A 53,195-nucleotide genomic window follows, 5' to 3' on the forward strand; every position below is an offset into this window, starting at 1 on the left:
GGCGCCGGCGGCGGCCTGGGGCGCGAACACGCCCTGGCACTGGCCAAACGCGGCGCAAAGGTGGTCGTCAATGACCTGGGCGGCACCCGCGACGGCTCGGGTGGATCCGCTACGGCAGCTGAATCTGTCGTCGCCGAAATCGTGGCGGCTGGCGGCGAGGCCCTGGCCAATGCGGCCTCCGTCACCGATTTCGCCGCGGTTGAGGCCATGGTCGCGGCGGCGATGGAAAAATGGGGCCGGGTCGACATCCTCGTGAACAACGCCGGCGTCCTGCGCGACAAGACCTTCGCCAAGATGGAGCTGGACGATTTCCGCTTCGTCATGGACGTCCACCTCATGGGCGCAGTCAATTGCACCAAGGCGGTCTGGGACATCATGCGGGAGGCCAGCTACGGCCGCATCGTCATGACCACCTCCTCTTCGGGCCTGTACGGCAATTTCGGCCAGTCCAACTATGGCGCGGCCAAGATGGCCCTGGTCGGGCTCATGCAGACCCTGTCGATCGAGGGCGCGAAAAACGACATCCGCGTCAACTGCCTCGCCCCGACCGCCCATACCCGGATGACCGAGGACCTCGGCGCCCGCCTGCCGCTGGAGCTGCTGGGCCCCGAGACGGTCTCGCCCGGCCTGTTGTATCTGGTCAGCGAGGACGCCCCCAGTCGCTGCATCCTGACCGCCGGCGCCGGCGGCTTCGAACGCGCCTATGTCACCATCACTCCGGGCATCCGCGCGGTCGGCGAGGACGCGCCGGAACAGGTCGCGGCCCGATTCGCAGAAATCTCGGACCGTACGGGCGAGATCGTGCCAGAAATGGGCGCGGCCCAAGGCATGATCGAGCTGACCAAGGCGCAGGCCGCCCACAAGGGCTGAAGACCTAGCGTTGACGTGGCGGCAAGCGGCTAAAGCTCATTTCGACAAGATGGAGAACTCCCATGCGTGAAGCGGTGATCGTATCGACGGCCCGAACCCCCATCGGCCGGGCCTATCGCGGGGCGTTCAACGACACCCAGGCGCAGCAGCTGGGCGCTCATGCGGTGAAGCACGCCGTCGCCCGCGCGGGGATCGAGGGCGAAGCCATCCAGGACGTGATCATGGGCGCGGCCCTGCAACAGGGATCGACCGGCACCAATGTCGCGCGCCAGATCGCCCTGGCCGCCGGCCTGCCGGTCTCGGTCGCGGGCATGAGCCTGGACCGCCAGTGCGCCTCGGGCCTGATGGGCATCGCCACGGCGGCCAAACAGGTGATCGTGGACGGCCAGAAGGTTGCCGTCGGCGGCGGGCTGGAATCCATCTCGTTGGTGCAGAACCAGAACATGAACCTGTCTCGCGGCAAGGATGAAGCCCTGCTGAAGCAGGTTCCGCACATGTATATGTCGATGCTGGAGACCGCCGAGATCGTGGCCGCCCGCTACGGCATTTCGCGCGACGCCCAGGACGAATACGCGCTGCAGTCGCAGCAACGCACGGCGGCGGCCCAGGCGGCCGGCCGCTTCGACGCCGAAATCGTGCCCATGACCACCACCATGCTGGTGATGGACAAGGCCACCGGCCAGACCTCGTCGCAGGAGGTCACCCTGTCCAGGGACGAGGGCAATCGGGCCGACACCACGCTGGAAGGCCTGAAATCGCTGAAGACCGTCTTCGGCTCGGGCGAGACGGTCACCGAAGGCAAATTCATCACTGCCGGCAATGCGTCGCAGCTGTCGGACGGCGCCTCGGCCTGCGTCATCATGGAGGCGGGCGAGGCAGTGCATCGCGGTCTTCAGCCGCTGGGCGCCTATCGCGGCATGGCGGTGGCCGGCTGCGAGCCTGACGAGATGGGCATCGGTCCGATCTATGCGGTGCCGAAACTGCTGAAGGCGCACGGCCTGAACATCGACGATATCGGCATCTGGGAGCTGAACGAGGCCTTTGCGGTGCAGGTGCTCTACTGCCGCGACAAGCTGAGGATCCCGAACGAACTGCTCAATGTGGACGGCGGCGCCATCTCCATCGGCCACCCCTATGGCATGTCGGGCGCCCGGATGACCGGCCACGTCCTGATTGAGGGCAAGCGGCGCGGGGCCAAATACGGCGTCGTGACCATGTGCGTCGGCGGCGGTATGGGCGCTGCGGGGCTGTTTGAGATCTACTAGACCCGGGGATCGGCGCCGGTCGGAACCCCGGCGTCGTCGCACGCCGTCCCGCTTTCGATGGCCCGCAGGGTCGAGACGAAGTCGTCGCGCCAGATGCCCACGTCGGTGTCACGCACGACCTCCATCAGGGTCTCCCACTTCCGCTTTCGCTCGGCCAGCGGCATGGTCAGCGCCCTCTGGATGGCGTCGGACAGTTCCTCGCGGCTAAATGGATTGACGAGCAGGGCCTCGCCCATCTGCTCGGCGGCGCCCGCAAACCGGGACAGGACCAGAACGCCGGGATCCTCAGGATTCTGTGCCGCAACATATTCCTTGGCCACCAGGTTCATGCCGTCGCGCAGCGGCGTGACCAGGCCGACACGGGCGGCGCGATAGATTCCGGCCAGCTGGTCGCGGCGATAGGTGCGGTTCAGATAGCGGATCGGCTGCCAGTCCATCTCGGCATAGGCCCCGTTGATGCGGCCGGCCAGGGCGTCCAGCCGCCCCCGAATGTCCTGATAGCTGTCGACCTCGTCGCGTGAAATAGGCGTGACCTGAAGCAGCAGGACTTCGGAGCGCATGTCCGGATGGGTCTCGAGGAACTGCTCATAGCCAAGCAGCCGTTCCTCCAGGCCCTTGGAATAGTCCAGCCGGTCGACGCCGACCATCAGGGTCCGGAACGCCGCCGAGGCCGCCATCCGGTCATAGGTCCGGTTGCCGAGGGGCGAGTTCCGCGCGGCGATGAACCCCTCGACATCGATGCCGATCGGAAACACGCCCGTCTGCACGGTCTTCCCGAACGCCTCCAGCGCGTCATTGGGCAGCAGCTTGCCGTTCACGCTGGGCTCGGACGCCACATAATCCCGGAACAGATCCAGCCATTCGCGGGTATGGAAGCCGATCAGGTCGTAGTCGAACATCGCCTCCACCAGACGGCGGTGGTGCGGAAGAGTCACCAGCAGCTGCCGCACGGGCCAGGGCGTGTGCAGGAAGAAGCCGATCCGGTTCTTCACCCCCAGCCGCCTCAGGTCCCGGGCCATCGGGATCATGTGGTAGTCATGGATCCAGATGATGTCGTCCGGCTGGATCAGCGGCGCCAGAACCTCGGCGAAGCGGGCGTTGGTGCGCTCGTATCCCTCGCCGTAGGACCGCTCATAGGCGGTCAGGTCGACCCGGTGATGGAACAGCGGCCACAGGGTCTTGTTGGCATAGCCGTTGTAATATTCGTCGACGTCCTGGGCCTCCAGATCGACGAGCGCGACGGTTACGCCTGCCCGGTCCTCCATCTTGAGCTCGCCGGTAAACTGTTCGACCGTTTCACCGGACCAGCCGAACCACAGGCCGTCGTATTTCCGCAGCGCCGCCGACAGGGCCATGGCCAGGCCGCCGGTCGAGCCGGCAGCCGGGTCTTTAGGCGCGGATACGCGGTTGGAGACAACGATCAGGCGGCTCATCGGGCGTCCGTCCATGAACGGCTGAGCAGCACGGCGCAGTTGATGATGCCGACCAGCGAATAGGTCTGCGGATAGTTGCCCCAGAGCTCCTTGTCGCCCAGCGACAGGTCCTCGGACAGCAAGCCCGCATGGGTCCGACGGCTGAGCATCTCCTCGAAGATCTCCCGCGCCTCCTCGGTTCGGCCGTTCAGGAACAGGGCTTCGATGAACCAGAAGGTGCAGAAGTTGAACGCGGTCTCCGGCTCGCCGAAATCGTCCGGCTCGATGTATCGGAACAGATACGGCCCCTTCTTCAGGTCCCGCTCGATGGCGTCGAAGGTTGCGACCTGCCGGGGGTCGCGGGCGTCGAGGAAGCCGAGATCGGTCAGTTGCAGCAACGAGGCGTCGAGCTCGCGGTTGCCGAAGCTGGCGGCGAAACGGCCCTCGTCCGGCAAAAAGGCCTCGCGCTCGATCCGTTCGCGGATGATCGTCGCCCGCTCGCTCCAGAACACGGCGCGGTCTGCCAGACCCATATGATCTGCCGCCTTGGCCAGCCGGTCGCAAGCGGCCCAGCACATCACCGAGGAATAGGTGTGCACCCGGGCAATGGTCCGGAACTCCCACAGTCCGGCGTCGGCCTGGTCATGCATGGCGAAGGCGCGATCGCCGACCTTCTCCAGCGCATGGAAATCGTCGATCGTGCCCGGACGCAGCAGCCGCTGATCATAGAAAGCCTGCACCAGCGGCAGGACGATCTGGCCGTAGACGTCATGTTGCAGATGCTCGCGGGCCTGATTGCCCACCCGCACCGGCTTCATGCCGCGATAGCCGGCGACCGTCTCGGTGATCCGTTCGTCGATGTCCTCTTCCAGACCGACGCCATAGACAGGCTGGACGTGGCCGCCGGCGGAGGCGTCGACGAGGTTGCGCAGATAGCCGAGATAGTTTTCCAGCAGGTCGACCGCGCCCAGCCGGTTCAGCGCCCGCACCACATAGTAGGCGTCGCGGATCCAGCAGTAGCGATAGTCCCAGTTGCGCCCGCTCTCGGGAAACTCGGGCACCGACGTGGTCATGGCCGCGACGATCGCGCCGGTCTCCTCATAGGCGCAGAGCTTCAGGGTGATGGCAGCGCGGATCACCGCCTCCTGCCAGTCCAGCGGCAGGTAGAGGGTGCGGACCCAGTCCTGCCAATAGGCCACGGTTCGGTCGAGCACCGCCGCGACGCCGGGTCCGACGTCCTGGTCGTAGCCCTCATCCGGCCCGAAGAAGAAGGCCAGCGGACGCTCCAGTCGGAACACGCGCTCGTTCAGAATGTGGGACGCCGGACAGTCGGTCGTAAGCCGGAAGGTCACATCCGTGCACAGATAGCGGATGTGGTTGGACCCGTTGGTGGTCTCCGCCCGGCGCGCGCCCCAGTCGGCTGACGGTCTCAGGCGGACCCGGATGCGTGGCGCTCCGCTCAGCGGCCGCAGGATCCGACCGAAGGCGAGCGGCCGGTAGGTGCGGCTGTGTTTCGGATGGCGCGGCGCAAAGTCGATGATCTCGACCGAAGCGCCGTCCTTCGCCGTCAGGACGGTGCGGAGCACCGGTGTGTTGCGGATGTAAGCCTGCTCAACCGTCGCCTGCCCTTCCAGTTCAATGTCCCAGAATCCGTGGTCGGGATCTGACCCGTCCATCAGGGCCGAAAACACCGGGTCGCCGTCCACCCGGGGGGCGCAGGCCCAGACATAGCGCCCGTCGCGATCAATCAGGGCGCTGATCGAACAGTTGCCGATGGGGGCGAGATCGAGGTTCGGGGTCATCGGCGCGCCTCGACGCTGTCGAGCCAGGTCAGGACGGCCTCCACATCGGGCAGGCCGAAGGTCGCGGCAGTCCGGCGCGGGGGACCGACCAGAACCCCGAACCCGCCGAGATCGGCGGCGGCGCGAAATCCGTCCTCATCGGTGAGGTCATCGCCCAGCATGACGGGGACGGCGCCAGCGAACGGCGGCTCAAGCATGAAGGCCTTGAGCGCCGTGCCCTTGTCCGTTCCGGGCGTCTTCAGCTCGACCACCAGATTACCCGCCTGCAGCGCGAGCCCGGTCTCGGCGGCGAGGCTGCGTGCCAGGGCGGCGGCGGCGGCGGCCTCGCCCGGCGCCCCGCGGTAGTGCAGGCCGGCCGAAACCGACTTGTCCTCGACGATCATGCCGGGGCGGTCGCGGGCGAAACGCTCGAAGGCGACGACCGCATCGCGGACGGACGGGTCAGCGGCGGCGTGGTCGAGCGATCCATCCGCGCGCCGGCGCTCCAGCCCGTGCACGCCCGAGGCGGAGGCGGAGGCGCTGTCGGCGATCCGGTCGATCTCGGCGATGGTGCGCCCGCTGAGGATCGCGACCCGCCCCTTCAGCCGATCCGCCAGCCGCCGCAGCACCGCCGTGCGGCGCGCATCGGGCACGACGGCATCGGGCGTGGCCGCCAACGGCGCCAACACACCGTCCATGTCCAGGAACAGGGCCGGATGCTGAAGAACGACGGGCGGTGGCGGCAAATAGGAGAGCGCCTCGGCCGGCGCGGTCGCGCCGTCGGTGTTCAGGTTTGTGGTCCGCATGGCTGTTTGAACGCATCCATGCGGCAAAGGTTGACCCGCGATTGGTATTTTCTCGAGTCGCCGCAATCCGGCGCGCCTGCCCGACGGATTGTGAAACCGCGCCGGATGGGCCAATTCCGCAGCATGACCGACGCCGCCGCCCCTGCCCTGTCCGCCGATCCCGCCGCCATGACCGCGCGGGCGCGGGAAGTGATCCAGCTGAACATCGCCGCGCTCCAGGCGCTGGAATCCGGGCTGGACGACGGCATCGCCCGCGCCTGCGACATCATCCTGTCCCGGCCCGGCTATCTGGTCGTCACGGGCATGGGCAAGTCGGGCCATATCGGCGGCAAGATCGCCGCGACGCTCGCGTCGACCGGCACCAACGCCTTCTTCGTCCACCCGGCCGAGATGAGCCACGGCGACCTCGGCATGTTGCGCAAGGACGTCACCCTGCTGGCCATCTCGAACTCCGGCGAGAGCCGCGAACTGCGCGATCCCCTGATCTACTGCCAGCGCGAGGGCATTCCGGTCATCGGCCTGACCCAGCGGCCGGCCAGCTTTCTCGGTCGCTCATCCGCCGTCTGCCTGACCATGCCGCAGGTGGCCGAGGCCTGCCCCAACGGTCTGGCTCCCACGACCTCGACCCTGATGACCCTGGCCCTCGGCGACGCCCTGGCCATGGTGCTGATGGACCGGCGCGGCTTCACGGCCGAGGCCTTCGGCCTGCATCACCCCGGCGGCAAGCTGGGCATGAGCCTGCAAAGCGTGCGCGACTGGATGGGCGACAGGCCGCCCGCCCCGGCGACCGTGCCGCTGACCGCGAGCTTCGCCGAGGTGGTGTCCGCCATCACCGAGGGCCGCAAGGGCGCCGCGGCCGTGCTGAACACGGACGGAACCCTGGCCGGGATCGTCACCGACGGCGACGTGCGCCGGGCCTTCTCGCGCGACCTCAACGGCCTGACCGCCGCCGACGTTATGAGCCCCGGCCCAAAGATCATCGCCCCGGACGCCCGCATGAGCGACGCCGTGGACCTGATGACCCAGAACCGGATCGCCACCCTGCTGGTGGTCGAGGCCGACCGCCCCGTCGCCATCGTCCACATCGCCGAACTGATGCAGGCCGGCTACGTCGGCTAGTAGGCCCGCAGCCCGTCGACATTGCCGGGCGGTGAATAGCGACAGGCCAGAACTGACCGGTCGCCGCGCGAGGCGATGGCGCACCCGACATGGGTCGTCCGGCGCGCGATGATCTGGGTGTAATGGCCGACGGCGGTCCAATCTCCGGTGCGGCTGACATGGGGGAACACCCCGTGCACATAATCGCGTTTCTCGGCCGCCCACTCCGCGACCATCTCCTCCGGCGTCCAGATCCGGCTGCCCCAGCCGGTCCACAGATTCTCGCCGTTGCCATGCAGTGTGGGATCGTGTTCCCACCGGCCCGTATCCACCAGCACGCGCGCCCAGACGCGGGCTTCGGCGGCCAGGGTGTCGTCCCACTGCAACGGCGGCGTGCCGACCCGTCGCCGCTCGGCATTATGGGCCGCCAGCAGTCGGCTGGGCACGTCCTGCGGCGGAGCGGCGACGCGCATCGGCTCGTCCTGCACCGCGACCATCGGAGCGGCGCAAGCCTGCGCGGCGAGACCGGTCGTCAGGGCGAGGGCGAGGAACAGGGAACGGCGCATGGAGCTTCTTACCTCAACGGCGCGATCATTGCCCGCCGAGACCGGCGCCATTCCCTGATTCCGGTCAGCGCGCGTCGGCCGCGAGCGGCGTGTTGATCAGCGCCTTGTCGGTATCGTCGCCTTCAAGCGTCAGGGTCTCCGCGGGCTTCCCGGCCTGGAACTCCTCCATCGCCGTGACCTTTCGGGCGCGCATGGCGTCGGCGAGGGCGTCCATGTCGAGACCGGCGGCGCGGGCCTGGCTGAACATGCCTTCGGACCGCATCTCCTCTTCCTCGACGTGGTGCTCGATCATTTCGGAGAGCACCTTGACCTTGGCGTCGTAGAATTCCTCGTCGGGGCTGGCGGCCTCGATCTCATTGATCAGCAGCTTGGCCGAGTCATGCTCGACATAGGCCTCGTTCAGCAGGTCTTCCTCGATCTGGCCGCGGCAGGCCGGATAGAAGACCTCCTCCTCCAGCACGGTGTGAACCTTCAGCTCGAGACAGGCCTGATGGGCCAGCGCCTGCTTCTTCGCCGGCGAGGTCGCCGTTTCGAACGCCGCGAATATCTCCTCCACCTTGCGGTGATCGGCCTTCAGCATCGCGATGGCGTCCATCTCTTCGTAAGTCTGGGCCATGGTCATCTCCTCCAGACACCCGTCGTGTCGGCGCACGTAAAACGCGGACGGAGCGCGCGTTCCCAAGGCCAAGCTAGCTGAGAGTCGTTCTCGGAATTCACAGCTTTCCGGCGTCCGGTGGCCGACACAGCGCCGCGGACCGTGATGAAATACTTGACGTTGACGTAAACGTAGGGTTTGTGGCGATCACGCTCAGAATCCGTCCTTATTGGAGACCGACTCCCATGGCCGAGGCCTATATCTACGACGCGGTCCGCACCCCGCGCGGCAAGGGCAAGAAGGACGGATCCCTTCACGAGATCACAGGCCTCAGCCTGGCGACCCAGGTGCTGGAAGCCCTGCGGGACCGCAATGACCTCGACACATCGAAGGTCGACGACGTCATCCTCGGCTGCGTCTCACCGGTGGGCGAGCAGGGCGCGGACATCGCCCGCACCGCCGTCCTCTCCGCCGGCTGGGCCCAGACCGTGGCCGGTGTCCAGATCAACCGCTTCTGCGCCTCCGGTCTGGAAGCCGTGAACATGGCCGCGGCCAAGGTCAAATCCGGCGAGGCCGATTTCGCCGTCGGCGGCGGCATCGAGGCCATGAGCCGGGTGCCGATGGGCTCGGACGGCGGCGCCTGGCCGGTCGATCCGACCTCGGCCTTCCCCACCTATTTCGTGCCCCAGGGCGTCTCGGCCGACATGATCGCCACCAAATACGGCTTCAGCCGCGACGACGTGGACGCCTATTCGATGGAGAGCCACAAGCGCGCCGCGGCCGCCTGGGCTGACGGCCGCTTCTCGAAGTCGGTCATCGCCGTGAAGAACCAGCTCGGCCTCGTCCAACTGGACCGCGACGAGACCATCCGTCCGAACACTGACATGCAGTCGCTGGGCGCCCTGAATGCCTCCTTCGCCATGATGGGCGAGATGGCCTTCGACGCCGTGATCAACCAGCGCTACCCCGAGGTCGAGCGGGTCAATCACGTCCACACGCCCGGCAACTCCTCGGGCATCGTCGACGGTTCGGCCGGGGTCCTGATCGGCTCGCTGGAAGCCGGCAAGGCCTTGGGCCTCAAGCCGCGCGCCCGCATCGTCGGCGCCGCCTCGATCGGGTCAGAGCCCTCGATCATGCTGACCGGCCCCGAGTTCGTGACCAAGAAGCTGCTCGCCAAACTGGGCATGACCACCGCCGACATCGACGTCTGGGAGCTTAACGAGGCCTTCGCCGCCGTGGTGCTGCGCTACATGCAGGCGCTCGACATCCCGCACGACAAGATGAACGTGAACGGCGGCGGCATCTCCATGGGCCACCCGCTGGGCGCCACCGGCGCCATGATCACCGGCATCGCCCTCGACGAGCTGGAGCGGTCGAACAAGTCCACCGCCCTGATCACCCTGTGCATCGGCGGCGGCATGGGCACCGCCACCGTCATCGAACGCGTCTGAGGATTTTGACCATGGAAAACTTCAAGATCGACGTCGACGCCGACGGCATCGCCCTGATCACCTTCGACGTCCCCGGACGCTCGATGAACACCCTGACCTCGGGCGTGATGCAGGAGATCCCGCAGTGGGTCGAACGGGTGAAGACCGACGACGCCATCAAGGGCGCGGTCCTGACCTCGGGCAAGGCCAGCGGCTTCTGTGCCGGCGCCGACCTCGGTGACATGGCCGGCGGCATGCTGGCCGGCGGTTCGCTGCAGGACGCCTATGATGCGGGCTGGAAGCTGAACGGCGCCCTGCGCGCGCTGGAGACTTGCGGCAAGCCGGTGGCCGCGGCCATCAACGGCCTGGCTCTCGGCGGCGGGCTCGAGCTGACGCTGGCCTGTCACTACCGGGTCGTCGCCGACGACAACAAGATTCAGCTCGGCCTGCCCGAGATCAAGGTCGGCCTCTTCCCCGGCGGCGGCGGCACCCAGCGGCTGACGCGCCTGATCGGCGTGCAGGCGGCGATGACGGCGATGAGCGCCGGCTCTTCCTGGCGTCCGAACGACGCCAGGGGCGCGGGCGTGGTCCACGAGGTCGTGGCCAAGGGCACCGAGATCGACGCCGCCAAGGCGTGGATCAAGGGCGGCGGCAAGGCCGTCCAGCCGTGGGACGACAAGGGCTTCAAACAGCCCGGCGGCGGCCCCTACCACCCGGCGGGCATCCAGAATTTCCTCGTCGGCAACGCCATGCTGCGCAAACAGTCCTACGGCAACTATCCGGCCGTGCTGAACCTGATGAAGGCCGTCTATGAGGGCATTCAGGTGCCGATGGACGCGGCCCTGCGCATCGAGACCCGCTACTTCATCAAGACCCTGATGACGCCGCAGGCCCAGGCCATGATCCGCAGCCTGTTCCTGTCCAAGCAGGAGCTGGACAAGGGCGCCGTCCGTCCGGCGGGCGTGCCCAAGTCCGATCCGAAGAAGGTCACCGTCATCGGCGCCGGCATGATGGGCGCGGGCATCGCCTATGTGCAGGCCCTGGCCGGCATCGAGACCATCCTGATCGACCGTACCCAGGAAGACGCCGACAAGGGCAAGGCCCACGTCGCCGACCTGCTGAAGAAGCGCCTGTCGCGCGGCCAGATCACGCAGGAGAAGTTTGACGCCCTGCTCGGCTCGGTCACCGCGACGACCGACTACGACCTGATCAAGGGCTCGGACCTGGTCATCGAGGCCGTGTTCGAGAACCGCGAGATCAAGGCCGACGTCACCAAACGCGCCGAGGCGCAGCTTGAGGCCGGAGCCGTGTTCGGCTCCAACACCTCGACCCTGCCGATCACCGGCCTAGCCGAGGCCAGCGTCCGGCCCGAGGACTTCATCGGCATCCACTTCTTCTCGCCCGTCGACAAGATGATGCTGGTCGAGATCATCCTCGGCGAGAAGACCGGCGAGGCGGCGATCGCCAAATCGCTGGACTACATCATGAAGATCAAGAAGACCCCGATCGTCGTCAACGACGGCCGCGGCTTCTACACCTCGCGCTGCTTCGGCACCTATGTCGCCGAGGGCATGGCCATGCTGGAAGAGGGCTATGCCCCTGCCCTGATCGACAACATCGGCCGCATGACCGGCATGCCGCGCGGCCCGCTGGAGATGCACGACGACGTGGCCCTGGACCTGTCGGTCAAGATCGCCAAGCAGACGGCGCTCGACCTCGGCGACAAATACCAGCCCCTGCCCGGCTCGCAGATCGTCCAGAAGATGGTCGAGGAGCTCGGCCGCTATGGCCGCAAGAACGGCATGGGCTTCTATGACTACGACCAGAAGCCCAAGAAGATCTGGGCCGGTCTGGCCGAGCTGGCGCCGGTGAAGATCAACGATTCCACGCCGGAACTGGTCGAGGACCAGAAGCAGCGCCTGCTGTACCGGCAGGCCGTCGAGGTCGCGCGCTGCTGGGAAGAGGGCGTCATCGACGACCCGCGCGAGGCCGATGTCGGCGCCATCCTGGCCTGGGGCTTCGCGCCCTGGACCGGCGGCCCGATCACCATGATCGACCAGACGGGCCTCAAGGCCTTCGTGGCCCAGGCCGACGACTACGCCGCCCGCTACGGCGACCGCTTCAAGGTCCCGCAGCTGCTGCGCGACATGGCGGCCAAGGGTGAGACCTTCTACGGAAACTTCGCCGGGAAGCAGAAGGCGGCGGCCTGAGTGCAGCCCACAGAACACCGTCGCCCCGGAGTCGATCCGGAGTGACGGTCAAGGGACTCAAAGATCCTTCGGTGAAAAACCGGGCCGGCATTGAACCGTTCGGCGCTGCCCGCGCACCTCTCTCACGAACCTTTTCGGGGAGACCAACGCATGCCCAACACCCTGCGCGAACTCAATGCCCGCGAGATCGAGGCACTCGACCGCATCACCCGTCCGTCGGGGTTTTTCGAATTGGCAGCCGACCTCTTCCGGGGCGGAACAGCCTGGGCCAGCCTGGGAATGATGACGGCCGAAATCGGCCTGTTCATTGCAGGCGTCTGGTGCGCCTGGCGCTTTTCCGGAGCAACGACTCCCCTTGAGGCCATGCGATGGGGCCTGCCCGCGCTCGGGCTGATCCTGATGTCCTTCACCATCAAATTCTCGTTCTGGCCGGTGATGCATATCAACCGGCTGAAGCGTCAGGTCGCGGAACTGGAACTGCGACTACTCCGGATCGATTGAAGCCCGATTCCGGATCGCTTGACGCCGGCGGCTTTCGGCTCCACCCGTCGCTTCTGAAACCGGGAGTCGCCGCATGATCCGTCCCCTCGTCCTCGCCCTGCTGCTGGCTGGCGTCGCCTCGACGGCCCAGGCCCAGAACCTGATCATCCACGGCGGCCCGATCTACACGGGCGTCGACGGCGCCCCGCCCGCTCAGCAGGTGACCTTGGTGGATGGCCGCATCGCCTATGTGGGGCCGATGCGGCTCGAACGGACCCCGCCGGACGAATACATCGACCTCAAGGGCGCCGCCCTCTTCCCCGGTTTCACCGACGGCCACGCCCACCTCGACGGCATCGGCTGGCGCGAGCTGACGCTGAACCTCGAGGGTTCGGCCTCGGTCGCCGAGGCGATGGCGCGGCTGACCGCCTGGGCCGAAGCGAATCCCGAGGGCCCCATCGTCGGTCGCGGCTGGATCGAGACCCACTGGCCCGAGGCGCGCTTCCTGACGGCCGCCGACCTCGACGCCGCCGCCCCCGGACGGGTGGTGCTGTTGAGCCGCTCGGATGGCCACGCCGTGGTCGCCTCCTCCGCCGCCCTGGCGGCGGCCGGTGTCGACGCCTCGACCGCGGCGCCGGCCGGCGGGGAGATTCTGAAGGGCGCTGATGGCCGGCCGACCGGCCTGCTCGTCGACGCGGCCGAACAACTGGTCGCCGGCCTGACGCCCCAGGCCGATCCGGAAGCCCTGCGCGAGGCCTATCGCGCCGGCTTCCGCGTCGAGGCCGCCTATGGCTGGACCGGCGTGCATTTCATGAGTGCGCCCTGGCGGGACATCCCCTTGCTGGAGGCCATGGCCGAGGCGGGGGAGGCGCCGCTCCGCATCTACAACAGTGTCACGCCCGACGGCGCTGCCGCCCTGATCGCAGGCGGGCCCCGCAGCGTCGCCGACGGCCGGATCATCACCCGGGCGATCAAATACTATGCCGACGGAGCACTCGGCTCGCGCGGCGCCGCCCTGTTCGAACCCTATGCCGACCGGCCGGACACAACCGGCCTGATGCAGATCACGGGCGATCAAATCATTCCCTTGTATGAAGCCGCCCTGCGCGGCGGCATCCAGGTCGCCACCCACGCCATCGGCGATCGCGGCAACGCCTCGGTGGCGGAATGGTACCAGCAGGCGCTCAACGCCGTGCCCGCCGCCGAACGCCCCAACGGCGCGGATGTGCGCTGGCGCATCGAGCACGCCCAGATCCTGAGGCCGTCCGACTACCACTGGTTCGAACACCTGCCGATCATCGCCTCGATGCAGCCCAGCCACGCCATCGGCGACCTGCATTTCGCCCCGGCCCGGCTCGGCGACGCCCGGCTGGACGGCGCCTATGCCTGGCACAGTCTGGTCGATCTCGGCGTCATCGTGGTCGGCGGCTCGGACGCCCCGGTCGAGCGGGGCGACCCGCTGATCGAATTCTACGCCGCCGTCGCCCGCGCGGATCTGGAGGGGTTCCAGGGCCCCGACTGGCGGCCGGGCGAGGCCGTTGACCGCGCCACGGCCCTGAAGATGTTCACCCTCTGGCCGGCCCTGGCCAGCTTCCGCGAGGACGAGCTTGGAACCATTGAGGTCGGCAAGCGCGCCGACTTCACCGCCTTCTCGGTCGATCTGATGACGGCGCCTGTGGCCGACATTCTCAACGGCCGGGCGGTCCTCACGGTGGTGGACGGCGTGGTGGTCCATCGCGCCGAAGCCCCTGTACGCATCGCGCCTTGATGCGCCGCGGGGTTCCGCCTAAGGCTGCGTCCGGCTCTGCGGGCGTGATGTAGTGGTAGCCTGAAAGCTTCCCAAGCTTTTCGTGCGGGTTCGATTCCCGCCGCCCGCTCCAATATTCTCTAGCGAGATCAAGGCATTAGGCATCATCTCCGAGAAGATCGCCGCTCCCAACCGCCCTTGCGGTCGGCGCGTAAGCCTCTGATTTCTCACGATCCCGGATAGCTTTTCCGCTCCCGGCGCCATCGATCCAAGGCGTTCGGTTCGGTCGCTGGCCCGAGCGCGATTTCGATTCTGCCATCGGGATGAAGGGTGATTGCTAGGACGCTGCGGCCCTCGGCGGACAAGAGCTCAAGCACGGCACCCAAGGCTTTGAGACCACGATTATCGGGATCAGACATCGGCAGGGACCTCGAGCGCCCCGCCGGAATAGGGACTATCATCCCTAGAGACTATATGCCCGACCGCAGCCTATCCGTTGGATGGACTGGCAGGCGATCGTGGGGCGGAACGTGCGGCAGTTGCGTCAGGCCAAGGGCCTGACCCAAGAGCAACTTGCCTTCGAGGCTGGCCTGGATCTCACCTATGTGGGCGGCATCGAGCGCGGCAAACGTAATCCGAGCCTGCTTGTCATGGCGAGATTAGCGGCTGCCTTGGACGCGAACATCTCAGACCTCGTGCGGCATAGCTAGGCCGGTGGCGGACCCGCGACCCTTTCAAGGTAAGGCAAGAAGTCCTGAAGCAGGTCAATCTTGGCGCAGTAGCCGAGATGGATCATCTGCTGAGTGACGATCACCGTTTGGGTCGGTACGGGCCTCTGCTCGATGCGGCCCTCGGCGTTGAGTACCGGCCCGGAGTGCAGCACGCCGATCAGGTAGAACGATTGCCCCCCCATGGTCATGCCATCCGGTGTTGGCTCCATCCCGTTGAAAAAGGCGAAGACCGGAGACCCTGACGAACCTCCGAAGGCGGCGATGTCGATCACGAAGTCGCGGCTACCGGCATAGTTCGCCCGATAGGGAGTCGCCAGCGATCCGCGACGCACGACCGGCAGGTTGTTGGCCTCGTCCATAAGACCGTTGGGAAAGCCGACCATGATGACGTCGGTGGCGGCGGTCAGCGCCTCTGCCCGGTCGGGTGTGATGCAGACGCTATTGTCGAGGGACAACACGAAGGCGTCGAATCCCTTTGCCTTCATCTCATTCACGAGTGGGACGATCGGCATGATCGCCAGATCAACGTCGGGGTCCGGATGTCCAATCACCGGCAAGGCCCCTGCTGGTACTCTTATGTTGGTCGAGGGGCCGAAGGCGCGACGGCCATCAGCGGTTTGCTGTGCAAATCCGACTTCAATCCAGGGCCGGCCCTCAAGGACATGCTTGTTTGAAACGAGGCAGATCAGATCCCCGCCCGGCAGGGAGAATCGGTAGAGAAACCCCGTGCCGTAGGCGATCGCGGTCGGGGCCCCGGCGACGCCCGCGGTTATGCGAGCAACGCAGAATGGCAGGGCTGCCAAGCCTTGGGTGTCGGGGTTGAGGGGTGGGGATTCCATCTCGCGCTCTGTCGGGTGTGGGGTCAGGGCAAGATCGGGTCAGCGTCACCGTAACGCAAGCGATGGAGTCTTGACGTCACCGTCTCAGGCCTCGCGCGAGGGAGCCGGCCGGTTTCGCATAACATTAGATGTGCGCGTTGGCACCGGGCGGAACGCACTGCGACCGGCCTCAATGGAGCCTTCGCCGTTGCGAAAAGGTAATGCTCACCTATCTTGACCCTGACGGCCGCAGCATCCAATCTTTGGTTGCCGTCGCCACCCAAGGAGTTCATCCTAGGTTAATCGGCGGAGCGTAAGCGGTGTAAGTGGGTTGTTTCTGATCTCAGGAACTGTCACACAGGCGCGACGTTAAAGTGGGACCAAAGTCGGACGCTGTCGTGTTTCGACCTCCAAGGAGAATAACTATGCGAGCTACCGAAACCATCTAACGACTTGCCCCAGCGAGATTTGGAAGGGCCGCGACCACTGGTTGCGGCCCTTTTGCATTTCGCTACAACGGTCTGTCGGATTCGGTCCGGCCGGGTGGGAGCTGAGGATGAGGAAGAGTACGGGGTCGCTCGCCCGCTGGGCGTTCTGGTTGGCGGCCGTCATAGCTACGGTCATTGGCTGGTGGCAATTTCTCTGGCCCCCGATCGCCTTTTACCGGGCGCGCACCCCTTCACCGGGAGGCGCCGACATCCTCGCGGAGCTAATCAAGCCAAACAATGCCATCTACGGCGAACCGCTGTTGGGCTGGGCCTTCTTACTCAGCACAGCGGTCATTGGCCTGTTCATCATCCACTGGTCACGCGGCATTGCGGACTATCTGCAGAACTCCCGGGTCGGCATCTCGGTCCTCGAGACCGTCATGGAAGTAGAGATGCACGACGCCGCGCGCACGCAGGCTACCATCAGGCGACGTCAAACCTTTCACGCCAACCGCCGCGGAATCACCGCTTATCGATTTGGGGCTGCAACCGATGCCAAGGGCGGTCGGATCCTGCGGCCCACAATGAAGCAGACCTCAATGGTCGCGAACCAGACCATCACGAAGGAGCTTTTGATCCGGGGGAGCGAGTCGAACCTCGAAGTGATCGAGGTTTTTCTGAAAGAGCTGCCCACAAGCCTGGTCGCGACGTTCCTGCCAAACTGGCTGGTCTGCATGCTCCACACAGCGCATCTCTTCGACGGCATCGTCGTCACGCGGACAGGCGAGTCGAAATATGAGAACGAATTCTCCGGTCCAGAAGGCGTCTATTCCGTCAGCACGACGAAATATCCGATCTCTCGCACGGTGATCCGCGTGCTGTTCCAGCAAGGTCATGAACCACCTGATGGGAACGTCCGCGGTTTCCTAATTCGCGAGAACGTCGTTGAAGAAGTGGCTCTAAGCCGGTCAACTACTCCCACTCACAGCGTCTACGAGGTAAAGGCGAACAGCCTCCATATGGAATCGCTGCGCGTCCAGTGGGTCTTCTAAGAAGCCTTTCCGCGTAGCTGATCGGACGTCCGAGAGCCGACGATCCCCTCAGCCAACACCAACATCGGTTGGGAAAATGGCTTTAACCCATTGAAGCGACTAGGGCTGTTTCAGCGTCGGTTGGGAGCCAGCGCATTGAAAACCCTAGGTTCCGTTTGGCTTCCCAAGCTTTTCGTGCGGGTTCGATTCCCGCCGCCCGCTCCAGCCGTCAGATCGCTGTTCGACGCCGGTTGTCCTGGCCGTTGATCAGCAGCGCCGCCATCCCGACCCAGAACAGGATGTCCTGGACGCCCTCCTGCGGTGCGCGCGCGACGAACTCCAGCCAGGCCCATCCGAGGAAGGCGGCGACGAAGACGAGGGTGCTCAGCTGCTTCACGACTTCCTCCGGCGACTGAGGTCAATGCCCAGATCTACCGCGGAGAGGCAGAGGGTTGCGACCAGGGCCGTAAAGCCTGCCTCAACCCACGACTCGCCCCCGACGATGGCGATGACCGCTGCCAACCAGACGAGGGCGATCAGGCCGATTACCGTGATCTTGACCCAGCGTGGATTGGCCGGTGCGGCCGGTCGCCCCGACCCATCCGTCACTGCGCGACCTCGACGTTGACGCCGCGGGCTTCGAGGATTTCCTGGACGCTGTCGTCACCGGCAAGGTGGGCGGCGCCGACGGCGATGAAGACCGTTCCCGAACCTTCCAGCATGGTCTGGATCTGGTTCGCCCAGTCGGTGTTCCGGCGCACCAGGAGCGCTTCGTAAAGCGCCGGCGCTTCGGTCTGCATCTCATCGACCGCGATCTCTTCCAGAAGGGCGACGTCGCCCGTGGCCCAGGCGCCAACCATCCGGTCGAGCTCGACCGTGGCGTCCTCGTACGATTCCAGCAGCGTGCGCAGGAAGGCCAGCTGGTCGGCCTCGGACATGCCGGCCAGAATCGCGACCTGTTTGTCGATGGTCTCCAGACCGCTGATCGGCTTGCCCGCGGCTTCCGCGCGCGCCTTCAGGATGGTTTCGACGCCCGACCGGGGATCGTATCCAGCCCGGATGGACGGCGCGACCGACAGGACGAGGGCGGCGAACCACGGACGGAAGACGTCGACCTGGGCGGCCGGCATGCCGGCGGAGGCGGCGAGCGCGTTCAGGGAGGTCATCTCCTCGGCGGTCAGCAGGCTGGACAGCGGGCGGTCCGGCGAGATGCCATACTGCTGGATCAGGGGCACGATCGCGGCCTGATCGTCCGGATTGGAGATTTCGAACCAGATCTGGTCGGCGCTGTCGAAGGCCGCGTCGACGCGGGGCGAGCCCCAGGCCGTGGTCGGGCGCAGGACGTGGACGGTTCCGAACAGATAGAGGGTCGAATCGGCGTCGCGGACCACCCAGAGGGCGGGGCCCTGGCCTTCGGCCTGGGGCACGACGCGGGCTTCGACGACCGGAGCCGGCGCAGCCTCCACCGTCTGGGCGAAGGCTTGGGCGGGCTGGAAGGCGACAGCGCCCGCCAGGCCGAGGCCGAGCACAAGGCCGAGTGCAGTGCGGGAGAGGGATTTCAGGCGACGGTTCGTGGTCATTGGATCAATCCTTGGGAGGGTCGGACGTGGGTGCGGCTAGTGCAGGCCGCGCCGGGCCGCCGCGATAATGGAAGCGATGAAATAGATGCCCATCAGCAGGCCGATCAGGCCCCAGCCGGTGATGGTCCCGACAAGTCCCAGCCTCTCGGCGGCGGCATAGACAAACAGGCCCAGCTGGACGGCCCAGAAGGCCAGGGCGCTGGTTTCGAGCATGACCCGGCGGAGCATTTCGTCGGCGGTCCGCCACAGCATGAGGTTGGCCCCGCTCTGGACCACCACCAGCAGGAGGACGGCGCCGAAGACCACGTTTGGGGTCGCCCAGGCGGAACCGAAGACGGGAAGCAGGAACATCGCGGCGGCCAGCAGCATGACGACCACCTGCAGGACGCCGCAGCCCCGCGGAACATCGGCGGGGCGTCGCGCGATCATGAAGGCGGTGATCAACCCCACGCCGATCATGGCGGCCGCCATGACCACGGCGAGTTCGTCCTCCCAGCGGCTCATGGCGCCGTCGGTCAGGGTCGCGACGCCATAGCCGAAGGCGCCGCCGAGACCGGCGAGAAGGACGAACACCGCCGCCTTGCGCAGCAACGAGGGCCGGGGCGTATCAACACTGGCGTTCATGGTCAGTCCTCCGTGAAGATGGCTTCGATGGGTTGGCCGAAGACCCTGGCGATCTTGAAGGCCAGCGGCAGGGACGGGTCGTAACGGCCGGTCTCCAGCGCGTTGACGGTCTGGCGCGAGACGCCCAGCGCGTGGGCGAGATCGGCCTGGCTCCAGTCGCGCTCTGCGCGCAGCACCTTGAGGCGGTTGTTCATCAGGGCTCTCCTAACGGTGCTTCAGCCACCAGACCGCCCAGGCGATGGCGTAGCCGGCCATCTGGAACAGCAGGATGGCGAGGACGCCGCCGGAGACGAGGTCGGCGGCGCCGCCCTCGATGCCCAGCACGCTGACGTCCTCGTCGCGTAATGAAAGGGTGAGCACGAGGATCGCCCCGAGCGCCATGCCGCTGGAGCCGCCCCACCACCAGGCCCATTTGTGGGCCTCGCGGGCGGCCTCGTCGATGCCGCGCCACCACCAGATGCAGGCCGCGAAGGCGACGGCCATGGCGAGGGCGATCATGCCGACGGTCAGGGCCGTGCCAAGGGGGCCGGGCTGGTCGCCGAACACGGCGGCCCCGCCGCCGGCCAGGCCGCCGACGATCATGATCCCGACCATCATCAGGACGAATGTCCCGAGGCCGAAGGGGCGCTTGGATGGGGCCGGCGGGGTCATGGATGGCTCCGTTTCGGGTTGACAAGGGTGTTTTACACCGCCCCGAAGCGTTGTCAAGCGACCTTGTCTAAATGTCCGCAAGCCTTGTCGCGACCACCGGACGTTCGTCGGCCGGGGCCGTCAGTTCGGGACGGGACAAGACGCGCGGCGCCGTCTCGACGGGCGGAAGGACGGCCAGCTCCTTGCCTTCGTGGTCGACCTGCAGGTCCTCGAAGCGGCGGGCGGAGACCATGACCTGGCTTTCGAGGGAGCCGACGAACTGATTGTACTTGCCCACGGCTGTTTCCAGCGCCCGGCCCACCGCGCCGGCATGGGCGCCCATGACCGACAGACGTTTGTAGAGTTCCTTGCCGAGCTTCGCGACGTCCTCGGCGTTCTTCGCCTGCTCCTCGGCGCGCCAGCCATAGGCGACGGCCTTGCACAGGGCGAACAGGGTGGTCGGGGTGACGATGACGACGCGCGAGGCCATGGCCGTGGTCATCAGGTCCGGCTCGTGGTCGAGGGCAGCGGCGAGAAAAGCGTCGCCGGGCACGAACATGGCCACAAAGTCGGGGCTGGGCTTGAACTGGTCCTGATAGGCCTTGGACGACAGCTGGCGGACGTGGGTCTTCATGCTGGTCGCGGTGCGCAGGGAGGCGGCCCTGGCCTGGGCCTCCTCGTCGCCGTCGGCCTCGTCCCCGAAGGCCAGGGAGACCTTGGCGTCGATCACGAACATGCCGCCGCCGGGCAGGCGGACGACGAAGTCGGGGCGCTGCTGCCTTCCGGCGTCATCGGCGCTGGAGGACTGTTCCTCGAAGTCAAAGCGCCCGGCCATGCCCGCGGCCTCAAGCACATTGCGGCAGGTCTGCTCGCCCCAGCGGCCGCGGCGGCCGGTATTGCCGCGAAGGGCCTCGGTCAGGCGCCGGGCCTCGTCGCGGGTGGCGGTCGAGGCGGTCATCAGCAGGGCCAGCTGTTCCTTGAGCCCGCCGGTCTCCTCGGAGCGGACCTTCTCCAGCGCCGCGACGTGTTCCTGGAATTTGGCGAGGGTCTCGGCCACAGGCTTCAGCTGGGCCTCCATACGCTGCCGGGACAGTTCCTCACGGCTGCGGAAGGTCTCGTCGGTGCGCTTGAGCAGTTCCTCGGCGACGGTGGTCGCCGCCGTGCTGGCGGTTTGGGCGGCCTGGGCGCGCAGCAGTTCGGTCGAGGTCGCGGCCTGGTCCTCGAACAGCCGCATCCGGGCCTCGGTCTCGGCATAGCGTTCGCGCAGCTCCCACGCCCGCGTATCGGCGGCAGAGGCGCGACGCCGCTCCATCAGGGCCCAGACGAGGGCGATGACGGCGACGACGGAGGCGGCGAAAAAGGCGATGAGCAAAGGGGACATGACCCGTCTGTATCGCGAGTCTACATGCGCCGTAACCAGTCAGCCCATGGCCTGCGACCGCTTCTGACGCATCAGGTCGGGCGGCGCTGCCGCATGGCCTGGATGATGGTGCCATCGTCCAGCCAGTCCAGTTCCCCGCCGACGGGGACTCCGCGGGCGAGCGAGGTAATCTCCACGCCCGCGCCGGCGAGGCGTTCGGCGATGTAATGGGCGGTGGTCTGGCCGTCGACGGTGGCGGGCAAGGCCAGGACGACCTCTTTCGCCTCGCCGCCGCGCACCCGGCCGACCAGTTCGGCGACCCGGAGCGCATCGGGGCCGACGCCGTCGAGGGCCGACAGCAGACCGCCCAGCACATGGTATTTACCGCGGAAGGCGCCGGAGCGCTCCATGGCCCACAGCGCGCCGGCCTCCTCGACCACGCAGATCAGGGTATTGTCGCGGGCGCTGTTGGAGCAGATCGAGCAGGGATCGCGGGTGTCGGGCGCGCCGCAGACGCTGCAGGAGGTCACCTTCGCCGCCGTCTCGGCCAGGGAGGCCGCCAGCGGGACCAACAGCTGTTCGCGCTTCTTCAGCAGGGCCAGGGCCGCGCGTCGGGCCGAGCGGGGGCCGAGGCCCGGCAGCTTGGCGAGGAGGCTGATCAGCCGTTCGATTTCAGGTCCGGCGGAGGCAGCCATGACCGGCGCATACCATGGGGTTCGGCGGGTTGCCTATCTCCCTGTCGGGCCCATAGCGGACTGCCGCGCTCCGGACCTGACGCATGCTGGTTCATCACGAAGGACGCGAAGACGGGCACGAAGGACACGAAGGGAGCGAGCGTGTTGCGGTCCTTCGCGGGCCCTTGCCCGCAATCGGATTTGTTGCGGCGCCCTGGCGGGCGCCGCGGATCCGCCGGCCCCTTCGAGTCCTTTGTGGTCTTTGTGATGAACCTTCCGGCGGCAACCCTCGTCGGGGCGCGCCGAAGGACTCAGAACAGTTTCGGCATGCCGGGGATGTTCATCCCGGCCATCGGGCCGGCGGCCTCGCGCATCAGGGCGCCGTTGGCCTCGTCCAGCTTGCGCTTGGCGTCAGCGTGGGCGGCGACGATGAGATCGGCAAGGATCTCGCCCTCGCCGGAGACCAGCAGACTGTCGTCGATGGTCACGCCGGTGATCTCGCCGGCGCCCTTGAGCGCCACGGTCACAAGGCCGCCCCCGGAGGTGCCGGAGGCGGTGGTTTCGGCCATTTTCGCCTGGGCGTCCTGCAGCTTCTGCTGCATCGCCTGGGCCTGTTGCATGAGGGCGTTGAGGTCTTTCATGCGCTCAAGATAGGCGCTGACCCTCGCTTCGGACAGGCCTGAAAAATAGCAACAGAATTTGTTTCGAATACCCTTGAACCAAATCGGGCGCGAGCTATTTAGCATCCATTACTGTTGCTAATAAGGACGTCCGTCATGGCCTTCGACTCCGTTCCCGCCCGCGACCTGCCCCTGCCCGAGACGGTGCTGGGCCAACTGTTCACCGACGCCCGCACGCGCAACGCCTGGACCGACCGGCCGGTGTCGGAGGAACTGCTGCGCAGGCTGTACGACCTGACCAAATTCGGCCCGACGGCGGTCAACGCCACTCCGGCCCGCTTCGTCTTCATCACCTCGCCCGAAGCCAAGGCCCGGCTTTCCCCCCTGATGTCGGAGGCCAACCGCGCCAAGACGCTGCAGGCGCCGGTCAATGTGATCATCGGCCAGGATCTGGCATTCGCCGACACCCTGCCGAAACTGTTCCCGCACGCTCCGGGCGCCAAGGACTGGTTCACCGATCCGGCCGCCGCGCGTGAGACCGCCTTCCGCAACGCCTCGCTGCAGGGCGGCTATTTCCTGCTGGCGGCGCGGGCGCTCGGCCTCGACGTCGGTCCGATGTCGGGTTTCGACCCCGAGGGTGTGAAGGCCGGGTTCTTCGCCGGCACGACGGTCGAGCCGAACTTCATCGTCAACCTGGGTTACGGCACGGACGAGAACCTGTTCCCGCGCTCGCCGCGTCTCGACTTCGAAGAGGCGGCGACGATCCTCTAGGTCTCAGCGCTCCGACGGCCGGATCAGGCGGTTGAAGACCACCGCGGTCTGGCTGTCGAACAGTCGCAGCGCAGCCTGTTCCGAAGCGGCGAAGACCCGGGCAACCTCGCCCGCCGTGCCCATGGAGGCGAAATGACCTCCGGAGACAATCCGGCGGTCCTCCATGTCGATCCAGGCGGTGTGGTACAGCTGTCGGCTGTCGCCGAAACGCCCCTGGCGGACACATTGATAGGCCACACGGTCGCCGACCTGGATCATCCGGAAGGCGACAAAGGTCCGGTCCGGATGGATGGAGCGGCAGCTGGCCTCGTCAGTGAAACTTCCGGCCAAGGCTTCCGGAGCCACTCCGCCGCCGTCGGGTACGCCCGGCCGGGCGAAGCGGCCGACCGCGACATGGAAGGACAGGACGACGAAATCGTCCCGGCGCACAGGGAGGACCGGCGGCACCGTCGCCGCGACCGCGTTCCGCAGGTCCGCCCGCACGGAGGCCGGCGCAGGCAGCCCGCCCCATGCGGCGAGCTCGGTCAGGGTCTCATCCATGTGCCGGACAAAGTCATCCGGCGTCTCCGCCGGTCGTTCGCTGATCGCCAGAATGACGAACCGGGTGATCGGATTGTCGTCTTCAGCCGCCGCATCCTGGGCGGCAGCCGCGCCCGCCGTCAGGCCGGCGACCGCCGCGCAGACGGCCAGGCCAATCAGTCTTTTCCACGCCATGTCGCAGTCCCCCGTTCCGGACGACCTTGCGACGGGTCCGGACTGAGGGCGACTGACGAGGCCTGACAGGCGGGCGAGGCTCCATCACTCGCCGGGGGGCGGGCTCGGGGGCAGGGTTTCGAACGACTCCGCGATGTCCTCCAGCCGCGCCTGGAGACGGGCCAGACGCTCGTCCACACTCTCCGCCGTCACGGGATCGGAGGACGCCGCCTTGGCCAGGACCATCTCGAGAGCGTAGTCGGCCATGATCCCGGCGAGGGCGACGTTCTGCTCCAGCCGTTCCTCAAGCACCCGCCGGGCCCGCGCCGCGTCGCCACTGATCGCGGTCGCCACGCCGTAGTAGGCGGTCAGACGACGGTCCGGGCCCTCGGCGAAGGTGCGCGACTGAATGACCCAGGTGGCCTCGCCCTCCGCGCCCGCGAAGGCGATGATGCAGCGATGGCCCCGCATCCCGCCCCGGGTGAAGCGCTGGAAATGCACCACCTCGGCGATGGCATCCGCTTCGAGACAGCCCCGGGCATCAGTGAGCACCGTCCTGCCCTCTTCGTCCGGCTCAAGTTCGCCCGTGGTGTGGCTGGTGGTGAAATCGAAGGCGAAACCGGAGGACCAGCTGAGGTCGGGATCGCCCCGGGGAAGGACTGGCAGGGCGCTGGCGAAGGCGGACGACAATGTCTCCCTTGGAATCACCGGAGCGTCGATGCCCAGCCCCTCCGCAAGGAGCGCCAGCTTGTCGAACACCATGGTTGTCGCCTCGACAATCTCCTGATCGGACGTCGGCTCCTGCGCCATGGCGGGCGCGCCGGATGTCAGGAGGAGGGCCAGGGCCCCCGCCAGGATGGTCGTTCCGCGCTTCATGATCGGCCCCCGCTTCCAGCCGAACATTGATCCCTGAGCCATCGATTGACCACTGGAACGGTTCACCGTGACAGGTTCCGTCAGGATCAGTCGTCAATGTCCGACGACTCATCGGGGATGGCCGGAAGCTCGACGGCGGGGGCGAGAGTCTTGATCTCGCCGATGACGGCGCCGGGGAAGGCCGCCATCACCGCCACAACGAAGGGATCGGCCTCGATCTCCGCCCGCTGTTCGGAGCGTTTGCGGCGGTCGATCTCGATCATGGTCTCGCCGCCACCCTGACCATTGGCGGCGATCAGCCAGGTGCGGCCGGTCCAGTCCTTGAGCCGCGACGACAGGCGGCGGGCGAGGTCGATCGGCGCACCCTCGAGGCTCTCATAGGTGATGGCGCCGGGCTTGAATGCCACGGGGCGGACGTAGCGCTGGACGTCCATCTGCAGGCCGACCTCGCGCTTCTCGCCGATCAGGGCGACAACCTGTTCGAAGGTCTGCGGGTCGGGCGTTGCGGGAGCCGCTACGGGGCGCGCGGCCAGTTGCGCCGAAGCGCCGCCGCCTCCCCCGCCGCCCGCAGGGCCGCGCGGAGCGGAGCCGCCGCCGGGCATGGGTTCGCCGTCGCGCAGGGCCTTAAGCGCCTCTTCCGGGCCGGGCAGGTCGGCGGCGTAGGCGAGACGGACGATGGCCATTTCGACCGCGTCGGCGGGGTTGGGCGCGCGGCGGACCTCGTCCAGCGCCCGCAGCAGCATCTGCCAGACGCGGGCCAGGGTGCCGGCGGAAATCACAGCGCCGAGGGCCGTCAGCTTCTGGGCCTGGTCGTTGGGCAGTCGGGTCGCCTGGGGCCCCAGCATCTTGGCCACCGAGGCGGCGTGGCAATGCTCCAGCAGGTCGTTGGTCACCTGCACCGGATCGGCGCCGTAGCCGTAGAGGGTGCGGAACAGCTCGAGCGCCTCGGGCGTGCGGCCGGCCATGATCGATTCGAACAGGGCGATGGTCTGGCTGCGGTCGGCGAGACCGAGCATGTCGCGGACGACCTCGGTCTTCACCGTCTCGCCGCGCTCGCCCTGGACCAGGGCCTGATCGAGCAGGGACAGGCCGTCGCGGACCGAACCCTCGGCGGCGCGGGCGATCAGGGCCAGGGCGTCCTGCTCGATCTTCATTCCCTCGCGGTCGGCGATGCGGGCGAGGTGTTCGACCAGGATTTCCGGCTCGACGCGGCGCAGGTCGAAGCGCTGGCAGCGGGACAGGACGGTCACCGGCACCTTGCGGATCTCGGTGGTGGCGAAGATGAATTTGGCGTGCGGCGGCGGCTCTTCCAGCGTCTTCAGCAGGGCGTTGAAGGCCTGGTTCGACAGCATGTGGACTTCGTCGAGGACGTAGACCTTGTAGCGCGCCTCGACCGGGGCGTAGCGGACGCTCTCGATGATGTCGCGGATGCCGTCGATGCCGGTGTGGGAGGCGGCGTCCATCTCGACCACGTCCATGTGCTGGCCGGCCATGATGGAGGCGTCGTGGCGGCCCTGATCGGTCAGGGCCAGCGACGGGCGGTCGATACTGTCGGTCTCGTTGTTGAGCGCGCGGGCCAGTAGGCGGGCGGTGGTGGTCTTGCCGACGCCGCGGACGCCGGTGAGCATGAAGGCGTGGGCGATGCGGCCGGTGGCGAAGGCGTTGGTCAGGGTCCGGACCATGGCCTCCTGGCCGATCAGGTCCTCGAAGGTGTGCGGCCGGTATTTGCGGGCGAGAACCGTATAGGCCTCGCCGTCGTCGACATGGGCGGCCGGGCCGGTGTCGGCCGGGGCGGCGGCGTTCGGGGCGGCTTTCGCTTCGACGGCGGGCGCAGGGGCCGCGGCGGCTTCGGCCTCGCGCATGCCGGCGGGTTCGGGAGAGCCGAACATGTCGTCGGTGTCGGGATCGCGCTCGACGACGTCGGCGTCGGGCGCGTCCTCCTCCCACGGAGGCCCTTCGAGACTCGGATCGACGTCGCTCATGGCTCCGTCTTACAGCGAGAGGGCGGCGTCGCGCACCCCCTCGCCGCAAGGCGTCCCCGCTTTCGCGGGGATGGATCAGTCGGTCAGGTCGCGAATCTGGCCGCCGTCGGCGCGGATGCGCGCGATGACCTGTTTGTGCAGCCAGATGTTCATGGTCGCCGTGTCCGAGGTGTCGCCCGTGTAGCCGAGCTCTCCGGCGAGTTCCTTGCGCTCGGCGAGGGTCGAATCCATCCCGGTCAGCTTCATCAGATCGACGATCGAGGTGCGCCAGTTGAGCTTCTGGTCGCGCTGCTCGTTCATAAAGTCGAGGATGCCGTCCACGTCGACCGGCTGCACGGCGGCGGGCGCGACGGTCGGCGGCGGCGGCGGCGCGGCGGACGGGGCCGGAGCGGCGGCGGGGGTCTCGCGCCGCTTGAAGATCTTGCCGAGGATGTTGCCGAGAATGCTCATGTCCGCTCCTGAAGGGGTGAGCCATCAGAGCGATTGGACGGGACCGCGGTTCCGTAGCCGCTGTGCGTGCGATCCCGGACGGCCGGTGAAGCTTGCAGCGCGCGAATCCCGTGTTAAGTCGGACTCTGGGTTGAAACGGGGATCGTCATGGTCAGGTACGGGTTTGCGGGGGCGATGCTCTCCCTGGCGCTGGCGGGTACGGCCTCCGCAGAGCCGTTCCGGTCCTTTGCGGACCTTTGCCTGACGACGAACGCCGGAGCGCTGGCCGCCGAGGTGGCCGCCAAGGGTTCGGGCTGGTCGGACGTGACGGCGCAGATCGGCGCCGAAATCGGCGAGGAATTCCAAGACGTCGCCGCCTACATGAATTTCGACCCGGCCGACGCCGCCGCTGGCCTGGCGGCGGTCGACTCCATGGAAATTCTCGTGACGGGTTGGGGCGACGGCGAAGCGGTGATGGACACCAAGGGGGTCGTTCTGGACCTTTGTGGCGTGATGTCGCCCCAGGCCGACGCCCTGACGATGAGCAAACGCGTTACGGACTATCTGGGCATGCCGTCCAGCACGGCCGGCGACCAGACCTTGTGGATGTATTCGCGCCAGGGCGACCGTTTCGTGTCCGAAGCAGACCTGATCGACGCCGAGGACGAGGCATTTCTGGCGACGATGCAGCAGCGCAGCCTGTACGCCGTCTATGTGTTTGAGGAAGACGGACTGGCCGGCCTGTTCGTCGGCGCGTTGCGTTCGCCGGCGAAAGCGCCGGATCGCTAGATATCGGGGGAAGGTGGAGACCGCGACCCGAAGGGGAATTCGTTGTGGCTGCTGCCTTCCGGCCCTGACCAGGTTGGCGAAGCCTTCGCCCGCGATCTCCGAGGCCGATATGACGATTTCGGCTCGCGGATGCAAGTGTGGGCTTGCTAGACAGCCTCATGTCCCTCCCCGTCCTGAACACTTTCGCCGGCAATCCGCTCGATCGGGCGGGGGATAGGCGGGACGATGCGGACTGGCTGGTGGAACAGGCGACCAATCCCGAGGCGGTGGCCCTGGTGCTGTGGGAAGGCCGGCCGCTGATCGAGGCCTCTCTGGGGAAAGAAGGGGGCGAGCCGCGGCTGGCATGGCTGGCGCTGGATCATGCGCGGGCGGTGGTTCCAGACCGCGAACTGTTCCTCGGCCTGTGGAAGGGCGCGCCGTGTTTCGCGGTGGAGGTCGAGGGCTCGGCCGATCCGGCGGCCGGGCCGCTGGCGGGGCTGGGGGCGTTTCACGAGATGCGCGAGGCGGCGGCGCTGCTGCCGGGGCCGGACGCGGCCATGGCGGGGACGGCCAAGTCGCTCTTCGACTGGCGCCGGCGGCACGGCTTCTGCGCCGCCTGCGGGGTGGAGACCGAGACCGGCTGCGGCGGCTGGAAACGGGTCTGCCCGGCCTGCCGCATCGAGCATTTTCCGCGCGTGGACCCGGTGACCATCATGCTGGCGATCTACAAGGGCGGGGCGGAGCCGGTCTGCCTGCTGGGCCGGCAGGCCGCCTGGCCGGCGGGGCGTATGTCGGCGCTGGCGGGGTTCCTTGAGCCCGGCGAGACCATCGAGGCGGCCTGCGCCCGCGAGATCGAGGAAGAGGCGGGGCTGACGGTGACGGCCGTGCGCTATCACTCCAGCCAGCCGTGGCCGTTTCCGTCCCAGCTTATGATCGGGCTGGTGTGCGAGGTCGATTCGGACGACGCCCGGCCGGATCAGACCGAGCTGGAAGCGGTGGCCTGGCTGACGCGCGATGAGGCGCGGGCCTGCCTGGCGGGGACGCATCCATCGATCAAGGCCCCGCCGAAGATCGCCATAGCCCGGACGCTGTTGCAGGCGTGGGTGGATGGTTTCGACGTCTGAGGTCGTTTCCCGACGAAGCCGGGCTTCAAGCAATCCAGTCTCGTCGAGACGCTGGCAGGTTCATCACAACGGACACAACGATTTCACAGAGGGCACAACGGGAGAGGAGCCACTCACAAACCACGCTGTGTTCGTTGTGAATTCGTTGTGTCCGTTGTGATGAACCCTCCGACCGAAGGGCCGATGTTCGGTCCGGCTTCGCCGGATGGCTACCCAGCCAAGGCCCGCGCCGCCGCGAGATCGTCCGGGTTGTCCACGGACAGCGGCGCCTCATCGATCACTGCCGCCCAGATCTGCAGACCCATTTCCAGCGCCCGAAGCTGTTCCAGCTTTTCGCGGCGCTCCAGCGGCGACGGCGGGGCGGCGCAGAAGCGTTCGAGGGCGGCGCGGCGGTAGCCGTAGAGGCCGATGTGTCGCCAGACGGGGGTGTCGCCGTACAGGGTCGAGCGAGTGAAATAGAGGGCGCGGCCGTGGCGCGCACCGGCTTCCATCGCCACCACGGCCTTGACCACGTCCGGGTTGGAGCGATCGGACGGATCGGCCTCGGGCGCGATCAGGGTGGCGATATCGCAGGCCGGCTCGCCGTGCAGCAGGGCGGCGCAGGCCAGGGCCAGCCCCGGATCGGCGAAGGGCATGTCGCCCTGCAGATTGATCACCGCGTCGTGGCGGCCCTCGGGATCAATCGCCTCCAGCGCGGCGCGAATGCGGTCGGAACCCGACGGCAGGTCCGGATCGGTCAGGACAGCGACGCCGCCTGCCGACTCAATCGCGTCGACGATCTCGCGATCACCGGCTGCCACTGCGACGGGCAGGCCGGAAAGCACGGCCTGACGCCAGGCCCGCACGATCATCGGCACGCCCCCGATATCGGCCAGAGGCTTGTCCGGAAGGCGGGTCGCGGCCATCCGGGCCGGGATCAGGATCAGCGGGTTCACATTCTTGTCCGGGGCTGCGACGCTCGGACCGACCTTCAGCCGGTTGCGAAGGCCGCGCTAGCGTGTAAGAGACGGCCACGCAAGAATTCGCCCGACCGTCCGTGTGGCCGGGCCTCAGAAACGGGATGAGACGACGCGCATGAGCGGCGATCTGAAGTGGAACAAGATTGCGGGCGCCGTACTGGGCACCGTTTTCGTAATCCTGGTGGTCAAAGAGGGCACGGCCTTCATCTACCACAACGAAGCTCCTGAAAAGATGGGCTATTTCGTTGATGCGCCGGAGGCCGCCGCAGGCGGGGCCGCCGAGGTCATCCTGCCGCCCGACTGGGGCACGGTGATGCCGACGGCCGATCTCGCCGCCGGCGAGGCCGCCTTCGCCCGTTGCAAGTCCTGCCACACTGTCAACGCCGGCGGCGCCAACGGCATCGGTCCGAATCTGTTCGGCGTCATCGGTGGACCGGTGATGCATTCGAGCGGATTTGCCTATTCCGAGGCTTTCCAGGCGCACAAGGCCCAGGCTCCGACCTGGACCCTCGACGAAATGGACCAGTTCCTGACGGCCCCGGGCCGTCATATCCCCGGCACCAAGATGTCGTTCGCCGGCATCCGCGACACCGCGACCCGGGTCAATCTGATCGCCTGGCTGCGGTCACAGGGTTCGGGCGGCATGGCCATTCCGGCCCCCGATCCGACCCGCCAGCCCGGCGCGGCTCCGGCCGCTCCCGCGGAGGGCGAAGCGCCCGCCGCCGGCGCCGAGGCCGTGACAGCTGATGCCGGCGGTCCGGCCGGCGGGGCGCCCGCCACCGGGCCGGCCGCCCAATCGACGACCCAGGCAGCGCCGGTCGCGGCGAACTAGGCTTCGTTTCCATGAATGAAGGAAGGGCGGTCTTCGGGCCGCCCTTTTTCGTTGTGCTCTAGAGCCGACGGAAGACCGGTCCAGGCGAACTCGCGACGCGATGGCGGACGTCTGCCTCGGCGAAGGGCTCGATCGCCACCCCGCCCAGTCGTCCGACGGCGTGCAGCACGCGGTCGCCGTCCAGCATGAAGCCGGCGTGGCCGTTCCACGGGCCTTCGTCGGGATCCAGCCAGATCACCAGATCGCCGCGCCGGGCGTCACCCGCCGCCACGACCAGACCCAGTTCCGCCAGCTGGTCCGCATAGCGCGGGGCCGCGCGGCCGCAGGCGTAGAGCGCCTGCTGCACCAGACCGCAGCAGTCCGTGCCCAGCGATGAGCGGCCGCCCAGTTTGTACGGCGTCCCGAGCAGCCGCTCGGCCACCTCGACCGGTTCGGCCGCGAAACTGCCGATGGGGGCAAGACCCGCGGGGTCGCCCACCTCGACCACCAGTGCGTTCAGGGGCAGGCTTTCGCCGGTCGTTCCGATGCGATGGGTGGCCAGCGGGGCGCCGTCCCTGAGGGCGGACTGCATAACCCAGCCCACAACCCCGTCGCGGCGGGCGCGGCCCCAGACCTGATCGCCGCGGGTATCGAGCACGTCGAAGGCCTCGCCGAAGATCAACTGGTCGACCGGATGTTCGCCCGCAATGACGTCGATGTGGATGTCGGCGACCGGAACCGCGCAATGCATGGCCCGCACCGCGCGGAAGGCCGATGCGCGCACGATCCCTTCCAGCGCCTGCTCGGCCAGATCGGGCCGGGCGAGGGTGGTGCGGGGATCAAGGCTGGCGGCGGCTGCGGTCAAACGTGGGCTCGTCCGATTGAGCCGTTGTCATAACGGAAGAAGCCGAAAGGGCCGTTAACGCGGCGCTGCGCGCCGCGGAGGGATTAGGGATTAGGGATTAGGGATTGGGGATTGGGGATGAGGAACTCGTTGGGTTCGGGCCGGACTTCCCGGGCTGCCCTGTGCTCTAATCCCTAATCCCTAATCCCTCATCCCTGAGCGAAGCGCCGCTTCAGCATCTCGAAACACGCCCGCAGCGCCTGGGCCTCGCCGCCCTCGGGCCAGCCGGCGCGGGCGCGGGGGTTCCAGGCGAAGATGTCCATGTGAGCCCAGGCCCCGGTCGTCGGGGCGAATTTCTGCAGGAACAGGGCGGCGGTGACCGAACCGGCCTGGGCCCAGGCGGCGGAATCGTTGCGCAGGTCGGCGATCTCGGTCTCCAGCGCGGCGCGATAGCCGGGCCAGAGCGGCATCCGCCAGAGCGGATCGCTGACCGCGCGGCCGGCCTCGAGAATGTCGGCGGCGAGGGCCTCGTCGTCGGTATAGAGCGGCGGCAGTTCGGGCCCCAGGGCGATTCGGGCGGCACCGGTCAGGGTGGCGAAATCCAGCGTCAGATCGGGTGAATGCTCCCCCGCGCGTGTCAGGATGTCGGCGAGGATGAGCCGCCCTTCCGCATCGGTGTTGCCGATCTCGATGGTCAGACCCTTGCGGCTGGACAGGATGTCGCCCGGGCGGAAGGCGTCGGCGGAGATGGCGTTCTCAACCGCCGCGACCAGCACCACGAGGCGCACGGGCAGGGCCGCCTGCATGACCAGCCGGCCGAGGGTGAGGGCGTGGGCAGAACCGCCCATGTCCTTCTTCATGTTGCGCATGCCGGCGGCGGGCTTGATGTCGAGGCCGCCCGAGTCGAACACGACCCCCTTGCCGACGAGGGCCACCAGCGGAAGGTCGGCGCGGTCGAGGTTCCAGCCGATCTCGATCACCCGCGGCGCGCGATGCGGCGCGGCGGCCCGGCCGACGGCGTGGACAGCGGGGTAGTTCTCTTCCAGCAGGTCGTCGCCGGTGATGACGGAGAGGCTCGCGCCGGAAGCCGCGGCGATCTCGCGGGCGATGGTTTCGATCTGCAGCGGCCCCATGTCGGCGGCCGGGGTGTCGATCATCTCACGGGCGAGGGCGCAGGCCGAGGCGATGCGCAGGGCCGCCTCGACCTCCAGCCCCTCGGGCGCGACCAGCCGCACCCGGTCGCGATCGGGTTTGGCCTTGTAGCGGTCGAAGACATAGGCCCCGAGCAGGAAGGCCAGGGCCGCCGCGCGGGCATCCTCCGGTTCGGCCTCAAGGCGATAGAGGCCCGGTGGCAGCCTGGTCGGCAGGGCGCGGGCCGACATGGGATCGAACCGCTCGCCGACGCCGACCAGAACCGCAGCGAGCCCGCCCTGCCCGTCCGGCGCGACCAGGATCTGCCCGGACTTGCCCTTGAAGGCATTGGCCTCGGCCCAGCCCCGGATCCCCGCGTCCATCGCGCCATCCGGGCCGACGAATCGCACCGGGATTGCGCCTTCAGCCTCGGTGGTCAGCAGGTCTGGATGCAGGACGGACATGGGCGGCGGCCTTTCCGGCCTGAACGGGCCGATCTTAACCAAGGATTGACGAGAAGGGTCGAGTCTCGGGTCGAACCTTCCGGAGCGCCTTCCATGTCGCGCACGACCGCCCGTATCGCAACCATCGCCCTGCTGCTGGGCGGTCTGGCCACACCCGTCCTTGCGCAGGCGCCGGCCGCACAGCCGGCCGCCCCCTCTGCCCGCCAGCCGGCCACGGCCGAGGTTCGCGCCGCCTATGAGCGGACAGACGCGCTGAGCCGGCAGATTTTCTGGACCGACCAGGCCGAGATCAATCCGATGGACCCCGTCGCCGGCGTGAAGGCGGCCCAGGCCCTGCGCGAGCTCGGCCGCTTCGACCAGGCCGCCGAGATGGCCGGCAAGGTGCTCGTGGTCCAGCCGACCAACGTCGAGGCCATGCTGGAAGCCGGACGCGCCCACATCGCCCGCGGTCAGGCCTTCTACGGCATCGCGTCGCTGGAGGGCGCGCGCAACGCCCGGCCTGAAGACTGGCGGGCCTGGTCCCTGCTGGGCACGGCCTATGAGCAGGTTCGTCGCCCCGACGATGCCCGTGCGGCCTGGGCGCAGGCGCTGGTCCTGTCGCCCGACAATCCCGACGTCCTGTCCAACATGGCCATCTCGGCCATGACCCGGGGCGACGCCGCCGGGGCCGAGCCCCTGCTGCGCCGCGCCGTCGCTCAGCCGGGCGCCTCGCTGAAGGTGCGGCTGAACCTGGCCATGGTGCTGGGCCTGACCGGCAATATGGCCGAGGCGGAGCAGATGCTGCGCCGCGACCTGCCGCCCGAGGCCGCCGACCGCAATCTGAGCTGGCTGCGCGAGCGCGCCGGCGGGACCGGCGTCGACCAGGCCCGGACCTGGGGGTCGCTCCAGGGCGGCTGATCGCCTATATTGCGGCCATGATCGACGAGCTCTACAGCGCGCGTATCCTGAGGCTGGCGGCCAATCTGCCGCACAGCGGACGGCTGGCCGCGCCCGAGGGCACGGGCGAACGGGTGGCCAGACTGTGCGGCTCGAAAGCCGTGGTCGATGTGACGCTCGATGACGCGGACCGGGTCGAGACCTTCGCCCAGGACGTGAAGGCGTGCGCGCTGGGTCAGGCCGCGGCGGGCGTGCTCGGCGAGGCCGTCATCGGCGCGACGCTGGACGAGATCGTCGCCGCGCGTGACGCCATGGTCACCATGCTCAGGGCCGGCGGCGAAGGCCCCACGGGCCGGTTCGAGGGGCTGCGCGCCCTGAAACAGGTCGCCGACTATCCGGCGCGCCACGCCTCGGCCATGGTCGCCGTCGAAGCGACGCTGGATGCCGTGCGTCAGGCGATGGCGCGGGATCGGGCCGACACGCGAACTAGCCTCGCCGGCGCGGCCTGAAGGCCCGTTGCTCCTGCGTCCATTGCAGGGGATAAGCGCGGCGACATGGCTTCCGGCGAAACTCTCTATGAACGCGGCGTGCGGCTGGCCCATCGGGGCTACAAGCTGACGCTGTCGCCCCTGATCGGGCAGTCCTGCCGGTTCCGGCCGACCTGCTCCGACTACGGACGGGACGCGCTGATTCAGCACGGACCGATCAAGGGGGGATGGCTCACGGCCAAACGCCTCTGCAAATGCCAACCCTTCGGCGAAGGCTGGAAATACGACCCGGTGCCGCCCGCAAAGACGAAGACATGATCGACCTCAAATTCCCCGACGGCGCATCGCGCCAGTATCCCGACGACGCCACGGGCCGTGACGTCGCCGCCTCCATCTCTCCGTCGCTGGCCAAGCGCGCGGCGCTGGTCGCTCTGAACGGCGAACAGCGCGACCTGGACCGCCCGCTGGGCGGCTCCGGCGACTTCAAACTGATCATGCGCGACGATCCGGAGGCGCTGGAGACCATCCGCCACGACGCCGCCCACGTTCTGGCCCAGGCGGTGCAGGAGCTGTTCCCCGGCACCCAGGTCACCATCGGCCCGGCGATCGAGGACGGCTTCTACTACGACTTCCACCGCGAGGAGCCGTTTTCGACGGACGACTTCGCCGCCATCGAGAAGAAGATGGCCGAGATCGTCGACCGCGACGAAAAACTGGTCCGCGAGGTCTGGGAGCGCGATGCCGCCATCGCCCTGTTCGAGGGCAAGGGCGAGACGTTCAAGGCCGAGCTGATCCGCGACCTTCCGGGCACGGAGACGATCACCACCTATCGCACCGGCGACTGGGTCGACCTGTGCCGGGGGCCGCATTTCCCCTCGACCAAATTCGTCGGCAAGGCCTTCAAACTGACCAAGCTCGCCGGCGCCTACTGGCGCGGCGACCACCGCAATCCGCAGCTGCAGCGCATCTATGCGACAGCCTGGGCCTCGAAGGAGGATCTGGACGCCTATCTGCTGCGGGTCGAGGAGGCCGAGAAGCGCGACCATCGCCGCATCGGCAAGGCCATGGGCCTGTTCCACATGCAGGAGGAAGGCCGGGGCATGGTCTTCTGGCACCCCAAGGGCTGGATCCTATGGCGGGTGCTGGAGGCCTATATGCGCCGCCGGCTGGACGCCGCCGGCTATGTCGAGGTCAAGACGCCCCAGGTGCTGGACCGGACCTTCTGGGAGAAGTCGGGCCACTGGGAGAAATACCGGCCCAATATGTTCGTCTGCGAAACGGTCGAGGGCGAGACCCTGTCCCTCAAGCCGATGAACTGTCCCGGCCACGTCCAGATCTTCGATCAGGGCCAGCGGTCCTATCGCGAGCTGCCGCTGCGCATGGCCGAGTTCGGGGCCTGCCACCGCTATGAGCCGTCAGGCGCCCTGCACGGCCTTATGCGGGTGCGCGGCTTCACCCAGGACGACGCCCACATCTTCTGCCGCGAGGACCAGATCGTCGAGGAGACGCGCCGGTTCATCGAACTGACGCGTCTGATCCACGCCGACCTCGGCATGAACACCCACGAGATCGCCCTGGCGACCCGGCCCGAGGTGCGCGCCGGCACGGACGAGTTCTGGGACAAGGCCGAGGCCATGCTGGGCGAGGCCGCACGCCTCGCCGGCGTCGACCCGGTCATCGCCGAGGGCGACGGCGCCTTCTACGCGCCCAAGCTGGACTTTATCGTCAAGGACGCCATCGGCCGGACCTGGACCTGCGGCACGCTGCAGCTCGACTATGTCCTGCCGGAGCGGCTGAACGCCGAATACATCGGCGAGGACGGCCAGAAGCACCGGCCGGTCATGCTGCACCGGGCCATCCTCGGCTCGTTCGAGCGGTTCATCGGCATCATGATCGAGAACTACGCCGGAGCCTTCCCCCTGTGGCTGGCGCCGACCCAGGTGGTGGTTGCGACCATCGTGTCCGAGGCCGACGACTACGCCCGCGCGGTGGTCGAGAAGCTGAAGGCGGCGGGCCTGAGGGCCGAACTGGACCTGCGCAACGAGAAGGTCGGCTACAAGGTGCGCGAGCACTCGGTCGGCAAGGTCCCGGTCATCGCCGTGGTCGGCAAGAACGAGGCCGAACAGGGCACGGTGGCCATCCGCCGGCTGGGCTCACAGGCCCAGGAAGTCGTTTCGCTGGACGAGGCGATCCGCATCCTGACCGAGGAAGCGACGCCGCCGGATTTGCGGGCGGCCTGATCGTTCCCTGAAAAGAACGAAGCCCGCCTCCGCGATCACGGAGGCGGGCTTTTCCCTGGCCGGAGCGAACCGCCGGCTACAGCAGCCGCTTGCGCATCGCTTGGGACAGCATGTCGATCAGGGTCACGGCGACCACGATGATGATGACGATGGCCGAGACTTTGCTGTATTCGAACCCGTTCATGCCCTCGAACAGGACCTGGCCGATGCCGCCGGCACCGATCAGGCCGAGCACGGTGGCCGAACGGCTATTTGACTCGAAGCGGTAGAGGGCGAAGGAGGTCCAGAGCGGCGCTACCTGGGGGATGACGCCCCACATGATCTCGTGCAGCGGCGAGGCGCCGGTGGCGCGTACGCCTTCCACGGGCCCCTTGTCGATCGACTCGACCGCCTCGGAAAACAGCTTGGCGAGGACGCCCGCCGTGTTCAGGGCGATGGCCAGCACGCCGGCCAGAGGGCCGAGGCCCACGGCGACGACAAACAGCAGGCCCATGACCAGGTCGGGTATCGACCGCAGCAGGTTCATGACCCAGCGAACCGGCGTCACCACCCAGATGGGGGCGATGTTGCGCGCGGCGGCCAGACCCAGGGGCACGCCCAGGAAGACCGCCAGGAAGGTGCCCCAGAGGGCGATCTGGACCGTCTCCCACATCTTGGCGACGAACAGCCGCCAGTCGGCGAAGTCCGGCCGCAGAAGGTCGCGGGCGAAGACCTCAATGCGGTCGGAATTAGTGACGACCGACGAGATGTTCTTCAGATCGACGGCGTCGATGCTGATCAGCAGGACGACGGCGACGCCGCCCCAGATGAGGACGTCGAGCATCCATGCGCCCAGCGATTTTACGGGCGGATTGGGGACGGTCGAGGCGGATACGACGGCGTCGGTCAAGGCTGGACCTCGCGCAGGCTGCGCAGGCGCTGAAGCTCGGCTTCCGCGGCGGTCACGGCGGCGGCGTCGTTCCGGCCGCGGGCGGCCTGCAGCTGCTGGTCGGCCACCATTTCACGGACCGGGTTGAGGTAGTTGTCATCGGCGGCGCGGAACTGGGAATAGTTCAGACCGGCCAGAACCCGCCGCTGACGTTCAGCCTCGGCGCCCTCGCCCTGACCGTAGGTCAGGAAGAAGCTGCGGATCTTCTCCTTGAACACGGGGTCGAGATCATCGCGGATGACGATGCCGCTTTCCGGGATCGGGGGCGACTGCCAGATTTCACGGATCTGGGCCGCCGCGCGGGGATTCTGACGCGTCAGGAAGACCGTGTTGACGGTGTTGGACGTGGCGACGTCAAGCAGGCCGGAGGCGACTGACAAGGCGTTGGACTGGTGGTTGGCCGACCGCACCGTCTTGAAGCAGGCGGCCGGATTGATGCCGCGCGGGTTAAACAGGAAGGTCAGCGGGGCCAGGGTGCCCGAGGTCGACTGGGCGTCGCCGATGCCGAAGTCGAACTGTTTGCCGCAGGCCAGAACCTGTTCGAGCGTGATGTTGGAGTCGGCGTGAACGATCAGGGTCGCGCGATAGCTGTCGAGGCCGTCGAGATCAACCGTGCGGGCGATGACCTCGCCCTCGGCGCGATCAATCGCCTCCAGCGCGGGCTTGGCCGAGAACCAGGCGACCTGGGTCTGGTCGGCGCGCATGGCCTCGACCAGCACGGTGTAGTTCGAGCCGAAATGGGTCTTCACCGGCACGCCGATGGCTTTGGACATGTCCTCAAGCAGCGGCTCCCAGAGCGGGCCCGACGAATTCTGGCCTTCGGCGGACAGGATCGAGAAGGTGATTTCAGTCGGCGCGCCGCCGGCCTTTTCGTCGCCGCCGCCGCAGGAAGCGACGCCGAGGGCGAAGGCGGCGGCGAGGGCAAGCCGACGGGTCAAGCGGGGGAGGGTCATGCCTTGGTTTCCCAGAACGCGTCCTCGAATTCGGGACCGTAGATGTCGATCAACTGCTTGGTGTCCAGGCCCGTGGCGGGGCCGTCATAGACGACCTGGCCCGCCTTCAGGGCGATGACCCGGTCGCAATAGCGGATGGCGTAGTCCACCTGGTGCAGGGTGACGATGACACCGAGCCCGTCGCGCTTGTTCAGCTCGACCAGCAGCTCCATCACCTTCCGGGCCGAGACCGGGTCCAGCGAGGCCACGGGCTCGTCGGCGACGATGGCGCGGGCGCCCTGGAGCAGGGCGCGGGCGATGGCGCCGCGCTGCTGCTGGCCACCGGACAGGGTATTGGCGCGCTGGGCAGCGTAGTCGGACACGCCGACCCGGTGCAGGGCCGCCATGGCCTTGCGCTTGTCCTCGGCCGGCCAGAGACCGAGGAAGCCCTTCCAGCCGGGCAGCCGGCCGAGCGCCCCCAGCATGACGTTCGAAAACAGGGTCAGCCGGCCGACCAGATTGAACTGCTGGAAGATCATGCCCAGCTTCTGGCGCGCGGCGCGGACAGCCCCGGTAGTGCGGCCGTTCTTCTGGACGACCTCGCCGAAGACGCTGATCGTCCCCTTGCCGGAGTCGATCGTCTGGAGCCCGGTGATCGAGCGCAGGAGCGTCGACTTGCCCGACCCGGAGGGGCCGATGAGGGCGACCATTTCTCCGGCCCCGACCTCGACGGACACGCCGTTCAGGGCCTTTCGGGCGCCGAAAGTCTTGGACACGTCCCGAACGGACGCGACGGCGGCGGCGGCTGAGGTCATGGACACGCTGGAGGCGGTTGCAGGGGCGCGCCGCATCGCCTGATCAGGCCCGCGAGGCAAGTCTTAATGACACGTCCGCGGCGTTTTCGTCCAGCGCGTTCCTCCCCTCCCGAAGGAGAGGAGGAACCCGTCACTGGGCGGCGCGAACCTCTACCGGAAGGCCCAGGGCCTCCAGCTGCGGGCGGACCGTGGCGGCGTCGCCGACCACGACCCAGACGAAATTGGCCGGGCCGAGGACGCGACGCGCCTCGGCGTCCATCGCCTCGGCCGTCATGGCCTCATAGCGCGGCGCGAGGGTCTCCCAGTAGTTGTCGGGACGGCCGTACAGGGCGTTGGTGCGCAGGGCGTTCAGGACGTTGGCCGAGCTTTCGAAACTGCCCGGCAGCTGGCCGATATTGCCCCTGACCACGCGGTCGCGTTCGAAGGCGGTGACGCCGCGCTCTGACAGGAAGGCGCGGTACTGGTCGATCAGCACGGCGATCGACTCGCCCGTGCGGTTGGCCTGGACCGGCGCCTGGATGAGATAGGGCGTCTGGTGCTCCCGCAGGTTGACCGCGCCGCCCAGCCCATATGACCAGCCGCGCGTCTCGCGGATGTCCTGGTTGATGCGGGACAGGAAGCCGCCGCCGATCACCTCATTGGCGGCGTTCAGCGTGACCAGATCGTCCCGCCCCGTCACGCCCATCACCAGTCCGCCGAGGATCAGCGACTGCGGCGACTGCGGCCGGTCGATCAGCACAATACGCGGCGTGGAGGTCGGGATGGCGGCGTCGAAGGCCTTGGTTCCCCGGGGCGCAGCGGGCGCGGCCCAGGTCCCGAAACGGGCGTTCAGCATCGGGGTCAGCTCGGCCAGAGGCAGGTCCGAAACGATGAAGATGCGGGCGTTGTCCGGCCGGATCCAGGCGCCATGGAAGCCCGTCAGGTCGTCGCGATCCAGCGCCTGCACCGCCGCCGCCGTGCCGAGACCCGAGGCGGGGCGGCCGTAGGGATGGTCGGGACCGTACAGCACGACCGGCAGGGCCCGCCCGCCGATACCGCCGGGCGAGGACAGTTCCTGCGCGATCCCGGCCAGTTGCTGGTTGCGGCGCCGCTCGAGGTCCTCGGCGCGGAACGCCGGATTGCGGATCACATCGGACAGCAGGTCCAGCGACGGCGCAAGATTGGCACTGACCGTGCTCATGCCCACGCCCGTCCGGTCGGTGGTGGCGAAGGCGTTGATCGTGGCCCCCAGCCGTTCCTGCTGTTCGGCCAGTTCGACCGTCGAGCGGCTCTCGGTGCCCTCGGTCAGGAGGTCCAGCATCAGCCGCTGGGTGCCGGGTGCCTCCGCCGGGTCGGCGGCGACGCCGGCGTCGAACTCCACCGCCATGCGGGTGACCGGCACGGTGGTCGAGCGGGCGTAGACGACCTCGATCCCGTTGGAGAGGGTTGTTCGCTCTACGTCGGGGAAGTCCAGAGGCTTCATCGCGCCCACGGCCGGCATCGGCTCACGCGGAACCACGGGCAGGGCGGCGGCCGGTTCGGGCGGGGCGAGGGTGGCGGCGGCCTCGACATAGGCCTCGCGCTCGCCCGGATCGACCCGGGTGGCCAGCACCGGCCGGCTCAGCCAGCGGTCCATGGCCGCCCGCACGGATGCCGGGGTGACGGCGCCGAGGGAGGCCAGCTGCCGACGGTAGAAGCCGGGATCGTCGGCATAGAGTTCGCCCTCGGCCAGGGCGACCGCCTTGCCGCCGAAGCCGCCCACCGGTTCCAGCGTCTGGATGCGGCCGGACAGGCTGCTGACGACGGTGCGGGCGATCTCATCCTCGGTGGGACCCGAGGCCATAAAGTCGGCGATCAGCTGGTCGAGGCGGCGCGAGACAGCCTCGGCGTCCTGCCCCGGCTTCACATCGACGGTGACCATGAACATGCCGAGCCGGTGGAAAGCCTGATAGCCGGTGCTGACCGCGGTCGCGGTTTCGTCGCCGCGCACCAGTTGATTGTCCAGCCGGGAGCTGTTGAGCCCGCCGAGGACCGCGGCGGCGACCTGGAGATCAGCCGCCGAGGCGTCGAGCAGGCCCGGCACGACCCAGGTGCGGTACAGGCGGGTGTTCGGGACCCGATCATGCATGACCGTATCGATCCGCGCCGGAAGCGTCGGAATGTCGGCCTGGGCCGGCTCGTTCACAGCGCCGCGCGGGATATGGCCGAAATACTGTTCGACCTTCTCGCGCGCGGTGGCGATGTCGATGTCGCCGGCCAGCACCAGGACGGCGTTGTTCGGGCCGTAGTTGTCGCGGTGCCACTGTCGCAGGTCTTCCAGACTGGCGGCGTCCAGATCGGCCATCGAACCGATGGTGGAGTGGCGATAGGGGTGGCCGGCCGGGAACAGGGTCTCCAGCAGGCTGTAATAGACCAGACCATAGGGCTGGTTGTCGCCCTGGCGCTTCTCGTTCTGGACCACGCCGCGCTGGTTATCGAGCCGCTCCTGGGTCAGGGCGCCCAGCAGGTGGCCCATCCGGTCGCTCTCCATATAGAGCGCCTGGTCGAGGGCCGAGGTCGGCACGGTCTGGAAGAAATTGGTGCGGTCGAACCAGGTGGTGCCGTTCCAATCGGTGGCGCCCATGGCGCGCAGCGGCTCCATCAGGCCGCCGGGGACGTTCTCGGTCGGATTGAACAGGCCGATGTGTTCGAACAGATGGGCGAAGCCGGTCTGCCCCTGCGGTTCGTCCTTGGAGCCGACATTGTACCAGGCGGCCACGGCCACGACCGGGGCCTTGCGGTCGGTGTGGACGACGACGCGCAGGCCATTTTCGAGGGTGAACTCCTCGAACGGAATGTCGACGCTGCGGGCCAGGACGGCGGCCGGCACCGGCGCGGCCGACTGGGCCAGAACGACTGTCGGCGCGGCGAGCAGAAGGGCGGCGGCGGCGAGGAAGGCGGCATTGCGCATCGGAAGTCCCCCAAGGTTGGCGGGAGACGGTATCAGCGGTCCGCGAGGCGGCAAGTTACGGCTGAGTCACAATGGCCGTTCCGCACGGCCCCACTCAATCCGCACCCGGACCAATCCCTGCCAAACCCAGAGCCCGCCTAGAAAAAACCGCTTTACATGACAGTCCGGTGACCCTACATCGCGGCTTCCGGCGGACCCCGTGGTCTATACGTTGCGCTGCTAACGCCGGCTGGGTTTAACAATTACAGGGGTTTACGTGAATTGCGCACGTATCCATTTCCCCTGGACCTGGTCCGCGAGCGGTCCCCCGAGCGTCCCGTCGCCCTTGTGCGACCGCGTTCGGTTTCCGTAGCGGCGCGCTGGTTCCAGGACAATCTGAACGCCGACGTCTTCTATGCGGTGAAGGCCAATCCCTCGCGGTGGGTCATCGAGACCCTCGTGGAGGCGGGAGTCACCGGCTTTGACGTCGCCTCGCTCGCCGAGATCGAACTGGTCCGGGCGGTCAGCGCCGATGCGCGCCTGGCCTTCATGCACCCGGTCAAGAGCCGGGGTGCGATCACCCGCGCCTATTTCGAATACGGCGTCCGCACCTTCTCGCTGGACAGCCATGACGAGCTGGCCAAGATCCTCGACGCCACCGGCAACGCCACGGACCTGAACCTGCTGGTGCGTATGACGGTGTCGGCGGACGGCGCGGCCTATTCCCTGTCGGGCAAGTTCGGCGTCTCGCCAGACCAGGCCCCGTCCCTGCTGCTGGCCACGCGTCAGGCGGTCAAGGACGGCCTGATGGGCGTCTGCTTCCACGTCGGTTCGCAGTGCATGCGCCCGTCCGCCTATGAGGCCGCCATGGCCCAGGTCGGTCGCGCCATCACCCGGGCGGGCGTGTTCGTGGACATCGTCGATGTCGGCGGCGGCTTCCCCTCGGTCTATCCGGGCATGGTCCCGCCGGACATGCAGGAATATGCCGACGCCATCCATCGCGGCTTCAACGAGATGCCGGTGTCGGAAACGACCGAGCTGTGGTGCGAGCCCGGCCGGGCGCTGGTCGCCGAGTCCTCCTCGGTCCTGTGCCGGGTCGACCTGCGCAAGGGCGACGCCCTGTATCTGAACGACGGCTCCTACGGCTCGCTGTTCGACGCGACCCATTCGCGCTGGCCCTTCCCGACCAAGCTGGTTCGGGACGGCGCCTCGGCCAACGAGCTGAAGCCGTTCCGCTTCTACGGCCCGACCTGCGACTCCATCGACCACATGCCGGGACCGTTCTGGCTGCCGGCCGATGTGCAGGAAGGCGACTTCATCGAGATCGGTATGCTGGGCGCCTATGGCGTGGCCATGTCGACCGGCTTCAACGGCTACGGCGAACACGACATCGCCGGCGTCGAGGATGCCCCGATGGCCTCGCTCTACGGCCTGGCGCCCCGCTCCATCCCGACGGTTCGCACCTCGGCGGAAGAGCAGGCCCGCAAGGTGGTTCGCCTGTCGCGCCCGAAGGGCAAGGCCGGCCAGCGGAAGAAGTCTCGGCGCTAAACCGTCGCTTTCGCGTTGTAATCAGCAGCGGCCCGTCGCTCCGTCCGGGCCGCTGTTTCCTTTGACGACGGGCGCTCAAACCAAAGGGAAACCCTTGCAATGAACGCTCCCGTTCAGTCGAACCAGAAGGCCCAGCTGCTCCAGAACACCGTCGAGCACGTGGACATCACGTCCTTCGACGCCCGTCCGATCATCGACAGCATGCGCAAGATGTCGTTCTCGAGCCGCGACACGGCCCGGGCCGCCGACATCTTCAACATGGCCATCGAGGACAAGGACTGCTCGCCGTGGCTGATCCTGGCCGGCTCGACCTCGGCCGGCGGCTGCATGCACGTGTACCGCGACATGGTGAAGTTCGGCATGATCGACGCCGTGGTCGCCACCGGCGCCTCGATCGTCGACATGGATTTCTTCGAGGCCCTCGGCTTCAAACACTACCAGGCCGCCGGCGAGGTGGACGACAATGTCCTGCGCGACAATTACATCGACCGGATCTACGACACCTATATCGATGAGGAAGAGCTCCAGGCCTGCGACCACACCATCTTGGAGATCTGCAACCAGCTGGAGCCGCGCGGCTACTCCTCGCGCGAGTTCATCTGGGAGATGGGCAAATGGCTGAGCGAGGGCAACGCCAAGAAGCCCGGCTCCCTGATCCAGACCGCCTATGAAGAGGGCGTGCCGATCTTCTGCCCGGCCTTCGTCGACAGCTCGGCCGGCTTCGGTCTGGTCAAGCACCAGAAGGAGCGGATGGCGGCGGGCAAGCCGTATCTGATGATCGACGCGGTGGCGGACTTCCGCGAACTGACCGACATCAAGATCGCCGCGGGCGTCACCGGCCTGTTCATGGTCGGCGGCGGCGTGCCGAAGAATTTCGCCCAGGACACGGTCGTCTGCGCCGAAATCCTCGGCGTCGAGGCCGAAATGCACCGCTACGCGGTCCAGATCACGGTCGCCGACGTGCGCGACGGGGCCTGCTCGTCCTCGACGCTCAAGGAAGCCGCTTCCTGGGGCAAGGTGCAGACCACGCACGAACAGATGGTCTTCGCCGAAGCCACCACAGTGGTGCCGCTGATCGGCTCGGACGCCTATCACCGCGGAACCTGGAAGAACCGCGAGAAGCGCCGCTGGAACAAGCTGTTCGGCAAGTAAGAGTACTTCCTTCTCCCCTTGCGGGAGAAGGTGGCTCGCGCAGCGAGACGGATGAGGGGTCGCACGACGGGGTACGTCGGCGACCCCTTTTGTCCGCGCATATCAAAGGGCGGAGAGACCCCTCATCCGAGCGGCTTCGCTGCCCACCTTCTCCCGCAAGCGGAGAAGGATATCGTTGGGAACCCGGCTGCTTCCCACCCGCTTCTTCCGCGAAGGAGCTTCACCATGACAGACCCGCATCAGACCGCCGACGCCCGCGAGGCCGAAGACATGGGCGAAAAGCCTGATACGGGCCGGACCCCGGACGCCCTGACCGAGGCCCTGTCGGGCAGCGACATGGGGTCGGACACCCGCGCCGGATCGCTCCAGGGTGGATCCGCGACCGGGTCAGAGATCGACCCTGACCAGGACACGGTCAACGAGACCCTTGCCAGCGAAGGCCTGGCTTCGAGCGCATCCGCGGCCTCGGCGAAGGCAGATTTGGAACCGGTCAAGAACACCGGCGAGGACTCCACCGGCCCCGACGGCGAGCCGGTCGACGGCGGAAGGGGCGAGGCCGACGCCGCGACCGGGTGACGCCTGCGTCATCCGCGCCTTGGCGAAGGCGCGAACCTGCCTTGCCGCCGCCGCAGGCTTGGGCCACGGTGCGGCCACTCAACGACAGTCTCTTCAAGGACGATACGGGATGAAGCGCACGCTTGCGGTCGCCGCTCTGATGGCGGCCATGGCCATGGCCGGTTGCAGCCAGGCCCCCGCAGATGAGGCCCCGGTCGCCGAGGCGGCGCCCGCAGCGGAAGCCGCGGCCGCTGTCACCCCTGCGCCGGCTGAAACCGCCTCAGCAGCGGCGCCCGCTGCCCCCGGAGCCCCCGCGTTCGCCGTCGTCTACCCGGGCGCCGTCGCCAGCGGGCCGCCTACGGTCGCCCGGAGCGCCGAGGGCCCCGGCGGCATTCTGGTCTTCACGACCGAGGCTACTCCGGACGCGGTGATTGCCTTCTATCGCCAGCGCGCCGAGGCGGCCGGCCTGGCCTCCGTCATGGCCATGAACACCGGCGAGGCCCGCGCCTATGGCGCCGCCGCCAAGGATGACAGCGGCAAGCTGCTGCACGTCGTCGCCACGCCGGTCGAAGGCGGCCCGACCAGCGTGCAGCTGGACTGGACCAACGGCCGGTGAAACCGGCTGCCGCCCTGGCCGCCTGCCTCCTGATGGGCGGGTGCGCTTCGGCAGCAGCGCCCATCATCGCCCTTGCGCCGGTTGAGGGCTATCTCGACCCTGCCGTCGTCCGGTCGGTCGGGTCGGAACTCACGCCTTCGCCCGTCTATCCGGACGTGGAACAGGCCGTCTTCGACTCCGTCGAGCCAGGCGCCGACCGCTGGTGGCTGGCCACGGTCCACGCGGAACTGCGGCCGCCGGGGGCCGCCCAGCATTTCGACTGCATCCTGAATACACGGCTGGAGGACAGGCCGCGCCCTGCTCTGAACAGGCTGATGAACCGGCTGCTGGTTGATTCCGCCAGCGTCACGAACGCTCTCGCCGAGCGCGCGCCACGACAGCGACCGGTTGCTCAACGGCCGGACCTGCAGTCCTGTATCCGGATGGATGAGGCCTCGCGCAACAGCCCCTCCTGGCCTGCGGGCGGCGCCGTCGCCGGGGCGGTCTATGGCGAGATGTTCGCCGCCCTCGCGCCGGACCAGGCTGGGGAGGTCCGGCGGCGGGGACTGGATATCGGCGCAAGCCGCGCCCTGTGCCGGGTGAACTGGCAGGCGGACGTCGCCGACGGCATTCAGATCGGCCGGGCCGTCTATGAGCAGGCCGCCGCCACGCCGGAGTTCGCCGTCGACCTGGAGGCTGCCAGGGCCGAGGTCGCCGCCGCGCGCGCCGAGGGCCTGACCCATCCGGCCTGCGCCGCCGAACGCCGTGCGCTTCGGCCGGTGAGCGCCCCGGCGGCTACGCCGGACGCGGGCTGACCAGCGAGCCGTACAGATCGGTCCGGCGGTCGCGGAAGAAACCCCAGGCCGCGCGGTGGCGGTCGATGAAGTCGAGATCGAAGGTGTGGACCAGGGCCCCTTCCTCTTCCCGACCGAAGCTCTCGACCAGATCACCGCGGTGGTCGGCGATGAAGGATGAGCCGTAGAAGACCTGCCCGGCGTCGTTGACCTGTTCGTGGCCGATGCGGTTGGCGCCGACGACCGGCACGACGTTGGACACCGCGTGCCCCTGCATGGCGCGCCGCCACGGCTCGGCGGTGTCCAGCTCCTTGTCATGCGGTTCGGAGCCGATGGCCGTCGGATACATCAACACCTCGGCCCCCTGCAGCATCATCGCCCGCGCCGTCTCCGGGTACCACTGGTCCCAGCAGATGCCGACGCCTATACGGCCGTGACGGGTGTTCCAGACCTTGAAGCCGGTGTCGCCGGGCCGGAAATAGTATTTCTCCTGATAACCGGGGCCGTCGGGGATGTGGCTCTTGCGATAGACGCCCAGGGCCGCGCCGTCAGCGTCCAACATGACCATGGAGTTGAAATAGTGGGGTCCCTCACGCTCGAAGATTGAGACGGGGATGGCGACGCCGAGCTCGGCAGCCACGGGCTGGAGGGCGACGACGCACGGGTGCTCGCGCCACGGATGGGCGCCCGCGAACCAGCGCTCCTCCTGGCTGACGCAGAAGTACGGCCCCTGGAACAGTTCGCTCGGCAGGATCACCTGCGCGCCCTTTGCGGCGGCCTGTCGAACCAGAGCGATGGTCTTGTCGATATTGGCACGCAGGTCCTCACCGTAGGACGTCTGCAGGGCGGCTACGGAGATCGTGCGGGCCATCAGGCGGGCTCCTGCTGGGAGATGCAATGGAAGGATCCACCGCCGGACAGGATGGCGATGGAGGACAGGGGGATGATTTCGCGGTCCGCGAAGACCGTCTTCAGGCCCTGACAGACCAGATCGACGGCGCGCGTGTTGCCGTAGTCCGGGACGATCACCGCGCCGTTGGCGATGAGGAAATTCATGTGGCTGGCCGGGATGGGCTTTTCGTCCTCGTCGCCGATGAAGCCGGGCGACGGCAGGCGCAGCAGTTTCAGCGGCGCGCCGGTCGCATCCGTCATCTCAGACAGCGCCTTCGCCACCGCGTCATAGACGTCGTCGTTCGGATCATTTCGGCCTGATGCGATCGGACAGGCGATCACGCCCGGCGCGACGAACCGGGCCAGATTGTCGACATGGCCGTCGGTGTGGTCGTTCAGCAGGCCGTCGCCGAGCCACAGGACCTTGCGCGCGCCCAGCGACGCAGCCAGCGCGGCCTCTGCGGCAGCCTCGGTCCAGCCCGGGTTGCGGTTCGGGTTCAGCAGGCACTGGCGGGTGGTGACGATCGTCCCCTGCCCGTCATGGTCCAGCGCCCCGCCCTCAAGAATGAAGTCGTGCCGGTCGAGCGCCACGCCGGAGGCCGCGCCGATCTGCTCCGCAACCGTGTCATCGTACTCCAGCTCGTATTTCCCGCCCCAACCGTTGAAGCGGAAGGCTGCGGCCGTCGCTGACCCGGCGCCGAAGATCGGGCCGGTGTCGCGCAGCCAGATGTCCCCGAACCGGCCATCAATGACTTCGACATGGGCCACGCCGGCGAAGCGGGTTCGAGCATCGTCCAGAGCTTCAGGCTTGCCGACCATCAGCTTCACGGTTTCGCGGCCCGGCCCGGCCAGGGCGCGGACCAGGGCCTCGACCTCGGCCTGGGCCGGCTCGAGGCTTTCCTCCCACAGCTCGCCGTGGCTCGGCCAGCCAACCCAAATCGCGCGGTGCAGAGACCATTCGGCGGGGATGGATCTGGTCATGGGAGCGGGAAGTCCTGAACGGCGGCGAGGCGACCGCGCCAGATAGACACGCCGGACCCCGACTTCAACTCATCCCCCGATGGTCGGTGCAAAACGAAAAGGGGCGGCCCGTCTCCGGACCGCCCCCTCGTTCGTCAGTCCCGATGGACCCGGCTCTAGAACTTCACGCCGAGCGAGATCATCGCGGTCCGCGGCGACCCGACCGAATAGGTCCGGACCTGGCCCGAGCGGATGGCGTTGGCCGCCGGCACACGGGGATCGGTCGTCAGGGTCGAGGCCAGCGAGTTGTTACCCGACGAGATGTTGCCGAGGTAGTCCTCTTCCAGCAGGTTCGTCACGTTGACCTGGACATAGACGTCACGGAGGCTGCCGACCAGGCGGGTCAGGTCGTAGCGGGCGTCGAAATCGACGACCGTATAGGCCGGGGCGACCTCGTCGTTGACGTCGGTGGCCCAACGGTCGCCGACATATTTGCCTTGCAGGCCGACCGAGAAGTCTTCGGTGACGTCCCAGTCCATCCGCAGCGAGTAGGTCCAGTCGGGCGTTTCGACCAGCGACTTGCCGGCGGTCGGCAGGAACAGCGGGATCAGGGTGCCCGCGCCACAGGCCGGGGTCGAACCCGCGACCTGGTTGGCGTTGGTGCAGTTGAAGTTGCCGAAGAACAGGTTGTCCTGGATTTCGCTCTCGTTATACGACGCCGAACCATAGACCGAGAAGTTCTCGGTGACGTTCCAGCCGAGTTGGCCGTCGAAGCCCCACTGCTCCACCGCGCCGACGTTGCGGTCGATGATCAGGTCGAAGGTCGGCGAGCTCGGGTCGTTGTCGCGCGACGAAACGATGCGATTCTCGTAGTTGGTGTACCAGAGCGCGGCCTGGGCCAGGAACATGTCGTTACGGAAGCGATAGCCCAGGTCGTAGGACTGGGTCAGTTCCGGCTGCACGGCCGAGAAGTCGAGGGCGCCGGTGGTGCTGCGGACGGGCTGGTAGAGGTTGTCCGTGCGGGGCACGGAAATGCCTTCCGCATAGCTGGCGTACACGCTGTGACCATCCGCGAAGCGCCAGTTGACGCCGAGGCTCGGCAGGATGTCGTTGAACTCGAGTTCGGCCTGGTAGGGCGCGATCCACGAACCGGTGGTGCCGTTGAAGGTCACATTGCCGGGACGGGTGAGGTCCGGCGTGGTGGCTTCGGTGGTGCAACGGACGGTCGAGGTGCCGTTCAGCGAGTAGCAGTACTGGTTCAGTTCGCGACGGAACATCGGGGCGCGGGCGCCGATGTTGACCGTGACCGTGTCCTCGAGGAACTGGCCGCGGTATTCCAGGGCGAACTGGTTCAGTTCGGCGATCGAGAAACGGTCGCGCGAGTTGTAGTGCGAGCCGTCCCGGCCGCGCAGGCGCAGTTCCGGCGAACCCCAACGCTCATGGCCGCCGAACACATTGGCCGGGCGACCGTCGCGGCCGAGGCGGATGCCTTCGCCGGTCTGGCGGTGGCGACCGTAGTCCAGGGTGTAGGCGGCGCGGATGCGGTGATCCTCGTTCAGATCCCAGATCAGCGAGCTGATGATGCCGTAGCGGTTGGTGGTGGTGTTGGACGGGGCGTAGATGGCGATGGTGTCGAGGACGTCACCGTCTCCGTTCAGGTCCACGCCGATGCCGCCGGTGTTGTTGCCGTCCTGGTCGAAGCGGTTGTCACGCTCGGTGGCGAACGAATAGTTGCCGCCGTTGGCGGTCACATACTGGAACGACGGGTCGAAGGTGAACCGGATGCTGTCCGTCAGGCCGTAGCTGAACTGACCGCGGATGTTGCCGGTGTTCGACGGGTTGATGCGCAGGCCAAAGAAGTTGGTGCAGCTGCCCGTGCCCGTCGTGCCGTCCGAGCGGACGAAGGTCGACTGGGTGTTGTCGTTCTGGGCGCCGGGGCCGCCGTTCGGCATCGAGCAGGAGCGGTCCTGTTCGAGGTAGGTGCCGGAGTTGAACTGGGCCTGGTTGATGAAGTTGTTGTAGAAGTCGTTCCGGTTGCGGTTCCAGTGCGCCGACAGGCTGGCGAAGTTGCCATCACCGAGGTTCTGATAGAGGCGGGCATTGTACTGGCGCTTCTCAAGGTTGCCGGGACCCTTGAACTTGTCATAGTCGGTGCCGGAGAAGGTGAAGTAGGCGGTCGTGTCCCACGGACCGAAGGTTCCGGTGTCGAAGCGGGTGAACAGACGGCGATAGTTGAAGTCGCCGAACGAAACGTTCACCTGGCCACCCATCTCCTCGAGCGGGCGCGCCGTGGTGTAGTTGATGGTGCCGCCGGTCGCCGAGGCGGTCGGGCTGTCGACGTCAGTCGTGCCGGTGTTGACGGCCGCGCGCTCGATCAGTTCCGGGTCCAGCTGCTGGTTGGTGTAGGTGGCGTAGTTGCCGGTGTCGTTCAGCGGGATGCCGTCGAAGGTCAGCGAGACCCGGTTGCCGTCGAAGCCGCGCAGGCGAATGTTGCCGCCCGAGTTACCGAAGGGGTCGGCGTTCACGAAGTTCAGGCCGGGGACCAGGTTCAGGGTCTGCAGGATCGTCTGACCGGGGCTCTGGGTCGAGATGAACTCCTGGGTGATGGTCGAGCGGGTCTTGGCGACCGTCTCGGCGACGATCGAGCCGTCGGTGGTGAACGGCCCGCGCGTGCCGGTCACGACGACGGTGTCCAGTTCGGTAGCCTCGGTCGCGACCGTGCCCGACGATTGGGCCGATGCGGCGCCGGCGACCAGAAGGCCGCTGAAGAGGGCGGTGGTCGCCCAGAACACGCGTTTGCGGTTCGTCATTGTCATTGATCCCCGAATGAAGAAGGGCGCGCACGCCCGGCAACCGGCGGCAGCCGGCTAATCTCCCGCCCCCTCTAGGCGTGCCATCGGAAAGTGGGACGACATTCGTGTGACAGTGATATGACAGTCAGATCGGGTGGCGTTAGAGACACACTCGAGCGGGTCGGAATCTGTGGATGTCTTCGCTCCGGAGCGCCGCCCCGGGCAACCCTTGGACATTTCTTCCGCGCCCGGATCGATTTGGATGGGCTCGCTCGACGGTTATTCGCCCCAGACCGCCCGCAAACGGGCGGCCCGGCCGCAGAATCGGGTGTAGCCGCCATAGCGCACCGGATTCAGCCGGGCGAAGTCCTGATGATAGGCCTCGGCGGGCCAGAACCGCGCCGAGTCCCGAACCGGCGTGACGAAGCGAGCCGGCCCAATCTGCGCGACTGCCGCGCGGCGCGAGGCCTCGGCGGCCGGCTTCTGGGCGGGGGTGGCGAAGACCGCCGTGGCATAGGGCGCGCCCTGATCACAGAACTGGCCGTCGGGGTCCGTGGGATCGATGGTTCGCCAGAACCGGTCGACCAGTTGGCGATAGCTGATGCGGGCCGGATCAAAGGTCACCTGCACCGCCTCGAGGTGGCCGGTTCCGCCCCGGACCACCTGATCATAGGTCGGGTTGGCGATCTGACCGCCGGCGAAACCGGATACCGCCGCGACCACGCCGGGCATTCGCTCAAAATTGGCTTCGACCGACCAGAAGCAGCCGCCGGCGAAGACCGCGACCTCGCGCCGGCCGCTGTCCCGAGCCTGCGGAGCGGAGGGCGCGCTCTCCGCCGGGTCGCCCGGCGAGCAGGCGGCGAGCGCGAGAATGACGAGACTGCAAACGGCGCGACGCGACATGGGGACGGACTCCGGCAGCGCGACAGGGTCCGCGCCATGACCGACATACGATGGTCGCGCCCCGGCGGTTTCAGATCAAGCGTCCAAAGCAAAACCGCCGCCCCCCTCTCGGGAGGCGGCGGCTCTGTGTTGCTGGCCTTCGGCCTTCCGGGTTTAGCGGAAGTTGATGCCGATGGTGGCGCGACGGTTGAGCGGCTCACGCACGCCGTC

Annotated in this window: 51 protein-coding genes, 1 tRNA gene and 1 other RNA gene; 23 read left to right on the plus strand and 30 right to left on the minus strand. The window is 67.6% G+C overall.

Features of this window, described 5'->3' with window-relative positions; genetic code table 11:
• Nucleotides 1–870 (plus strand): SDR family NAD(P)-dependent oxidoreductase (locus tag B3E43_RS00705; RefSeq protein WP_292025975.1); only part of this gene is annotated, 870 nt, incomplete at its 5' end.
• Nucleotides 871–932: 62 nt separating this feature from the next.
• Nucleotides 933–2,135 (plus strand): acetyl-CoA C-acyltransferase, encoded by a 1,203-nt coding sequence (locus tag B3E43_RS00710; RefSeq protein WP_292025976.1) that lies wholly within the window; start codon nucleotides 933–935, stop codon nucleotides 2,133–2,135.
• Here B3E43_RS00710 and B3E43_RS00715 read toward each other — a convergent pair.
• Genes B3E43_RS00715 through otsB form a run of 3 tightly spaced genes read right to left on the minus strand, consistent with a single transcriptional unit; the run spans nucleotide 2,132 to nucleotide 6,134 of the window.
• Nucleotides 2,132–3,568, minus strand: coding sequence for an alpha,alpha-trehalose-phosphate synthase (UDP-forming) (locus B3E43_RS00715; protein WP_292025977.1), 1,437 nt, complete (start codon nucleotides 3,566–3,568; stop codon nucleotides 2,132–2,134). The genes B3E43_RS00710 and B3E43_RS00715 overlap by 4 nt on opposite strands.
• Complete coding sequence (locus B3E43_RS00720; RefSeq protein WP_292025978.1) at nucleotides 3,565–5,349, minus strand: glycoside hydrolase family 15 protein; 1,785 nt, start codon at nucleotides 5,347–5,349, stop codon at nucleotides 3,565–3,567. The genes B3E43_RS00715 and B3E43_RS00720 overlap by 4 nt, the downstream gene beginning before the upstream one ends.
• On the minus strand, nucleotides 5,346–6,134 hold the full coding sequence (otsB, locus tag B3E43_RS00725) for a trehalose-phosphatase (protein ID WP_292025979.1): 789 nt from the start codon (nucleotides 6,132–6,134) through the stop codon (nucleotides 5,346–5,348). Before otsB ends, B3E43_RS00720 begins: the two co-directional genes overlap by 4 nt.
• Nucleotides 6,135–6,257: 123 nt before the next feature.
• Between otsB and B3E43_RS00730 the strand changes: the two genes are divergently transcribed.
• Nucleotides 6,258–7,253: a KpsF/GutQ family sugar-phosphate isomerase gene (locus tag B3E43_RS00730; RefSeq protein ID WP_292025980.1), complete on the plus strand. Its 996-nt coding sequence runs from the start codon at nucleotides 6,258–6,260 to the stop codon at nucleotides 7,251–7,253.
• On the opposite strand, the gene B3E43_RS00735 is transcribed toward B3E43_RS00730, so the two are convergent.
• Nucleotides 7,250–7,798: a CAP domain-containing protein gene (locus B3E43_RS00735; RefSeq protein WP_292025981.1), complete on the minus strand. Its 549-nt coding sequence runs from the start codon at nucleotides 7,796–7,798 to the stop codon at nucleotides 7,250–7,252. The two genes, B3E43_RS00730 and B3E43_RS00735, sit on opposite strands and share 4 nt — an antisense overlap.
• A gap of 64 nt (nucleotides 7,799–7,862) precedes the next feature.
• Entirely contained in the window at nucleotides 7,863–8,414 is a 552-nt protein-coding gene (locus B3E43_RS00740; protein WP_292025982.1) for a hemerythrin domain-containing protein, read from the minus strand.
• A gap of 224 nt (nucleotides 8,415–8,638) precedes the next feature.
• Here B3E43_RS00740 and B3E43_RS00745 point away from each other — a divergent pair, with 224 nt between their 5' ends.
• The 6 genes from B3E43_RS00745 (at nucleotide 8,639) to B3E43_RS00770 (ending at nucleotide 14,970) form a co-directional block, all read left to right on the plus strand.
• Nucleotides 8,639–9,844 (plus strand): acetyl-CoA C-acetyltransferase, encoded by a 1,206-nt coding sequence (locus tag B3E43_RS00745; protein WP_292025983.1) that lies wholly within the window; start codon nucleotides 8,639–8,641, stop codon nucleotides 9,842–9,844.
• An 11-nt stretch (nucleotides 9,845–9,855) separates the two neighbouring features.
• Nucleotides 9,856–12,033, plus strand: coding sequence for a 3-hydroxyacyl-CoA dehydrogenase NAD-binding domain-containing protein (locus B3E43_RS00750; RefSeq protein ID WP_292025984.1), 2,178 nt, complete (start codon nucleotides 9,856–9,858; stop codon nucleotides 12,031–12,033).
• 150 nt (nucleotides 12,034–12,183) lie between these two features.
• Entirely contained in the window at nucleotides 12,184–12,534 is a 351-nt protein-coding gene (locus B3E43_RS00755; RefSeq protein ID WP_292025985.1) for a DUF6768 family protein, read from the plus strand.
• A 73-nt stretch (nucleotides 12,535–12,607) separates the two neighbouring features.
• Nucleotides 12,608–14,281 carry an amidohydrolase gene (locus tag B3E43_RS00760; RefSeq protein ID WP_292025986.1) on the plus strand — a complete coding sequence of 558 codons (1,674 nt, stop codon included), beginning with the start codon at nucleotides 12,608–12,610 and terminating at the stop codon, nucleotides 14,279–14,281.
• Between the two features lie 38 nt (nucleotides 14,282–14,319).
• Nucleotides 14,320–14,393 (plus strand) — tRNA-Gly (locus B3E43_RS00765).
• A 367-nt stretch (nucleotides 14,394–14,760) separates the two neighbouring features.
• Nucleotides 14,761–14,970 (plus strand): helix-turn-helix domain-containing protein, encoded by a 210-nt coding sequence (locus B3E43_RS00770; protein ID WP_292025987.1) that lies wholly within the window; start codon nucleotides 14,761–14,763, stop codon nucleotides 14,968–14,970.
• Here B3E43_RS00770 and B3E43_RS00775 read toward each other — a convergent pair.
• Nucleotides 14,967–15,830, minus strand: coding sequence for a S1 family peptidase (locus B3E43_RS00775; protein WP_292025988.1), 864 nt, complete (start codon nucleotides 15,828–15,830; stop codon nucleotides 14,967–14,969). The genes B3E43_RS00770 and B3E43_RS00775 overlap by 4 nt on opposite strands.
• Before the next feature lie 535 nt (nucleotides 15,831–16,365).
• Here B3E43_RS00775 and B3E43_RS00780 point away from each other — a divergent pair.
• The gene (locus tag B3E43_RS00780; protein WP_292025989.1) at nucleotides 16,366–17,289 is read left to right on the plus strand and encodes a hypothetical protein; all 924 of its coding nucleotides are present in this window, start codon (nucleotides 16,366–16,368) and stop codon (nucleotides 17,287–17,289) included.
• A 208-nt stretch (nucleotides 17,290–17,497) separates the two neighbouring features.
• Here B3E43_RS00780 and B3E43_RS00785 read toward each other — a convergent pair whose 3' ends face one another.
• The 8 genes from B3E43_RS00785 to B3E43_RS00820 all read right to left on the minus strand — a co-directional run bounded on the left by B3E43_RS00785 (nucleotide 17,498) and on the right by B3E43_RS00820 (nucleotide 22,777).
• Complete coding sequence (locus tag B3E43_RS00785) at nucleotides 17,498–17,665, minus strand: hypothetical protein (protein WP_292025990.1); 168 nt, start codon at nucleotides 17,663–17,665, stop codon at nucleotides 17,498–17,500.
• 208 nt (nucleotides 17,666–17,873) lie between these two features.
• Nucleotides 17,874–18,848 carry a TraB/GumN family protein gene (locus B3E43_RS00790; protein WP_292025991.1) on the minus strand — a complete coding sequence of 325 codons (975 nt, stop codon included), beginning with the start codon at nucleotides 18,846–18,848 and terminating at the stop codon, nucleotides 17,874–17,876.
• Nucleotides 18,849–18,884: 36 nt separating this feature from the next.
• Nucleotides 18,885–19,472: a hypothetical protein gene (locus tag B3E43_RS00795; RefSeq protein ID WP_292025992.1), complete on the minus strand. Its 588-nt coding sequence runs from the start codon at nucleotides 19,470–19,472 to the stop codon at nucleotides 18,885–18,887.
• Nucleotides 19,473–19,474: 2 nt separating this feature from the next.
• Nucleotides 19,475–19,666: a helix-turn-helix transcriptional regulator gene (locus B3E43_RS00800; RefSeq protein ID WP_292025993.1), complete on the minus strand. Its 192-nt coding sequence runs from the start codon at nucleotides 19,664–19,666 to the stop codon at nucleotides 19,475–19,477.
• A gap of 10 nt (nucleotides 19,667–19,676) precedes the next feature.
• Nucleotides 19,677–20,123, minus strand: coding sequence for a hypothetical protein (locus B3E43_RS00805; RefSeq protein ID WP_292025994.1), 447 nt, complete (start codon nucleotides 20,121–20,123; stop codon nucleotides 19,677–19,679).
• Nucleotides 20,124–20,190: 67 nt separating this feature from the next.
• The gene (locus tag B3E43_RS00810) at nucleotides 20,191–21,483 is read right to left on the minus strand and encodes a DNA recombination protein RmuC (RefSeq protein WP_292025995.1); all 1,293 of its coding nucleotides are present in this window, start codon (nucleotides 21,481–21,483) and stop codon (nucleotides 20,191–20,193) included.
• 71 nt (nucleotides 21,484–21,554) lie between these two features.
• Nucleotides 21,555–22,157 carry a recombination mediator RecR gene (recR, locus tag B3E43_RS00815; protein WP_292025996.1) on the minus strand — a complete coding sequence of 201 codons (603 nt, stop codon included), beginning with the start codon at nucleotides 22,155–22,157 and terminating at the stop codon, nucleotides 21,555–21,557.
• A gap of 290 nt (nucleotides 22,158–22,447) precedes the next feature.
• Nucleotides 22,448–22,777, minus strand: a complete 330-nt coding sequence (locus B3E43_RS00820) for a YbaB/EbfC family nucleoid-associated protein (protein WP_284222879.1) — start codon at nucleotides 22,775–22,777, stop codon at nucleotides 22,448–22,450.
• Between the two features lie 135 nt (nucleotides 22,778–22,912).
• On the opposite strand from B3E43_RS00820, the gene B3E43_RS00825 reads away from it, so the two are divergent.
• Complete coding sequence (locus B3E43_RS00825; RefSeq protein WP_292025997.1) at nucleotides 22,913–23,527, plus strand: malonic semialdehyde reductase; 615 nt, start codon at nucleotides 22,913–22,915, stop codon at nucleotides 23,525–23,527.
• Between the two features lie 3 nt (nucleotides 23,528–23,530).
• On the opposite strand, the gene B3E43_RS00830 is transcribed toward B3E43_RS00825, so the two are convergent.
• From B3E43_RS00830 to B3E43_RS00845, 4 genes are all read right to left on the minus strand, one after another.
• Nucleotides 23,531–24,241: a hypothetical protein gene (locus B3E43_RS00830; RefSeq protein WP_292025998.1), complete on the minus strand. Its 711-nt coding sequence runs from the start codon at nucleotides 24,239–24,241 to the stop codon at nucleotides 23,531–23,533.
• Between the two features lie 84 nt (nucleotides 24,242–24,325).
• Nucleotides 24,326–25,096 (minus strand): hypothetical protein, encoded by a 771-nt coding sequence (locus B3E43_RS00835; RefSeq protein WP_292025999.1) that lies wholly within the window; start codon nucleotides 25,094–25,096, stop codon nucleotides 24,326–24,328.
• 86 nt (nucleotides 25,097–25,182) lie between these two features.
• Nucleotides 25,183–27,078, minus strand: a complete 1,896-nt coding sequence (locus tag B3E43_RS00840; protein ID WP_292026000.1) for a DNA polymerase III subunit gamma/tau — start codon at nucleotides 27,076–27,078, stop codon at nucleotides 25,183–25,185.
• A gap of 75 nt (nucleotides 27,079–27,153) precedes the next feature.
• Complete coding sequence (locus B3E43_RS00845; protein ID WP_292026001.1) at nucleotides 27,154–27,528, minus strand: DUF3597 domain-containing protein; 375 nt, start codon at nucleotides 27,526–27,528, stop codon at nucleotides 27,154–27,156.
• A 147-nt stretch (nucleotides 27,529–27,675) separates the two neighbouring features.
• Here B3E43_RS00845 and B3E43_RS00850 point away from each other — a divergent pair, with 147 nt between their 5' ends.
• A complete protein-coding gene (locus tag B3E43_RS00850; RefSeq protein WP_292026002.1) occupies nucleotides 27,676–28,296 on the plus strand; it encodes a hypothetical protein in 621 nt (206 codons plus the stop codon).
• 9 nt (nucleotides 28,297–28,305) lie between these two features.
• Here the strand turns inward: B3E43_RS00850 and ffs are convergent.
• An RNA gene (ffs, locus tag B3E43_RS00855) (signal recognition particle sRNA small type) lies at nucleotides 28,306–28,399 on the minus strand.
• A 55-nt stretch (nucleotides 28,400–28,454) separates the two neighbouring features.
• On the opposite strand from ffs, the gene nudC reads away from it, so the two are divergent.
• Complete coding sequence (nudC, locus tag B3E43_RS00860) at nucleotides 28,455–29,399, plus strand: NAD(+) diphosphatase (RefSeq protein ID WP_292026003.1); 945 nt, start codon at nucleotides 28,455–28,457, stop codon at nucleotides 29,397–29,399.
• Nucleotides 29,400–29,608: 209 nt separating this feature from the next.
• On the opposite strand, the gene B3E43_RS00865 is transcribed toward nudC, so the two are convergent.
• A complete protein-coding gene (locus B3E43_RS00865; protein ID WP_292026004.1) occupies nucleotides 29,609–30,334 on the minus strand; it encodes a 3-deoxy-manno-octulosonate cytidylyltransferase in 726 nt (241 codons plus the stop codon).
• Nucleotides 30,335–30,473: 139 nt separating this feature from the next.
• On the opposite strand from B3E43_RS00865, the gene B3E43_RS00870 reads away from it, so the two are divergent.
• On the plus strand, nucleotides 30,474–31,190 hold the full coding sequence (locus B3E43_RS00870) for a c-type cytochrome (protein WP_292026005.1): 717 nt from the start codon (nucleotides 30,474–30,476) through the stop codon (nucleotides 31,188–31,190).
• Between the two features lie 58 nt (nucleotides 31,191–31,248).
• On the opposite strand, the gene B3E43_RS00875 is transcribed toward B3E43_RS00870, so the two are convergent.
• Nucleotides 31,249–32,034: an NlpC/P60 family protein gene (locus B3E43_RS00875; RefSeq protein ID WP_292026006.1), complete on the minus strand. Its 786-nt coding sequence runs from the start codon at nucleotides 32,032–32,034 to the stop codon at nucleotides 31,249–31,251.
• Between the two features lie 188 nt (nucleotides 32,035–32,222).
• The gene (locus B3E43_RS00880; protein ID WP_292026007.1) at nucleotides 32,223–33,608 is read right to left on the minus strand and encodes a leucyl aminopeptidase family protein; all 1,386 of its coding nucleotides are present in this window, start codon (nucleotides 33,606–33,608) and stop codon (nucleotides 32,223–32,225) included.
• Between the two features lie 93 nt (nucleotides 33,609–33,701).
• On the opposite strand from B3E43_RS00880, the gene B3E43_RS00885 reads away from it, so the two are divergent.
• The 4 genes from B3E43_RS00885 to thrS are packed head-to-tail and all read left to right on the plus strand — an operon-like array spanning nucleotide 33,702 to nucleotide 37,212.
• Nucleotides 33,702–34,505: a tetratricopeptide repeat protein gene (locus tag B3E43_RS00885; protein ID WP_292026008.1), complete on the plus strand. Its 804-nt coding sequence runs from the start codon at nucleotides 33,702–33,704 to the stop codon at nucleotides 34,503–34,505.
• 17 nt (nucleotides 34,506–34,522) lie between these two features.
• On the plus strand, nucleotides 34,523–34,993 hold the full coding sequence (locus tag B3E43_RS00890) for an iron-sulfur cluster assembly scaffold protein (protein WP_292026009.1): 471 nt from the start codon (nucleotides 34,523–34,525) through the stop codon (nucleotides 34,991–34,993).
• A gap of 45 nt (nucleotides 34,994–35,038) precedes the next feature.
• The gene (yidD, locus tag B3E43_RS00895; protein WP_292026010.1) at nucleotides 35,039–35,290 is read left to right on the plus strand and encodes a membrane protein insertion efficiency factor YidD; all 252 of its coding nucleotides are present in this window, start codon (nucleotides 35,039–35,041) and stop codon (nucleotides 35,288–35,290) included.
• Nucleotides 35,287–37,212, plus strand: coding sequence for a threonine--tRNA ligase (gene thrS / locus B3E43_RS00900; protein WP_292026011.1), 1,926 nt, complete (start codon nucleotides 35,287–35,289; stop codon nucleotides 37,210–37,212). The genes yidD and thrS overlap by 4 nt, the downstream gene beginning before the upstream one ends.
• 76 nt (nucleotides 37,213–37,288) lie before the next feature.
• On the opposite strand, the gene phnE is transcribed toward thrS, so the two are convergent.
• The 4 genes from phnE to B3E43_RS00920 all read right to left on the minus strand — a co-directional run bounded on the left by phnE (nucleotide 37,289) and on the right by B3E43_RS00920 (nucleotide 42,816).
• A complete protein-coding gene (phnE, locus tag B3E43_RS00905; protein ID WP_414631329.1) occupies nucleotides 37,289–38,035 on the minus strand; it encodes a phosphonate ABC transporter, permease protein PhnE in 747 nt (248 codons plus the stop codon).
• A gap of 62 nt (nucleotides 38,036–38,097) precedes the next feature.
• Complete coding sequence (gene phnD, locus B3E43_RS00910) at nucleotides 38,098–39,093, minus strand: phosphate/phosphite/phosphonate ABC transporter substrate-binding protein (protein WP_292026013.1); 996 nt, start codon at nucleotides 39,091–39,093, stop codon at nucleotides 38,098–38,100.
• Nucleotides 39,090–39,887, minus strand: a complete 798-nt coding sequence (gene phnC / locus B3E43_RS00915; RefSeq protein ID WP_292026014.1) for a phosphonate ABC transporter ATP-binding protein — start codon at nucleotides 39,885–39,887, stop codon at nucleotides 39,090–39,092. The genes phnD and phnC overlap by 4 nt, the downstream gene beginning before the upstream one ends.
• Before the next feature lie 130 nt (nucleotides 39,888–40,017).
• On the minus strand, nucleotides 40,018–42,816 hold the full coding sequence (locus B3E43_RS00920; RefSeq protein WP_292026015.1) for a M16 family metallopeptidase: 2,799 nt from the start codon (nucleotides 42,814–42,816) through the stop codon (nucleotides 40,018–40,020).
• 261 nt (nucleotides 42,817–43,077) lie between these two features.
• Here B3E43_RS00920 and B3E43_RS00925 point away from each other — a divergent pair, with 261 nt between their 5' ends.
• The 5 genes from B3E43_RS00925 to B3E43_RS00945 all read left to right on the plus strand — a co-directional run bounded on the left by B3E43_RS00925 (nucleotide 43,078) and on the right by B3E43_RS00945 (nucleotide 47,460).
• Entirely contained in the window at nucleotides 43,078–44,343 is a 1,266-nt protein-coding gene (locus tag B3E43_RS00925) for a type III PLP-dependent enzyme (protein ID WP_292026016.1), read from the plus strand.
• A 99-nt stretch (nucleotides 44,344–44,442) separates the two neighbouring features.
• On the plus strand, nucleotides 44,443–45,495 hold the full coding sequence (locus B3E43_RS00930) for a 1,9-bis(guanidino)-5-aza-nonane synthase (RefSeq protein WP_292026017.1): 1,053 nt from the start codon (nucleotides 44,443–44,445) through the stop codon (nucleotides 45,493–45,495).
• Between the two features lie 225 nt (nucleotides 45,496–45,720).
• Nucleotides 45,721–46,071, plus strand: a complete 351-nt coding sequence (locus B3E43_RS00935) for a ribonuclease (RefSeq protein WP_292026018.1) — start codon at nucleotides 45,721–45,723, stop codon at nucleotides 46,069–46,071.
• A gap of 109 nt (nucleotides 46,072–46,180) precedes the next feature.
• Nucleotides 46,181–46,666, plus strand: coding sequence for a hypothetical protein (locus B3E43_RS00940; RefSeq protein ID WP_292026019.1), 486 nt, complete (start codon nucleotides 46,181–46,183; stop codon nucleotides 46,664–46,666).
• The gene (locus B3E43_RS00945; protein WP_292026020.1) at nucleotides 46,663–47,460 is read left to right on the plus strand and encodes a PA-phosphatase; all 798 of its coding nucleotides are present in this window, start codon (nucleotides 46,663–46,665) and stop codon (nucleotides 47,458–47,460) included. Before B3E43_RS00940 ends, B3E43_RS00945 begins: the two co-directional genes overlap by 4 nt.
• Here the strand turns inward: B3E43_RS00945 and aguB are convergent.
• The 4 genes from aguB to msrA form a co-directional block, all read right to left on the minus strand.
• Nucleotides 47,441–48,310 carry an N-carbamoylputrescine amidase gene (aguB, locus tag B3E43_RS00950; RefSeq protein ID WP_292026021.1) on the minus strand — a complete coding sequence of 290 codons (870 nt, stop codon included), beginning with the start codon at nucleotides 48,308–48,310 and terminating at the stop codon, nucleotides 47,441–47,443. The two genes, B3E43_RS00945 and aguB, sit on opposite strands and share 20 nt — an antisense overlap.
• Nucleotides 48,310–49,311, minus strand: coding sequence for an agmatine deiminase family protein (locus B3E43_RS00955; RefSeq protein ID WP_292026022.1), 1,002 nt, complete (start codon nucleotides 49,309–49,311; stop codon nucleotides 48,310–48,312). Before B3E43_RS00955 ends, aguB begins: the two co-directional genes overlap by 1 nt.
• A gap of 155 nt (nucleotides 49,312–49,466) precedes the next feature.
• Nucleotides 49,467–52,100, minus strand: coding sequence for a TonB-dependent receptor (locus tag B3E43_RS00960; protein WP_292026023.1), 2,634 nt, complete (start codon nucleotides 52,098–52,100; stop codon nucleotides 49,467–49,469).
• 261 nt (nucleotides 52,101–52,361) lie between these two features.
• Nucleotides 52,362–52,985, minus strand: coding sequence for a peptide-methionine (S)-S-oxide reductase MsrA (gene msrA, locus B3E43_RS00965; RefSeq protein ID WP_292026024.1), 624 nt, complete (start codon nucleotides 52,983–52,985; stop codon nucleotides 52,362–52,364).
• Between the last annotated feature and the right edge of the window lie 210 nt (nucleotides 52,986–53,195).

Origin of the sequence: Brevundimonas sp. UBA2416, from assembly GCF_002343105.1 — a bacterium.
Classification (GTDB): domain Bacteria; phylum Pseudomonadota; class Alphaproteobacteria; order Caulobacterales; family Caulobacteraceae; genus Brevundimonas.

Excerpts from the sequence above, each read along its gene's own strand:
- B3E43_RS00755 (WP_292025985.1), top strand. The coding sequence starts at position 12,184 with ATGCCCAACACCCTGCGCGAACTCAATGCCCGCGAGATCGAGGCACTC.
- nudC (WP_292026003.1), top strand. The coding sequence starts at position 28,455 with ATGTCCCTCCCCGTCCTGAACACTTTCGCCGGCAATCCGCTCGATCGG.
- B3E43_RS00780 (WP_292025989.1), top strand. The coding sequence starts at position 16,366 with ATGAGGAAGAGTACGGGGTCGCTCGCCCGCTGGGCGTTCTGGTTGGCG.
- B3E43_RS00720 (WP_292025978.1), bottom strand. The coding sequence starts at position 5,349 with ATGACCCCGAACCTCGATCTCGCCCCCATCGGCAACTGTTCGATCAGC.
- B3E43_RS00845 (WP_292026001.1), bottom strand. The coding sequence starts at position 27,528 with ATGAGCATTCTCGGCAACATCCTCGGCAAGATCTTCAAGCGGCGCGAG.
- B3E43_RS00735 (WP_292025981.1), bottom strand. The coding sequence starts at position 7,798 with ATGCGCCGTTCCCTGTTCCTCGCCCTCGCCCTGACGACCGGTCTCGCC.
- B3E43_RS00770 (WP_292025987.1), top strand. The coding sequence starts at position 14,761 with ATGGACTGGCAGGCGATCGTGGGGCGGAACGTGCGGCAGTTGCGTCAG.
- B3E43_RS00870 (WP_292026005.1), top strand. The coding sequence starts at position 30,474 with ATGAGCGGCGATCTGAAGTGGAACAAGATTGCGGGCGCCGTACTGGGC.
- B3E43_RS00890 (WP_292026009.1), top strand. The coding sequence starts at position 34,523 with ATGATCGACGAGCTCTACAGCGCGCGTATCCTGAGGCTGGCGGCCAAT.
- B3E43_RS00850 (WP_292026002.1), top strand. The coding sequence starts at position 27,676 with ATGGTCAGGTACGGGTTTGCGGGGGCGATGCTCTCCCTGGCGCTGGCG.
- B3E43_RS00830 (WP_292025998.1), bottom strand. The coding sequence starts at position 24,241 with ATGGCGTGGAAAAGACTGATTGGCCTGGCCGTCTGCGCGGCGGTCGCC.
- thrS (WP_292026011.1), top strand. The coding sequence starts at position 35,287 with ATGATCGACCTCAAATTCCCCGACGGCGCATCGCGCCAGTATCCCGAC.
- B3E43_RS00955 (WP_292026022.1), bottom strand. The coding sequence starts at position 49,311 with ATGACCAGATCCATCCCCGCCGAATGGTCTCTGCACCGCGCGATTTGG.
- B3E43_RS00810 (WP_292025995.1), bottom strand. The coding sequence starts at position 21,483 with ATGTCCCCTTTGCTCATCGCCTTTTTCGCCGCCTCCGTCGTCGCCGTC.
- B3E43_RS00840 (WP_292026000.1), bottom strand. The coding sequence starts at position 27,078 with ATGAGCGACGTCGATCCGAGTCTCGAAGGGCCTCCGTGGGAGGAGGAC.
- B3E43_RS00710 (WP_292025976.1), top strand. The coding sequence starts at position 933 with ATGCGTGAAGCGGTGATCGTATCGACGGCCCGAACCCCCATCGGCCGG.
- B3E43_RS00805 (WP_292025994.1), bottom strand. The coding sequence starts at position 20,123 with ATGACCCCGCCGGCCCCATCCAAGCGCCCCTTCGGCCTCGGGACATTC.
- B3E43_RS00820 (WP_284222879.1), bottom strand. The coding sequence starts at position 22,777 with ATGAAAGACCTCAACGCCCTCATGCAACAGGCCCAGGCGATGCAGCAG.
- B3E43_RS00835 (WP_292025999.1), bottom strand. The coding sequence starts at position 25,096 with ATGAAGCGCGGAACGACCATCCTGGCGGGGGCCCTGGCCCTCCTCCTG.
- msrA (WP_292026024.1), bottom strand. The coding sequence starts at position 52,985 with ATGTCGCGTCGCGCCGTTTGCAGTCTCGTCATTCTCGCGCTCGCCGCC.
- phnD (WP_292026013.1), bottom strand. The coding sequence starts at position 39,093 with ATGACCCTCCCCCGCTTGACCCGTCGGCTTGCCCTCGCCGCCGCCTTC.
- B3E43_RS00960 (WP_292026023.1), bottom strand. The coding sequence starts at position 52,100 with ATGACGAACCGCAAACGCGTGTTCTGGGCGACCACCGCCCTCTTCAGC.
- yidD (WP_292026010.1), top strand. The coding sequence starts at position 35,039 with ATGGCTTCCGGCGAAACTCTCTATGAACGCGGCGTGCGGCTGGCCCAT.
- B3E43_RS00740 (WP_292025982.1), bottom strand. The coding sequence starts at position 8,414 with ATGGCCCAGACTTACGAAGAGATGGACGCCATCGCGATGCTGAAGGCC.
- B3E43_RS00795 (WP_292025992.1), bottom strand. The coding sequence starts at position 19,472 with ATGAACGCCAGTGTTGATACGCCCCGGCCCTCGTTGCTGCGCAAGGCG.
- B3E43_RS00715 (WP_292025977.1), bottom strand. The coding sequence starts at position 3,568 with ATGAGCCGCCTGATCGTTGTCTCCAACCGCGTATCCGCGCCTAAAGAC.
- B3E43_RS00885 (WP_292026008.1), top strand. The coding sequence starts at position 33,702 with ATGTCGCGCACGACCGCCCGTATCGCAACCATCGCCCTGCTGCTGGGC.
- B3E43_RS00920 (WP_292026015.1), bottom strand. The coding sequence starts at position 42,816 with ATGCGCAATGCCGCCTTCCTCGCCGCCGCCGCCCTTCTGCTCGCCGCG.
- aguB (WP_292026021.1), bottom strand. The coding sequence starts at position 48,310 with ATGGCCCGCACGATCTCCGTAGCCGCCCTGCAGACGTCCTACGGTGAG.
- B3E43_RS00940 (WP_292026019.1), top strand. The coding sequence starts at position 46,181 with ATGAAGCGCACGCTTGCGGTCGCCGCTCTGATGGCGGCCATGGCCATG.
- B3E43_RS00935 (WP_292026018.1), top strand. The coding sequence starts at position 45,721 with ATGACAGACCCGCATCAGACCGCCGACGCCCGCGAGGCCGAAGACATG.
- B3E43_RS00825 (WP_292025997.1), top strand. The coding sequence starts at position 22,913 with ATGGCCTTCGACTCCGTTCCCGCCCGCGACCTGCCCCTGCCCGAGACG.
- phnE (WP_414631329.1), bottom strand. The coding sequence starts at position 38,035 with ATGCTCGACGTCCTCATCTGGGGCGGCGTCGCCGTCGTCCTGCTGATC.
- B3E43_RS00730 (WP_292025980.1), top strand. The coding sequence starts at position 6,258 with ATGACCGACGCCGCCGCCCCTGCCCTGTCCGCCGATCCCGCCGCCATG.
- B3E43_RS00790 (WP_292025991.1), bottom strand. The coding sequence starts at position 18,848 with ATGACCACGAACCGTCGCCTGAAATCCCTCTCCCGCACTGCACTCGGC.
- otsB (WP_292025979.1), bottom strand. The coding sequence starts at position 6,134 with ATGCGGACCACAAACCTGAACACCGACGGCGCGACCGCGCCGGCCGAG.
- B3E43_RS00775 (WP_292025988.1), bottom strand. The coding sequence starts at position 15,830 with ATGGAATCCCCACCCCTCAACCCCGACACCCAAGGCTTGGCAGCCCTG.
- recR (WP_292025996.1), bottom strand. The coding sequence starts at position 22,157 with ATGGCTGCCTCCGCCGGACCTGAAATCGAACGGCTGATCAGCCTCCTC.
- B3E43_RS00745 (WP_292025983.1), top strand. The coding sequence starts at position 8,639 with ATGGCCGAGGCCTATATCTACGACGCGGTCCGCACCCCGCGCGGCAAG.
- B3E43_RS00760 (WP_292025986.1), top strand. The coding sequence starts at position 12,608 with ATGATCCGTCCCCTCGTCCTCGCCCTGCTGCTGGCTGGCGTCGCCTCG.
- B3E43_RS00800 (WP_292025993.1), bottom strand. The coding sequence starts at position 19,666 with ATGAACAACCGCCTCAAGGTGCTGCGCGCAGAGCGCGACTGGAGCCAG.
- B3E43_RS00750 (WP_292025984.1), top strand. The coding sequence starts at position 9,856 with ATGGAAAACTTCAAGATCGACGTCGACGCCGACGGCATCGCCCTGATC.
- B3E43_RS00880 (WP_292026007.1), bottom strand. The coding sequence starts at position 33,608 with ATGTCCGTCCTGCATCCAGACCTGCTGACCACCGAGGCTGAAGGCGCA.
- B3E43_RS00930 (WP_292026017.1), top strand. The coding sequence starts at position 44,443 with ATGAACGCTCCCGTTCAGTCGAACCAGAAGGCCCAGCTGCTCCAGAAC.
- phnC (WP_292026014.1), bottom strand. The coding sequence starts at position 39,887 with ATGACCTCAGCCGCCGCCGCCGTCGCGTCCGTTCGGGACGTGTCCAAG.